Origin of the sequence: Amycolatopsis sp. A133 (genome assembly GCF_031082405.1) — a bacterium.
Lineage (GTDB): Bacteria > Actinomycetota > Actinomycetes > Mycobacteriales > Pseudonocardiaceae > Amycolatopsis.
In genome coordinates, this window is record NZ_JAVHJU010000056.1 from 1 (window position 1) to 56,791 (window position 56,791).

55 protein-coding genes (1 of these 55 cut by a window edge) are annotated in these 56,791 nt (G+C 72.0%); 32 read left to right on the forward strand and 23 right to left on the reverse strand.

The window, feature by feature from the left end:
- Positions 1–171 precede the first annotated feature (171 nt).
- From Q5425_RS32225 to recN, 6 genes are all read left to right on the forward strand, one after another.
- Positions 172–2,409 (forward strand): hypothetical protein, encoded by a 2,238-nt coding sequence (locus Q5425_RS32225; RefSeq protein ID WP_308676118.1) that lies wholly within the window; start codon positions 172–174, stop codon positions 2,407–2,409.
- Entirely contained in the window at positions 2,402–3,373 is a 972-nt protein-coding gene (locus tag Q5425_RS32230) for an HAD-IIA family hydrolase (RefSeq protein WP_308676119.1), read from the forward strand. Before Q5425_RS32225 ends, Q5425_RS32230 begins: the two co-directional genes overlap by 8 nt.
- Before the next feature lie 17 nt (positions 3,374–3,390).
- Complete coding sequence (locus Q5425_RS32235) at positions 3,391–3,588, forward strand: hypothetical protein (RefSeq protein ID WP_308676120.1); 198 nt, start codon at positions 3,391–3,393, stop codon at positions 3,586–3,588.
- Positions 3,589–3,593: 5 nt separating this feature from the next.
- Positions 3,594–4,421 (forward strand): TlyA family RNA methyltransferase, encoded by an 828-nt coding sequence (locus Q5425_RS32240; protein ID WP_308676121.1) that lies wholly within the window; start codon positions 3,594–3,596, stop codon positions 4,419–4,421.
- Positions 4,418–5,344, forward strand: a complete 927-nt coding sequence (locus Q5425_RS32245) for an NAD kinase (protein ID WP_308676122.1) — start codon at positions 4,418–4,420, stop codon at positions 5,342–5,344. The genes Q5425_RS32240 and Q5425_RS32245 overlap by 4 nt, the downstream gene beginning before the upstream one ends.
- Positions 5,345–5,433: 89 nt before the next feature.
- Positions 5,434–7,215: a DNA repair protein RecN gene (gene recN, locus Q5425_RS32250; RefSeq protein ID WP_308676179.1), complete on the forward strand. Its 1,782-nt coding sequence runs from the start codon at positions 5,434–5,436 to the stop codon at positions 7,213–7,215.
- Positions 7,216–7,221: 6 nt separating this feature from the next.
- Here recN and Q5425_RS32255 read toward each other — a convergent pair whose 3' ends face one another.
- Positions 7,222–7,665, reverse strand: a complete 444-nt coding sequence (locus Q5425_RS32255) for a MarR family transcriptional regulator (RefSeq protein ID WP_308676123.1) — start codon at positions 7,663–7,665, stop codon at positions 7,222–7,224.
- Between the two features lie 66 nt (positions 7,666–7,731).
- Between Q5425_RS32255 and Q5425_RS32260 the strand changes: the two genes are divergently transcribed.
- The 4 genes from Q5425_RS32260 (at position 7,732) to Q5425_RS32275 (ending at position 12,126) form a co-directional block, all read left to right on the forward strand.
- Positions 7,732–8,724, forward strand: a complete 993-nt coding sequence (locus Q5425_RS32260) for a zinc-binding alcohol dehydrogenase family protein (protein ID WP_308676124.1) — start codon at positions 7,732–7,734, stop codon at positions 8,722–8,724.
- Positions 8,721–9,896 (forward strand): DUF1266 domain-containing protein, encoded by a 1,176-nt coding sequence (locus tag Q5425_RS32265; RefSeq protein WP_308676125.1) that lies wholly within the window; start codon positions 8,721–8,723, stop codon positions 9,894–9,896. Before Q5425_RS32260 ends, Q5425_RS32265 begins: the two co-directional genes overlap by 4 nt.
- A 98-nt stretch (positions 9,897–9,994) precedes the next feature.
- Positions 9,995–11,179 (forward strand): putative cytokinetic ring protein SteA, encoded by a 1,185-nt coding sequence (gene steA / locus Q5425_RS32270; RefSeq protein WP_308676126.1) that lies wholly within the window; start codon positions 9,995–9,997, stop codon positions 11,177–11,179.
- Positions 11,176–12,126: a copper transporter gene (locus Q5425_RS32275; protein ID WP_308676127.1), complete on the forward strand. Its 951-nt coding sequence runs from the start codon at positions 11,176–11,178 to the stop codon at positions 12,124–12,126. Before steA ends, Q5425_RS32275 begins: the two co-directional genes overlap by 4 nt.
- Positions 12,127–12,240: 114 nt before the next feature.
- Here the strand turns inward: Q5425_RS32275 and Q5425_RS32280 are convergent, their stop codons facing one another.
- On the reverse strand, positions 12,241–12,633 hold the full coding sequence (locus tag Q5425_RS32280; RefSeq protein ID WP_308676128.1) for a hypothetical protein: 393 nt from the start codon (positions 12,631–12,633) through the stop codon (positions 12,241–12,243).
- A 153-nt stretch (positions 12,634–12,786) separates the two neighbouring features.
- Between Q5425_RS32280 and Q5425_RS32285 the strand changes: the two genes are divergently transcribed.
- A complete protein-coding gene (locus Q5425_RS32285; protein WP_396135286.1) occupies positions 12,787–13,980 on the forward strand; it encodes a glycoside hydrolase family 18 protein in 1,194 nt (397 codons plus the stop codon).
- A gap of 49 nt (positions 13,981–14,029) precedes the next feature.
- On the opposite strand, the gene Q5425_RS32290 is transcribed toward Q5425_RS32285, so the two are convergent.
- The gene (locus tag Q5425_RS32290; RefSeq protein ID WP_308676130.1) at positions 14,030–15,193 is read right to left on the reverse strand and encodes an MFS transporter; all 1,164 of its coding nucleotides are present in this window, start codon (positions 15,191–15,193) and stop codon (positions 14,030–14,032) included.
- A 64-nt stretch (positions 15,194–15,257) separates the two neighbouring features.
- Between Q5425_RS32290 and Q5425_RS32295 the strand changes: the two genes are divergently transcribed.
- A complete protein-coding gene (locus Q5425_RS32295) occupies positions 15,258–15,635 on the forward strand; it encodes a MerR family transcriptional regulator (protein ID WP_308676131.1) in 378 nt (125 codons plus the stop codon).
- Between the two features lie 28 nt (positions 15,636–15,663).
- On the opposite strand, the gene Q5425_RS32300 is transcribed toward Q5425_RS32295, so the two are convergent.
- Both Q5425_RS32300 and Q5425_RS32305 read right to left on the reverse strand, forming a co-directional pair.
- A complete protein-coding gene (locus Q5425_RS32300) occupies positions 15,664–18,435 on the reverse strand; it encodes a BTAD domain-containing putative transcriptional regulator (protein ID WP_308676132.1) in 2,772 nt (923 codons plus the stop codon).
- A 272-nt stretch (positions 18,436–18,707) separates the two neighbouring features.
- Positions 18,708–19,133: a DUF5709 domain-containing protein gene (locus Q5425_RS32305; protein WP_308676133.1), complete on the reverse strand. Its 426-nt coding sequence runs from the start codon at positions 19,131–19,133 to the stop codon at positions 18,708–18,710.
- A gap of 119 nt (positions 19,134–19,252) precedes the next feature.
- Between Q5425_RS32305 and Q5425_RS32310 the strand changes: the two genes are divergently transcribed.
- A complete protein-coding gene (locus Q5425_RS32310; protein WP_308676134.1) occupies positions 19,253–20,089 on the forward strand; it encodes a cyclase family protein in 837 nt (278 codons plus the stop codon).
- A gap of 21 nt (positions 20,090–20,110) precedes the next feature.
- Here Q5425_RS32310 and Q5425_RS32315 read toward each other — a convergent pair whose 3' ends face one another.
- From Q5425_RS32315 to Q5425_RS32325, 3 genes are all read right to left on the reverse strand, one after another.
- Positions 20,111–22,438, reverse strand: a complete 2,328-nt coding sequence (locus tag Q5425_RS32315; RefSeq protein ID WP_308676135.1) for an EAL domain-containing protein — start codon at positions 22,436–22,438, stop codon at positions 20,111–20,113.
- Between the two features lie 88 nt (positions 22,439–22,526).
- Positions 22,527–23,345 carry an ABC transporter permease gene (locus tag Q5425_RS32320; protein WP_308676136.1) on the reverse strand — a complete coding sequence of 273 codons (819 nt, stop codon included), beginning with the start codon at positions 23,343–23,345 and terminating at the stop codon, positions 22,527–22,529.
- A complete protein-coding gene (locus Q5425_RS32325; RefSeq protein ID WP_308676137.1) occupies positions 23,335–24,234 on the reverse strand; it encodes an ABC transporter ATP-binding protein in 900 nt (299 codons plus the stop codon). Before Q5425_RS32325 ends, Q5425_RS32320 begins: the two co-directional genes overlap by 11 nt.
- Before the next feature lie 114 nt (positions 24,235–24,348).
- Between Q5425_RS32325 and Q5425_RS32330 the strand changes: the two genes are divergently transcribed.
- Positions 24,349–25,398 carry an amidohydrolase family protein gene (locus Q5425_RS32330; RefSeq protein WP_308676138.1) on the forward strand — a complete coding sequence of 350 codons (1,050 nt, stop codon included), beginning with the start codon at positions 24,349–24,351 and terminating at the stop codon, positions 25,396–25,398.
- 181 nt (positions 25,399–25,579) lie between these two features.
- The gene (sigJ, locus tag Q5425_RS32335; RefSeq protein ID WP_308676139.1) at positions 25,580–26,443 is read left to right on the forward strand and encodes an RNA polymerase sigma factor SigJ; all 864 of its coding nucleotides are present in this window, start codon (positions 25,580–25,582) and stop codon (positions 26,441–26,443) included.
- Positions 26,444–26,452: 9 nt separating this feature from the next.
- On the opposite strand, the gene Q5425_RS32340 is transcribed toward sigJ, so the two are convergent.
- Positions 26,453–26,626 (reverse strand): hypothetical protein, encoded by a 174-nt coding sequence (locus tag Q5425_RS32340; protein ID WP_308676140.1) that lies wholly within the window; start codon positions 26,624–26,626, stop codon positions 26,453–26,455.
- A gap of 339 nt (positions 26,627–26,965) precedes the next feature.
- On the opposite strand from Q5425_RS32340, the gene Q5425_RS32345 reads away from it, so the two are divergent.
- Both Q5425_RS32345 and shbA read left to right on the forward strand, forming a co-directional pair.
- Entirely contained in the window at positions 26,966–27,913 is a 948-nt protein-coding gene (locus Q5425_RS32345; RefSeq protein WP_308676141.1) for a hypothetical protein, read from the forward strand.
- Between the two features lie 212 nt (positions 27,914–28,125).
- Positions 28,126–28,782, forward strand: coding sequence for an RNA polymerase sigma factor ShbA (gene shbA, locus Q5425_RS32350; protein WP_308676142.1), 657 nt, complete (start codon positions 28,126–28,128; stop codon positions 28,780–28,782).
- Positions 28,783–28,785: 3 nt separating this feature from the next.
- Here shbA and Q5425_RS32355 read toward each other — a convergent pair whose 3' ends face one another.
- The 3 genes from Q5425_RS32355 to Q5425_RS32365 all read right to left on the reverse strand — a co-directional run bounded on the left by Q5425_RS32355 (position 28,786) and on the right by Q5425_RS32365 (position 30,457).
- Positions 28,786–29,088 (reverse strand): cupin domain-containing protein, encoded by a 303-nt coding sequence (locus Q5425_RS32355; RefSeq protein ID WP_308676143.1) that lies wholly within the window; start codon positions 29,086–29,088, stop codon positions 28,786–28,788.
- Positions 29,089–29,116: 28 nt separating this feature from the next.
- Entirely contained in the window at positions 29,117–29,617 is a 501-nt protein-coding gene (locus tag Q5425_RS32360) for a sigma-70 family RNA polymerase sigma factor (RefSeq protein ID WP_308676144.1), read from the reverse strand.
- A gap of 123 nt (positions 29,618–29,740) precedes the next feature.
- The gene (locus Q5425_RS32365) at positions 29,741–30,457 is read right to left on the reverse strand and encodes an SDR family oxidoreductase (protein ID WP_308676145.1); all 717 of its coding nucleotides are present in this window, start codon (positions 30,455–30,457) and stop codon (positions 29,741–29,743) included.
- Positions 30,458–30,542: 85 nt separating this feature from the next.
- Here Q5425_RS32365 and Q5425_RS32370 point away from each other — a divergent pair, with 85 nt between their 5' ends.
- Positions 30,543–31,082, forward strand: a complete 540-nt coding sequence (locus Q5425_RS32370) for a TetR/AcrR family transcriptional regulator (protein ID WP_308676180.1) — start codon at positions 30,543–30,545, stop codon at positions 31,080–31,082.
- On the opposite strand, the gene Q5425_RS32375 is transcribed toward Q5425_RS32370, so the two are convergent.
- Positions 31,079–31,447, reverse strand: coding sequence for an RNA-binding S4 domain-containing protein (locus Q5425_RS32375; RefSeq protein WP_308676146.1), 369 nt, complete (start codon positions 31,445–31,447; stop codon positions 31,079–31,081). The two genes, Q5425_RS32370 and Q5425_RS32375, sit on opposite strands and share 4 nt — an antisense overlap.
- A gap of 209 nt (positions 31,448–31,656) precedes the next feature.
- Here Q5425_RS32375 and Q5425_RS32380 point away from each other — a divergent pair, with 209 nt between their 5' ends.
- On the forward strand, positions 31,657–33,219 hold the full coding sequence (locus Q5425_RS32380; RefSeq protein WP_308676147.1) for a GMC oxidoreductase: 1,563 nt from the start codon (positions 31,657–31,659) through the stop codon (positions 33,217–33,219).
- A gap of 54 nt (positions 33,220–33,273) precedes the next feature.
- Here Q5425_RS32380 and Q5425_RS32385 read toward each other — a convergent pair whose 3' ends face one another.
- Both Q5425_RS32385 and Q5425_RS32390 read right to left on the reverse strand, forming a co-directional pair.
- Positions 33,274–33,759, reverse strand: a complete 486-nt coding sequence (locus tag Q5425_RS32385; protein WP_308676148.1) for a carboxymuconolactone decarboxylase family protein — start codon at positions 33,757–33,759, stop codon at positions 33,274–33,276.
- Positions 33,756–34,832, reverse strand: a complete 1,077-nt coding sequence (locus Q5425_RS32390; protein ID WP_308676149.1) for a dihydrodipicolinate reductase — start codon at positions 34,830–34,832, stop codon at positions 33,756–33,758. Before Q5425_RS32390 ends, Q5425_RS32385 begins: the two co-directional genes overlap by 4 nt.
- Positions 34,833–34,946: 114 nt before the next feature.
- Here Q5425_RS32390 and ilvD point away from each other — a divergent pair, with 114 nt between their 5' ends.
- Complete coding sequence (ilvD, locus tag Q5425_RS32395; RefSeq protein ID WP_308676150.1) at positions 34,947–36,638, forward strand: dihydroxy-acid dehydratase; 1,692 nt, start codon at positions 34,947–34,949, stop codon at positions 36,636–36,638.
- Here the strand turns inward: ilvD and Q5425_RS32400 are convergent.
- Together Q5425_RS32400 and Q5425_RS32405 are read right to left on the reverse strand one after the other, a co-directional pair.
- Complete coding sequence (locus Q5425_RS32400; protein WP_308676151.1) at positions 36,617–37,993, reverse strand: fatty acid--CoA ligase family protein; 1,377 nt, start codon at positions 37,991–37,993, stop codon at positions 36,617–36,619. The two genes, ilvD and Q5425_RS32400, sit on opposite strands and share 22 nt — an antisense overlap.
- A 13-nt stretch (positions 37,994–38,006) precedes the next feature.
- Entirely contained in the window at positions 38,007–38,420 is a 414-nt protein-coding gene (locus tag Q5425_RS32405; protein ID WP_308676152.1) for an SsgA family sporulation/cell division regulator, read from the reverse strand.
- A 324-nt stretch (positions 38,421–38,744) separates the two neighbouring features.
- Here Q5425_RS32405 and sigK point away from each other — a divergent pair, with 324 nt between their 5' ends.
- The 3 genes from sigK (at position 38,745) to Q5425_RS32420 (ending at position 40,865) form a co-directional block, all read left to right on the forward strand.
- Positions 38,745–39,341 (forward strand): ECF RNA polymerase sigma factor SigK, encoded by a 597-nt coding sequence (sigK, locus tag Q5425_RS32410; protein WP_308676153.1) that lies wholly within the window; start codon positions 38,745–38,747, stop codon positions 39,339–39,341.
- Positions 39,338–40,021: an anti-sigma factor gene (locus Q5425_RS32415; RefSeq protein ID WP_308676154.1), complete on the forward strand. Its 684-nt coding sequence runs from the start codon at positions 39,338–39,340 to the stop codon at positions 40,019–40,021. The genes sigK and Q5425_RS32415 overlap by 4 nt, the downstream gene beginning before the upstream one ends.
- A gap of 169 nt (positions 40,022–40,190) precedes the next feature.
- On the forward strand, positions 40,191–40,865 hold the full coding sequence (locus Q5425_RS32420; protein ID WP_308676155.1) for a fasciclin domain-containing protein: 675 nt from the start codon (positions 40,191–40,193) through the stop codon (positions 40,863–40,865).
- A 1-nt stretch (position 40,866) separates the two neighbouring features.
- Here the strand turns inward: Q5425_RS32420 and Q5425_RS32425 are convergent, their stop codons facing one another.
- Together Q5425_RS32425 and Q5425_RS32430 are read right to left on the reverse strand one after the other, a co-directional pair.
- Positions 40,867–41,865 (reverse strand): LLM class flavin-dependent oxidoreductase, encoded by a 999-nt coding sequence (locus Q5425_RS32425; protein WP_308676156.1) that lies wholly within the window; start codon positions 41,863–41,865, stop codon positions 40,867–40,869.
- Positions 41,866–41,898: 33 nt separating this feature from the next.
- Positions 41,899–42,564, reverse strand: coding sequence for a TetR/AcrR family transcriptional regulator C-terminal domain-containing protein (locus Q5425_RS32430; protein WP_308676157.1), 666 nt, complete (start codon positions 42,562–42,564; stop codon positions 41,899–41,901).
- A gap of 91 nt (positions 42,565–42,655) precedes the next feature.
- On the opposite strand from Q5425_RS32430, the gene Q5425_RS32435 reads away from it, so the two are divergent.
- On the forward strand, positions 42,656–43,645 hold the full coding sequence (locus Q5425_RS32435) for an NAD(P)-dependent alcohol dehydrogenase (RefSeq protein WP_308676158.1): 990 nt from the start codon (positions 42,656–42,658) through the stop codon (positions 43,643–43,645).
- Here Q5425_RS32435 and Q5425_RS32440 read toward each other — a convergent pair.
- Positions 43,642–44,571 (reverse strand): alpha/beta hydrolase, encoded by a 930-nt coding sequence (locus Q5425_RS32440; RefSeq protein ID WP_308676159.1) that lies wholly within the window; start codon positions 44,569–44,571, stop codon positions 43,642–43,644. The genes Q5425_RS32435 and Q5425_RS32440 overlap by 4 nt on opposite strands.
- A gap of 196 nt (positions 44,572–44,767) precedes the next feature.
- Positions 44,768–45,367: a QsdR family transcriptional regulator gene (locus tag Q5425_RS32445; protein ID WP_308676160.1), complete on the reverse strand. Its 600-nt coding sequence runs from the start codon at positions 45,365–45,367 to the stop codon at positions 44,768–44,770.
- 86 nt (positions 45,368–45,453) lie between these two features.
- Between Q5425_RS32445 and Q5425_RS32450 the strand changes: the two genes are divergently transcribed.
- On the forward strand, positions 45,454–46,086 hold the full coding sequence (locus Q5425_RS32450; RefSeq protein ID WP_308676181.1) for a DsbA family oxidoreductase: 633 nt from the start codon (positions 45,454–45,456) through the stop codon (positions 46,084–46,086).
- Here the strand turns inward: Q5425_RS32450 and Q5425_RS32455 are convergent.
- Together Q5425_RS32455 and Q5425_RS32460 are read right to left on the reverse strand one after the other, a co-directional pair.
- A complete protein-coding gene (locus Q5425_RS32455; protein ID WP_308676161.1) occupies positions 46,064–46,246 on the reverse strand; it encodes a hypothetical protein in 183 nt (60 codons plus the stop codon). The two genes, Q5425_RS32450 and Q5425_RS32455, sit on opposite strands and share 23 nt — an antisense overlap.
- A 385-nt stretch (positions 46,247–46,631) precedes the next feature.
- Positions 46,632–47,627, reverse strand: a complete 996-nt coding sequence (locus Q5425_RS32460) for a LacI family DNA-binding transcriptional regulator (RefSeq protein WP_396135288.1) — start codon at positions 47,625–47,627, stop codon at positions 46,632–46,634.
- Positions 47,628–47,804: 177 nt separating this feature from the next.
- Here Q5425_RS32460 and Q5425_RS32465 point away from each other — a divergent pair, with 177 nt between their 5' ends.
- From Q5425_RS32465 to Q5425_RS32495, 7 genes are all read left to right on the forward strand, one after another.
- Positions 47,805–48,731: a sugar ABC transporter permease gene (locus Q5425_RS32465; RefSeq protein WP_308676163.1), complete on the forward strand. Its 927-nt coding sequence runs from the start codon at positions 47,805–47,807 to the stop codon at positions 48,729–48,731.
- A gap of 16 nt (positions 48,732–48,747) precedes the next feature.
- A complete protein-coding gene (locus tag Q5425_RS32470; protein WP_308676182.1) occupies positions 48,748–49,611 on the forward strand; it encodes a carbohydrate ABC transporter permease in 864 nt (287 codons plus the stop codon).
- A 34-nt stretch (positions 49,612–49,645) separates the two neighbouring features.
- Positions 49,646–50,986: a sugar ABC transporter substrate-binding protein gene (locus tag Q5425_RS32475; RefSeq protein ID WP_308676164.1), complete on the forward strand. Its 1,341-nt coding sequence runs from the start codon at positions 49,646–49,648 to the stop codon at positions 50,984–50,986.
- The gene (locus Q5425_RS32480; RefSeq protein ID WP_308676165.1) at positions 50,983–52,521 is read left to right on the forward strand and encodes an alpha-L-arabinofuranosidase C-terminal domain-containing protein; all 1,539 of its coding nucleotides are present in this window, start codon (positions 50,983–50,985) and stop codon (positions 52,519–52,521) included. Before Q5425_RS32475 ends, Q5425_RS32480 begins: the two co-directional genes overlap by 4 nt.
- Positions 52,514–54,268, forward strand: coding sequence for a beta-galactosidase (locus Q5425_RS32485; protein ID WP_308676166.1), 1,755 nt, complete (start codon positions 52,514–52,516; stop codon positions 54,266–54,268). Before Q5425_RS32480 ends, Q5425_RS32485 begins: the two co-directional genes overlap by 8 nt.
- Before the next feature lie 121 nt (positions 54,269–54,389).
- Complete coding sequence (locus Q5425_RS32490) at positions 54,390–56,288, forward strand: RICIN domain-containing protein (RefSeq protein ID WP_308676167.1); 1,899 nt, start codon at positions 54,390–54,392, stop codon at positions 56,286–56,288.
- Positions 56,289–56,590: 302 nt separating this feature from the next.
- Positions 56,591–56,791: the 5' portion of a GAF and ANTAR domain-containing protein gene (locus Q5425_RS32495; protein WP_308676183.1), read on the forward strand. The gene runs 528 nt beyond the window's last position; only the first 201 of its 729 coding nucleotides appear in the window; the start codon lies at positions 56,591–56,593; its stop codon lies beyond the right edge, outside the window.

Genomic DNA, 56,791 nt, shown 5'->3' on the forward strand with positions numbered 1-56,791 from the left:
ACCCGGAAGCTAAGCCTGACAGCGCCGATGGTACTGCAACCGAAGGGTTGTGGGAGAGTAGGACACCGCCGAACTTACCTTCCGTACGGCCCGTTAGGATAGCCAGTTGGCTGCCCTGACGGGCCGTACGCGTATGTCCAGAACAAGATTTTTTTCATGGCAGGAGGCCAGGTGTCCGAGTTCGGTCGACGAGACTCAAGCGATGATGGGTCCGGCCGGTCGGCACGCCGGGACGAAGGCTCCCGGGGCCGGTCGGACGGATCCGGGGGAGACCGGCGCGGCGCGCGGCAGGACCGCGGCGGGCGCGACAACACCCACCAGGGACGGCCGCGCCGTGACGACCACGGTGTCCGCGGGGGCGGCAAGCCCTTCCGCGGCGGCGATGGTCCCCGCGACCAGCGCGGCGGGTACGCCGGCCAGAGCCGCAGCGGCAGCGGGAGCGGCGGCCGCAGCTTCGGCGACCGCGACGACCGCAAGGGCGGGTACGGCAGCCGCGACTCCGGCGGCCGGCCGGGCAGCAGCCGCGACTCCGGCGGTCCGAGCCGCTCCGGCGGCGGCCGCTACGAAGATCGGGGCAACAGCCGCTCCGGTACCCGCAACGACAACCCGGGCCGCAGCCACGACGACCGTGGCGGCCGGCCCCAGGGCAAGTCGTCCTACGGCGACCGCAAGCCCCGCTGGGAAGACCGCAGCGGCTCGCCCCGCCGCGACGACGACCGCGGCACCCGCCCGGGCGGCTACCGGTCGGACGACCGCGGCGGCCGCGGTGGTTACCCGCGCCGTGACGACGACCGTGGTCCCCGTACGGGTGGTTTCCGGTCCGACGACCGCAGCCGTGGCGGGAGCGACCGCCGTGACGACGACCGTGGTCCCCGTACCGGCGGTTTCCGGTCGGACGACCGTGGCCGTGGCGGGAACGACCGTCGTGACGATTCGCGCGGTGACCGCGGTGGTTACCAGCGCCGTGACGATGACCGCGGTCCCCGCACCGGTGGCTTCCGCTCCGACGACCGCAGCCGCGGCGGCAGCGACCGTCGTGACGATTCGCGCGGCAGCTACCAGCGTCGTGATGACGACCGTGGTCCCCGTACGGGTGGTTTCCGGTCCGACGACCGCAACCGTGGCGGGAACGACTCGCGCGGTGACCGCGGCGGTTACCAGCGCCGGGATGATTCGCGCGGCGAGCGCGGTGGCTATCAGCGCCGTGACGATGACCGTGGTCCCCGGACGGGTGCTTCCCGTCCGGATGACCGTGGCCGAGGCGGAAGCGATTCCCGCGGCAGCTACCAGCGCCGCGATGACGACCGTGGTCCCCGTACGGGCGGTTTCCGGTCCGACGACCGCAACCGTGGCGGGAATGACTCACGCGGTGACCGCGGCAGCTACCAGCGTCGCGATGACGACCGAGGCCCTCGCACCGGCGGCTTCCGGTCCGATGATTCCCGCAGCGACAGCCGCACCGGCGGTTCCCGCGACTCGGGCAAGCGCTACGACAGCAGCACCCGCGACAGCAGCACCCGTGACAGCAACACCCGCGACAGCAGCACCCGCGACAGCAGCAGCCGTGACAGCAGCAGCCGCGACCAGGGCGACCGCAAGGACCGCCGCGACGACCGGCCGCGCCGGGACCCGCGGCCCAAGGTCGGTGCCCCGCTCGACGACGAGGCCCTCGCGAGGGAGCTCCTCGAGGCCCCGGAACTGCCCGAGGACGTCGAGTTCTCCGACCTCGACGAGGAGGCCCGCCGCGAGCTGCGGACCCTGCCGAAGGGCCTGGCCGAGACCGTCGGGAAGCACCTCGTCGCCGCCGGCGGCCTGATCGACAGCGATCCCGAGGCCGCCCTCGAGCACGCCAAGTACGCCAAGGCCAAGGCCTCGCGCGTCCCGATCGTCCGGGAAGCCCTCGGCCTGGTCGCCTACCAGGTCGGCCACTGGTCGGAGGCCCTCTCCGAGCTGCGGGCCGTCCGGCGGATGACCCGCACCGACGACCACATCGCGGTCATCGCCGACGCCGAGCGCGCACTCGGCCGGCCCGAGCGGGCCCTCGACCTCGCGAAGGAGGTCGACACGTCGAAGCTCGCGAAGGCCACGCAGGTTGAGCTCGCCATCGTCGCGGCCGGGGCGCGCCGGGATCTCGGGCAGGTCGACGCCGCCGTCGTCTCGCTGCAGAGCGAGGACCTCAAGGCCGAGAAGCGCGACCCGTGGAGCGCGCGGCTCTTCTACGCCTACGCCGACAACCTCGTGGCCGCCGGGCGCAAGGACGAGGCCGTCCGCTGGTTCCTCAACGCGGCCGAAGCCGACGCGGAAGACGAGACCGACGCCGCCGAGCGCGCCGCGGACCTGTCCAACGAAAACCGGGACGCCGAAGACAAGGCCGCTGAAGACAAGGACGCCGAAACCACTGATGAGTGACGCCCTCCTCGCGGCCTACGACGCGGTCCTCTTCGACCTCGACGGCACCGTCTACCACGGCACCCGGGTCATCCCGGGTGCCCCGGAGACGGTCCGGGCCGCGCGGGAGCACGGCACACCCGTCCGGTTCGTCACGAACAACGCCTCCAAGGCACCCGGCGAGGTCGTCGCGCACCTCACCGATCTCGGCATGCCCGCCGAGGTCGGTGAGGTCCACACCAGCGCCCAGGCCGGGGTGCAATTGCTGAAGGAGCGGCTCGAACCGGGCGCCGAGGTGCTCGTCGTCGGCACCGATTCGCTCGCCGGCGAGGTGACCGGGGCCGGGCTGAAGCCGGTGCGGGAAAACGGTGACGGCGTCCGGGCCGTCGTGCAGGGGCACTCGCCCGACAACACCTGGGCGGCGCTGGCCGAGGCGTGCCTGGCCATCCGCGCCGGTGCGCTGTGGGTGGCCTGCAACGTCGACGCGACGCTGCCCAGCGAGCGCGGCCTGCTGCCCGGCAACGGCTCGATGGTCGCCGCGCTGCGCACCGCCACCGACGTCGAACCGCTGGTCGCCGGAAAGCCGCAGCCGCTGCTGTTCGAAACCGCCGCGCGTTCGGCGGGTGCCGAAAAGCCCCTGGTCGTCGGCGACCGGCTCGACACCGACATCGCCGGCGCGGTCGCCGCGGGCCTCGACTCCCTGGTCGTCCTGTCCGGCGTCGCGACGCCGAAGCAGCTGATCGAGGCGATCCCCGCCGAGCGCGGCACCTACCTCGCCCGCGACCTCACGGCGCTCACCGAAGCGGCCGAGGACCTCAAGATCGGTCCCCGGCCGGGCTGGACCACCAGCACCGAGGGCGGCGTCCTCACCGCGACGGGTGACGGCGACGACCTGGACCTGCTTCGCGCCCTCTGCCACACGGCCTGGGAGACCGGCGTCACGGAGCTCGGCGGCGACGCCGAGGCGCGGCTGGGCAACCGCTGACTGATACCGTTCGCACTGTGCAGGACCATCCCTACCCCGTCCCGGGCCCGCCGCCCGGTTCGTTCTCGCCGCAGACCGACCCGCGCGCCGGCATCGACGAAGCCGTCGCGGGGCTGGACGACCTCGACGCGCTGCCGCTCGCGGAGCACGTCGACCGCTTCGACGCCGTGCACACCGAGCTGACGGTCGCCCTGTCCAGCATCGACAAGGTCTGATCGGCGTGCCCAAGCGGGCCCGCCTCGACGCGGAACTCGTCCGGCGCGGCCTCGCCCGGTCGCGTGAACAGGCCTCGGCCCTCATCGCCGGCGGCAAGGTCACCGTGCGCGGCATGGTCGCGACCAAACCCGCCACCGGCGTGGAATCCGGCGCGCCCATCGTGGTCAAGGACGAAGACGACCCCGGCTGGGCCTCCCGCGGCGCGTACAAGCTGCTCGGCGCCCTGGAGGCCTTCACCGGCCTGAGCGTCGAGGGCAAGCGCTGCCTCGACGCCGGCGCGTCCACCGGCGGCTTCACCGACGTCCTGCTGCGCAGCGGCGCCGCGACCGTGCTCGCCGCCGACGTCGGCCGCGGGCTGCTCGACTGGCGGATCCGCACCGACGAACGTGTAGTGGTCATGGATCGCACGAACGTCCGCAACCTCACGCCCGACGACCTGGGCGGGCAAGTCGACCTCGTCGTCGGCGACCTTTCGTTCATCTCGCTGAAGCTCGTGCTGCCGGCGCTCGCGGCCTGCGCGCGCGAGGGCGCCGATCTGGTGCCGATGGTGAAACCGCAGTTCGAGGTGGGCAAGGACCGCCTCGGCAGCGGCGGCGTGGTCCGGGATCCGCAGCTGCGTGCCGAATCGGTGCTCACCGTCATCGACGAGGCCGCGAAACTCGGGCTCGCGCTGCGCGGCGTGACCGCCAGCCCGCTGCCCGGGCCGTCCGGGAACGTCGAGTACTTCGTGTGGCTGGAGAAAGAACAGGTGGCCGGGTCCACAGTGGACGCGGTAGACAGGTCTGAGGCCGAGCGGCTCGTCCGGACCGCCGTCGAGGAAGGGCCCGCATGACCACCGAACGTGAAGTGCTCCTCATGGTGCACCCTGATCGTGACGCGACGGCCGAAGCCGCGCGCGAGGTTTCGGCGCGCTTCGCCAAGGCAGGCATCCGGATCCGGGTGATCGAGGAGGACGTTTGCGCGCTCATCAACCCGGACCGGCACGGTGTCGGGTCGAGGTGCACCGTCGTCGCCGCGGAGGACAACCCCGCCGACGGCGTCGAGCTGGTCTTCGTCCTCGGCGGTGACGGCACCCTGCTGCGCGCGGCCGAGGTGGCCCGCCCCGCCGGGGTGCCGGTGCTCGGCGTCAACCTGGGCCGCGTCGGGTTCCTCGCCGAGGCCGACTCGGACGCGCTGGCCGACACCGTCCAGCGGGTCGTCGACGGCGACTACCAGGTCGAAGAGCGGATGACCATCGACGTCACGGTCAGCGACGGCGGCACCGAGCTCGCCCGCACCTGGGCGCTCAACGAAGCCAGCGTGGAGAAGAGCACCCGGGAACGGGTCCTGGACGCGCTGATCGAGGTCGACGGCCGTCCGGTGTCCGCCTTCGGCTGCGACGGTGTGCTGTGCGCCACACCGACCGGTTCGACCGCGTACGCGTTCTCGGCGGGCGGCCCGATCATCTGGCCGGACGTCCAGGCGCTGCTGGTCGTGCCGAGCAACGCGCACGCGATGTTCGCGCGGCCGCTGGTCGTGTCCCGGGATTCGGTGATCACCGTCGGAATCGACCCCGACGGCTCGCCCGCGGTGCTGACCTGCGACGGGACCCGCCCCATCGACCTGCCGCCCGGCGCGCGGGTGCGGGTCACGTGCGGCATGACGCCGGTGCGGCTGGTCCGCCTGTGGGACGGGCCGTTCACCGACCGGCTGGTGCAGAAGTTTTCGCTGCCGGTGAAGAGCTGGCGGGAGCGGCACGCGCGACCGGTCGAATGACTCCGCTCGGCGCGGAATTCGAACACATCGGCGACTCGCCGGGGTAGCGGGCGCGCAGAGTGTCGGTGGTGGCCGCTACGGTAGGCGGCGTGCTGGCCGAGATGCGCATCCAGGGCCTCGGAGTCATCGAGGACGCCCTGCTGGAACTGCACGCGGGCTTCACCGTCGTGACGGGTGAGACGGGTGCGGGCAAGACCATGGTCGTCACCGGGCTGCACCTGCTGTCCGGGGGCCGCGCCGAGGTGTCCAAGGTCCGGACGGGGATGCTGAAGGCGTTCGTCGAGGGACGGTTCACCTACGCCGGCGTCGAAGGCGCCGAGCGGATCGTCGCCGATTCGGGCGCGGACGTGGACGAGGACGGCAGCGTGATCGCGCTGCGCGCGGTCGCCGTCGACGGGCGGTCCCGCGCCCACCTGGGCGGCCGGTCCGTGCCGGTCGGCGTGCTCGCGGAGCTGTCCGAGCAGCTGATCGCGGTGCACGGGCAGAACGACCAGCTGCGGCTGCTGCGCCCGGCCGAGCAGCGCGCCGTGATCGACCGGTTCGCCGGCGACACGGTGGCGAAACCGCTGCACACCTACCAGGAGATCCGGTCCGAGTGGCTGGCGGTGATCGCCGAGCTGACCGAGCGGTCGACGCGGTCGCGGGAGATGGCCCAGCAGGCCGACCTGCTCAAGCACGGGCTGACCGAGATCGACGCCGTCGCGCCGGAACCGGGTGAGGACGTCGAGCTCACCGAGCAGATCAAGCGGCTCGCGGCGGTCGACGAGCTGCGCGCGACCGCAACCGAGGCGCACGCCGCGGTGTCCGGCTCCGCGGACGGCGACCCGGACGCGCCGGGTGCGGCCGGCCTGGTGTCGGAGGCGCTGCGGCGGCTCTCGACGTCGGAGGACGCCGTGCTGCGCGAGCTGGCGCCGCGGCTGGAGGAGGCGTCGGTGCTGCTCGCCGACGTCGGGGCCGAACTGGGCAACTACGTCGAAACGCTGGACGCGGACCCGGCGCTGCTGGAGAAGGTCCTGGCCCGTCAGGCCGATCTCAAGCGGCTGACCCGCAAGTACGCCGCGGACGTCGACGGCGTGCTCGCCTGGGCCGACGACGCCCGGCGCCGGCTGGAAACCATGGACACGTCGGAGGAGGCGCTCGCCGAGCTGGCGCTGCGGCGCGATCAGCTCGCGATCCAGCTGGCCGCGCACGCGGCCGAGGTGTCGGCGGCGCGCACTGATGCAGCGGCTGCGCTGGCGGCCGAGATCACCCGCGAGCTGTCCGGGCTGGCGATGGGCCAGGCCGCGATCGAGGTGACGGTCGAGCAGCGCCCCGCCGAGCACGGCGACACGCACGCGCTGACCATCGACGGCCGCGCGGTGCACGCGGGCCCGGACGGCGTCGACGACGTCGAACTGCTGCTGCGCGCGCACGACGGTGCGCCGCCGCTGCCGGTGCACAAGGCCGCCTCGGGCGGTGAGCTGTCGCGGGTGATGCTGGCGATCGAGGTGGTCCTGGCGCACGCGGACACGGTCCAGACGCTGGTGTTCGACGAGGTCGACGCGGGTGTCGGCGGCCGCGCGGCGGTCGAGATCGGCCGCCGGCTGGCCCGGCTGGCCCGGACCCACCAGGTCCTGGTGGTGACCCACCTGCCGCAGGTCGCGGCGTTCGCGGACCAGCACCTGGTGGTGGACAAGGGGCACACCGGCGGGGTCACGCGAAGCGGTGTGAAGAACCTGAGCCAGACCGAGCGGGTCAGCGAGCTCGCCCGCATGCTCGCCGGCATGGACAACGAGACGGGCCGCGCGCACGCGGAGGAACTGCTGGCGACGGCGGAGAAGGACAAGACGGAGTTCGAGCCGAAGAAGAAGCGCGCGGCGAAGAAGAAGTAGCGGCCGTCAGTCCTCGAGGTCCGCGCTGATGCCGCGGAACACCTCCGCCAGCACGCGCGCCTGTTCGCCGGTCATCCGGTCGGCGAAGTGCCGCTGCACTCCGCGCACGTGCGTGGGCCAGGCCGCCTCCAGCGCCGCCAGGCCCTCGTCGGTCAGCACCACCAGCGTGGCCCTGCGGTTCGCCGGGTCCGGCTCGCGGCGCGCGTAACCCGCAGACTCGAGGCCGTCCACGATCCGCGTCAGGCCACTCGGGCTGTGCACCAAGGCGCCGGCCAGGTCCTTCATGTGCAGCCGCCGCTCCGGGGCCTCCGACAGCTGCACCAGCGCGTCGTACGTCCGGTGGGTCATGCCGTGTTCGGCCCGCAGTTCCGCGTCGAGGACCCGCAGCAACAGTGCCGATGACCGCAGGAAACCCCGCCAGGCGGCGTCGTGGTCGAGGGACAGGCTCACCCCGGGAATACTACTCGCACGGACAGTTGTTGTGCGAACTGTTCGCTTGCGAAGGAAGGACCCAGGATGCGCGCGGTGGTACTCCGGGAACCCGGTCCCGTCGAAAACCTCGAACTCACCGATCTCCCGCTGCCCGAACCGGAACCCGGCTGGGTCCGGATCGCGGTCAAGGCGTTCGGCCTGAACCGGTCGGAGCTGCACACGCGGCTCGGGCTCGCCGAAGGCGTCACGTTCCCGCGCGTGCCCGGCATCGAGGCCGTCGGGGTCGTCGACGCGGACCCCGGCGGGGAATTCGCCGAAGGGCAGCAGGTCGCCACCATGATGGGCGGCATGGGCCGCACCTTCGACGGCGGCTACGCCGAATACACCGTCGTGCCGAAGAACCAGGTCATCCCCTTCCGCAGCGAGCTGCCGTGGGAGGTCATCGGCCAGGTCCCGGAGACGCTGCAGACCGCGTACGGCTCGCTCACCACCGGTCTGGACCTCCAGGCGGGCCAGGCGCTGCTGATCCGCGGCGGCACGTCCGCGCTCGGCTTCGCCGCCGCGACCCTGGCGAAAGACCTCGGCGCCACCGTCTTGGCGACGACCCGGCAGCCCGGAAGGATCAAAATCCTGCGTGCACACGGCGTCGACCACCCGCTGCTGGACGACGGGAACGTCGCGGAGCAGGTCCGCAAGCTCGTGCCCGGAGGCGTCGACGCCGCCCTCGAACTGGTCGGCACCCCGACCCTGCCGGACACCCTCGACGCCACCCGCGTGCACGGCACCGTCTGCTTCGCCGGCATGTTGTCCAACCAGTGGACGATCTCGAACTTCTATCCGATCGGCTACCTTCCCGCCGGGGTGCGGTTGACCGCTTATGGTGGGGAGGCGGACGACCTGCCCGCCTCCGTCCTCCAGCGCCACCTCGACCGGATCGCCGACGGCGAAGCGAGCCTCGGCCCGGCCAAGGTCTACCCGATGGCGGAAATCCGGCAGGCGCACGACGACCTGGAGCACAACCGGACGGCGGGCAAGCTCGTCGTGCTGACCGGCCGAGCGGAGGGAGCCGCCCCGTGATCCTGCCGCCGCCCGCCGATGTCGAAGCCCAGCTCGCCGCCGCGCGGCGGGAGGGCGACCTCGACCGCTACCTCGGCCTGCTCGCCGTCGAGGAGCTGTTCGTGCCGATCCGGCGGGTGGACGCCCGCAGCATTCTCGACGAGCGGGCGGAAACCTTCCCCAACGTCTACTTCGAGACCGGCGGCGACGAGTTCCTGCAGGTCTTTACCCGCGGCGCGTTGCCCGGCTTCGGCCCGGACGTCGTCGCCATGAGCGGCGCGCTCGACTGGGCGGTCGACGGGGTCGGGCGGCACGAGCGCGTGGTGTTCAACCGCGGCACCCGCGGCGAGTGGCGGCTGCCGGGCGCGACGCTGCAGCCGTGGCTCGACGCGCACGCCGACGACGTCACGCCGCTGGAAGAGCAGGTCGAGCGGCTGATCACCGCGCCGTACGGGCACCTCGAAGGACCCATCGCGCACGCACTGGCCTGCGGCGCGCACCTGGCCGTGCTCAACGCGGCGCCGTGGAACCTGCTCGACGGCCGCTACCACGACTACGTCGCCGAGGTGCGGGGCCTGCGGGACTGGTGGGGCGTGCCCGATCCGCCCGGCTGGCGCGCGACCATGACCGAGCTGATCGGCGACGGCTACGCGCTCACGCCCGGCAACCTCGTCCTCATGCTGCGCCTGCGGTTCGCCGCCGAGTACGGGCTGCCGGGCGCCGAGTTCGATCCGCTGACCTGGGCGCAGCTGGTGGACCGGTGGTGCGCGGAGAACGACGCCGCGGACCAGGCCGGCGAGCTGCGGGACACCGTCCGCCGGGTGTCCCGGTACGAGCGGCGGCTGCGCGCCGACGGGCTCGTCGACGCGGACGGGTGCGTCACGACGGCGCTGTCCTGGGACGTCGGCCGCGCGGTCGCCATCGCCCGCGGGGGATTGGCCGCCGGGTACTGCGACGCGCTGACCGCCGAGCTGATGGTGCTCGAAGCCGGTTCCCTCGCCCGCCGCTACCACCAGTCATGGGCGGACCTGTCGGCGGGGTACGTCATGGGCCGGCTGCTGCACGCCGGTGAAGACGAGTTCGGCGAGTGGTACCCGGCGGCCGTGCGGGTCCACCACCAGCTCCTTCAGGATCCGGCGAGCCCCTGGCTCAACCTCGATTTCGGTTCCCTGTCGGAGGAGTCGGAGGCCTGACCCGCACGGGGGAGGGCGGCGGGGCTCACCACAACGAGTCACGGCGGCTACGGCGTGGCGAGCCTCGTCCCACGAGCAAATTTGTCACCATCGGCCACATGAAGCTCACGGGTCTGCTCACGCGGAATCAGGAACCCCTCCCGGGGATCACCGGGGTCGCCCGGGTCGACCGCCGCACCCGGGAGCTCCTGCGCCGGATCAGTCCCGGCGACATCGTCGTGCTCGACCAGCTGGACCTCGACCGCGCGACGGCCGACGCCCTGGTCGAGGCCGAGGTCGCCGGCGTGGTCAACGCGTCGCCGTCGATCTCCGGCCGGTTCCCCAACATGGGACCCGAGATCCTGGTCGCGGCCGGCATCCCGCTCGTCGACTCGGTCGGCGGCGAGCTGCTGCGCTCGATCAAGGACGGCACGAAGCTGCGGCTGCTCGACGGCGTCGTGTACGTCGGCGAGCGGCAGGTCGCCTCCGGCATCGCCCAGACCGCCGAGAGCGTCGCCGACCAGATGATCGAGGCCAAGGCCGGGATGTCGACCCAGCTGGAGGCGTTCTCGGCGAACACCATCGAGTTCCTGCGCCGCGAGCGCACCCTGATCCTCGACGGCGTCGGCGTGCCCGAGCTGAAGGTGCCGCTGCGCGACCGGCACGTCCTGGTCGTCGCGGGCGGCAACGGGCACGCCGACGACCTCAAGAAGCTCAAGAAGTACATCGTCGAGCACCGCCCGGTGCTCATCGGCGTCGACGCCGGGGCCGACACGCTGCGCGTGCAGGGCTACCGGCCGGACGTCATCGTCGGCGATCCCACCGGTATCGGCACCGCGACCCTGCGCGGGGGCGGCGAGGTCGTCGTGCCCGCCCAGCCCGACGGGCACGCCCCCGGGGTCGAGCGGATCCAGGACCTCGGCATCGGCGCGGTGACGTTCCCGGCGTCGGGCAACGCCGAAGACCTCGCGCTGCTGCTGGCCGACGCGCACGGCGCCAGCCTCGTCGTCACCGTCGGCTTCCAGGCCACCCTGCGCGAGTTCCTCGACCACGGCCGGTCCGGCTCGAACCCGTCGACGTTCCTGACGCGGCTGAAGCTCGGCACGAAGCTCGTCGACGGCAAGGCGGTGGCGACGCTGCACCGCAACCGGGTGTCGATCGGCGCGGTCGTCCTGCTCGTGCTCGCCGCGGTCGTGGTGGTCCTCGCGGCGCTGCTGGTGTCCGAAGTGGGCGCGGTCTACCTGGACTGGCTGAAGGACACCTGGAATACGTTCACCGCCTGGGTCAAGGGGCTCTTCACGTGATTTCGCTGCGGTACCACGTCGTTTCCATCGCTGCCTGCTTCCTCGCGCTGGCCGTCGGCGTCGTGCTCGGCTCGACCGCGCTCAACGGCACGCTGCTGTCGGGGCTCGCGGGGGAGAAGAAGGACCTCGGCAGCCAGGTCGCCGACCTGGAGGCGCAGCGCAACGCGCTCAACGCCCGGCTGACCGACGCCGACGCCTTCGCCGGCTCGATGGGCCCGAAGGTCGTCGCCGGCACGCTCGACAAGCGGTCGGTGGTCCTCGTGACCACCGAGGACGCGCGCCCGGCCGACCGGGACGCGCTCAAGCAGCTGATCGGCCAGGCGGGTGCTTCGGTGACCGGCGAGGTGCAGCTGACGTCGGCGTTCGCCGACCCGGAAAAGGCCGACCAGCTCCGTGACGTCGTCACGCGGCTGCAGCCGGCCGGCTCGAAGTTCCCGACGGCGGGGGACTCCGGCACGCTCGCCGGCGCGCTGCTCGGTTCGGTGCTGCTGCTGGACAAGACCACGGCGAAACCGCAGTCCGCGGGCGAGGAACTGGCGGCGGCGCTGAGCGGGCTCACCGACGGCGGGTTCGCGAAGGCGGGCCAGGAGGTCAAGCCCGCGCAGCTGGCGGTCGTGCTCACCGGCGCCCAGGCGAGCGGCGACGGCGCGGGCGACCGCGCGGCGACGATCGCCCGGTTCGCGACGCAGCTCGACCGCAGCGGGGCCGGAGCGGTGCTCGCCGGCGACGCCGGTTCGGCCGACGGCACCGGCGCGCTGGGCGTGGTCCGGGCGGACACCTCGGCGACGTCCATCCTGTCCACAGTGGACAACGCGGACACCTCGGCGGGCCGGGTGAGCGCGGTGCTGGCCCTGAAGGAACAGCTCGACGGCGGCGCGGGCCGCTACGGGGTGGCGGGCAACGCCCAGGCCCCGGCCCCGGGCGTCGCCGCACCGGCCGGGAACTGATCCGGTCTGCCGCGGCTCGTCGTGAGTGGTAAGGCGGGTTAGAACCCGCCTTACCACTCACGACCGGCCGCGGGAGAGCTCGCAGCCACCCGCGGTGATCCTCCGCCTGGCGGGTCAGTGACCTTCGCGCACCGAGAGCGAGTCCATCCGCCAGGCGATCTCCTTCTCCCCGCCGGTCGGCCAGCTCGACGACAGCCGCCGCCGGACGCTGCCCAGCGCGCCCAGCTCGGCGAGGTCGACCCGGGGGCCCTGCGCGGCGAGCGACGACACCTCGGCGGTGGTGAGCGGGACGAAGTCGAAGTACTGCGCGTCTTCGCCGCCGGACCGGTCGACGAACTCGGTGAAGATCGCGGCGAACGACTGGCCGCACTCCGGGCACCGGCGCAGCGAGATGCTGAAGTGCGACCGCTCGACCAGGCGATGGGTCTTGTTCAGCCGGGTCGTGCAGAACGCCAGCGCGGTCAGGGCGTCATCGCCGGAGCAGCGGGCGCAGCCGAACTCGGTCATCGGCCGATCATCGCACGCCGTGAATCCGCACCCGGCTGCCGGGCCATCGGGAAACCCGCTGACCCCACCGTTTTGCTCTGGTCCGCACTGGTCTGGACCTGTTAGCCTCGGCACGTCCGCCGTCCGGCCGATGAGGGGAATCCCGTGCTCCGCATGAGAAAACGCATCGCCGTCGCCGCACTCGCGCTCGCCGGTGCCTCCGTCGCCGCGCCGCCCGCGGACGCCGGTCAGGCCCCGGGCAAGGTGATGGCCTACTTCGCCGACTGGGACGTCTACGCCCGCGGCTACCACGTCAAGAACATCGAAACGTCCGGTTCGGCCGCGAAGCTGACCCACATCAACTACGCGTTCGGCAACGTGACGGGCGGCGGGTGCGCGGTCGGCGACCCGTGGGCCGACCACGACATGCCCTACGACGCCGCCACGAGCGTCAGCGGCCAGGCGGACAGCACCGAACCCGGCGCGCTGCACGGCAGCTTCAACCAGCTCTTGCAGCTCAAGAAGCTGCACCCGAAGCTCAAGGTCCTGTGGTCCTTCGGCGGCTGGACCTGGTCGGCCGGCTTCACCGAGGCGGCGAAGAACCCGGCCGCGTTCGCCGAATCCTGCTACAACCTGGTCAACGACCCGCGCTGGGCGGGCGTCTTCGACGGCATCGACGTCGACTGGGAGTACCCGAACGCCTGCGGCGCCACCTGCGACACCAGCGGGCCGAAGGCGTTCACGGAGCTGGTCAAGGCCTTGCGCGCGAAGTTCGGGCGCCAGCTGGTGACCGCGGCGATCACCGCCGACGGCTCGCGGGGCGGCAAGATCGACGCCACCGAGTACGGCGCCGCGAGCCGGTACCTCGACTGGTACAACGTGATGACCTACGACTACTTCGTCGCCGGGGCCAGTCCGAACGGGCCGACCGCGCCGCACTCGCCGCTGCGTGCCTACCCGGGCATCCCGAGTGCCGGCTACTACGCCGACGCGGCCGTCCAGAAGCTGCGCCACCAGGGTGTTCCGTCGTCGAAGATGCTGCTGGGCCTCGGGTTCTACGGCCGCGGCTGGGACGGCGTGACGCAGAAGCAGCCGGGCGGCACGGCGACCGGCCCGGCGCCCGGCACCTACGAAGCGGGCGTTGAGGACTACAAGATCCTCAAGACCAAGTGCCCCGCCAACGGCAAGATCGCCGGTACGGCGTACGCGAAGTGCGGCTCGCAGTGGTGGAGCTACGACACGCCCGAGACGGCGTCGGCCAAGGCCGGCTACGCGAAGTCGCAGGGACTCGGCGGCGTGTTCGCCTGGGAGCTGTCCGGCGACACGGCGGACGCGGAGCTGCTGCGGGCCATCGCGGGCCGCTGCTGAACCAGAGCTGGAGGGCCCGGCCGTGAGCGCGGCCGGGCCCTTCGTCCACTTAGGACGTCGCGGGAAAGCCGTGCTGCCGGGCGCCGAGCACCACGGCGAGCACCGGCAGCAGGAGCACCAGCAGGGTCCAGGGGAAGGACGCGGGCCCGGCGGCGTCGAGCAGGACCCCGCCGGCCACCCCGCCCGCGGCCATCGCGGCGTTCCACAGCGTGACGAGCATGGCCTGCGCGTTGTCCGCCGCTTCGCCGCCGGCGTTCCCGGCCGCGGTCTGCAGCAGCGTCGGGACACCGCCCCAGCCGAGTCCCCAGAGCGCCACGGCGGCGTAGACCAGCGCCGGGCTGCCCGCGAAGACCGCCAGGAGGGTCGCGGCCACCGCGACCAGAAGGGTGCTGAGCACCGTCAACGTCCGCAGCGCGCGGTCGATCCGGGCGCCGACGACGCCGATGCCCGCCATCGACGCGATGCCGAACACCAGCAGGACGAGGTCCACCGCGTCGCCCATCCCGGCGTGGCCGAGGAAGGCGGCGACGTAGGTGTAGAGCACGGTGTGCGCCAGCACGAACACGAGCGTCACGGCGAGCACGGGCACGACGCCGGGGACGGAGAGCGTCCGCAGGACCGGCGACCGGCCGCTCGTCTGCCCCGGCTGGTCCGGGACGGCCACGGCGATCCACGCGAGCAGCACGACCGCGATCGCCGACATGACGCCGAACGCCGAGCGCCAGCCGAGCAGGCCGCCGAGGAACGTCCCGGCGGGGATGCCCAGCGACAGGGCCAGCGGGATGCCCGCCATCACGATCGCGATGGCTTTGCCCTGGCGGTCCGGCACGAGCCGGCGCGCGTACCCGGCGAGAAGAGCCCAGACGACACCCGCGGCCACCCCGGCGACAAAACGCGCCACCATGGTGAGCGTGTAGTCCGCCGACAGCGTCGTCACGGTGTTGGCGACGGCGAACCCGGCCACCCCGGTGAGCAGCAAGCGTTTGCGGGACCAGGCCGCGGTGGCGGCGGACAGGGGGATGGCGGTGAGCGCGGTGCCGAGCGCGTAGATCGTCACGGCTTGGCCGGCCGCGGATTCGCCGACCCCGAGACCGGCGCTCATCCCGGGCAGCACGCCGGCGGGCAGCGCCTCGGTGAGCACGGTGACGAACGCGGCGGTGGTCAGGGCGAGCAGGGCGGTCAGGGGAAGCGTGCGGGTGCTGAGGTTCGTCATGCCGCTATGCTCGAACCCTCCCATTGATGTGAAGGTCTACTCCCGGGAACGTGAGGTGGCGCACATGCGGATCGGCGAGCTCGCGGAGCGCACGGGCACGTCCCGCCGGCTGCTCCGGTACTACGAGGAGCAGGGCCTGATCATCGCGAGCCGCGGCCCGAACGGCTACCGCGACTACGACGAGCCGACGGTCGACCGGGTGATCCAGGTCCGCGGCCTGCTCGACGCCGGGCTGCCGACCCGGATCATCAAGCAGATCCTCCCGTGCCTCGACAAGCCCAGGACGATCTACTTCCCCGACGCCACCCCGGAGATGATCGCCACCCTGGAGGCCGAGCGCGACCGCATGACCCGCCGGGCGGAGTGCCTGCTGCGCAACCGTGACGCGATCGCGGAGTACCTCGACGCGGTGCGTGAGTACGGCGGGGTGGCGACGGCGTGACATCGAGCTGCGGCGGGGTTTCCGATTACTACGGAAGAACTCCGGGAACTGAGCAGCCATCGAGCGCGAGAAGCGCCGTTTCGACTTCCTTGGTGTGGGAGTCTTCCGGGCTCGACCGGTAGAAGTCGAGGGCTTGGTGGAGGGCCCGCCGGGCGTCGTCCGGCCGGCCGGCGGCCCGGTAGCAGTCGCCGAGTGCGACGAGGAAGAACGCTCCGCGCCGGATGTTGCCGATCCCGCGCAGGACTCCGACGCACCGCTCCAGCAGGTTGATGGCCGTAGCCCATTCGCCGTCGCGAAGGGCCACGAAGCCGAGGTTGCCGAGGGCGTGCGCTTCACCGGCGATGTCGTGGTGCTCCCCGGCCACGGTGGCCGCCCGGCTCAGCCATTTCCGGGCGCCCGGCCGGTCGTCCCACTGGAAGTGGCAGAACCCGATCATGTCCAGCGTCTTCACGTAGAGCCGCGGGTCGTCGGCCGGTTCGATCAGGCCGAGGATGCGTTCGCACTGGTCGCGCTCGGCCTGGTAGTCCGCGGAGTGGTACTCCCACGCGCCGGCGAGCACGTAACGCAGGTGGGCTTCCTGCAGCCGGTCGCCGGAGCGCTCGGCCAGCGCCAGCGCCGCGGGCAGGGTTTCGAGCGCGGCTTCCGGGTGCCCCGCGAAGATGCGGGCACTGGCGAAGATCCGGTGCGCGATGAGCTGGGCCGGGACGTCACCGAGCCGCTCGGCCGCGGCGAGGGCGAGCCGGGCGCCGGCCTCCCGTTCGAACAGCAGGCCCTGCCGGGCGCGGAACTCGTTGAGCAGCCAGACCTGCTGCCAGACCTCGGTGTGCCGGCCCCGCTCGGCCGCGAGCTCGGAGGCGGCGGTCAGGCAGGCGTGCTCTTCGGTGAACCACCGCAGCGCGTCGGCGTGGCCGGCGAACCGCTGTGGTTCGACCCCGGCCCGCGGCGGGGCGATCCGGATCGGCTGGGCGAGCGGCTCGAGGACGTGGTCGGCGTGCCAGGACGTCTGGAGGTAGAAGTCCGTCACCCGGCGCAACGCGTCCTGCCGGGCGCTTTCCGGCAGCGTCCGTTCGGCCTCTTCGGACGCGTAGAGCCGGACCAGATCGTGCATCCGGTACCGGCCGCTCGCCGTCCGCGTCACCAGGTGCGCGTTTTCCAGCGCCCGCAGGACCTTCCGTGCTTCTCCGGACGGAACGCCGGCGAGTGCCGCCGCGGCGGGCAGGCCGATGTCCGGGCCCGGGGCCGGGGCCAGCAGACCGAACAACGCCGAAGCGCCGGGCGTGAGGTGGCGCAGGGACCACGAAAACACCGTGCGCAGGCTCAGCCCGGCCTCGCCGGTGTCGAGCCCGTCCAGCCGGGCGGCGTGGTCCCGCAGTTCCTCGGCCAGCAGCCGCAGTGGCAGTTCGGGCGAGGTGACCGCGCGGGCCGCGACGATCCCCAGCGCCAGCGGGAGCCCGGCGCAGAGGCGGACCAGTTCGTCGACGGTCGCGGCTTCGGCGGTCAGCCGGTCCTCGCCCAGGTGCCGTCCGAGCAGTTCCCGCGCCTCCCCGGCGGACAGCACGTCCAGGGAGATCGGCCGCGCCCCGTGCGTCGCGACGAGCCCGCCGAGCCGGTGGCGGCTGGTCACGAGCACCCGGCAGGCCGGGCTGCCCGGCAGCAGCGGGGCGACCTGGCCGGTGTCCGCGGCGTTGTCGAGCACGACCAGCACGCGCTTTCCGGCGAGCAGGCTGCGGTAGAGCGCGAGCTGCGCGTCGGGCTCGGCCGGCACCGCGGCGCCGTCCACGCCCAGCGCGTGCAGGAATCCGCGCACCGCCACCGAAACCGGGAGCGACTCGGCGGCGGGGTCGAAGCCGCGCAGGTTGACGTACAGCTGCCCGTCGGGGAATTCGGCGAGCTTCCCGGCCGCCCAGTGCAACGCCAGCGACGTCTTCCCGATCCCGCCCGGGCCGCTGATGGCCACCGGGCCCGCCGCTGCCCCGGCGTGGTCGAGCGCCGCCAGCAGCTCGGCGCGGCCGACGAAGGATGCCGGCGCCGCCGGGAGCTGCTGCGGCACCGGCCTCGCCGCGGCCGGGTCCCGGCCCGGATCGCCGTGGAGGATCCGCTCGTGCACCTGCCGGAGCGCCGAACCGGGATCGGTGCCGAGTTCCTCGGCGAGCAGGCGGCGGACCCGGTCGAACTCCCGCAGGGCGTCGCCCGGACGGCCGGCACGGGCCAGCGCGAGCATCAGCTGGCCGCGGAGCCGTTCGTCGAGCGGGTGCGCCTCGGCCAGCGCGGCCAGTTCGGGAATCAGCTCGCCGGCGCGGTCGCCGCGGAGCCGGAGGTCGGCGAGGTCGAGCTGCGCGCCCAGGCGCCGGTTCTCGAGCGCTCCGCGCAGGTTGGCGAACCACGGCGTGTCGAGGCCGGCGAACGGCTCGCCCGCCCACAGGGCGAGCGCCCGGTCCAGCAGGCGAGCCTTCTCGCGGTCGTCGCCGGTGGCCGCGGCTTCACCGAGGAGCCGCAGGAAGACGTGGAGGTCGACGGCTTCGGCGTCCGCCGCCAGCAGGTAGCCGCCCGAGCGCTGGGTGACCGTCGCCTCGCCGAGGGCCGTCCGCAGCCGGGAAACGTAGCTGTACAAGGCATTGCGGGGGTTGACGGGCAGCTGCTCGCCCCAGATCCGCTCGGCGAGGACGTCCGCGGGCACGACCTTGTTCACGTCCGTCAGCAACGCGGAGAGCAAGCCCCGCTGGCGAGGACGGCGGATCTCCACGGGACGGCCGCCGACGTGGGCTTCGAGCTCGCCCAGCAGCCTGAACCGCACCGACACCCGCCCTCCGTCTCCGGTGTGTCCGCTCGGCCGCCCACTGTAACCGATCGCCGGAAAGGGCCGGGAAAGTTCCGCGCAAGGCCGGCCGGGCACGGTGGGTCCCGTCGGTGGTACCGCCACGAATCGCCGAGGGGGCGGTTCGTGGCCGGTGCCGCGGACCGTGGGCCGGATCGCCTTCCCTGCCGTGGCCGCCGCCCCGAGGCGGCCTCCCCGGCGATCCGGCGGGTGGCGGGCGGGTCCGGTGTCCTCGAACGCCGGGCCGGCCCGTCACCTCACCAGCGGCGGGAGGGGTCGATCACGTGGACGGCCGCTTCCTCCGCCGAGGCCGCGCCGCCGTCGATGCCGGCGTCCGAGGCGTACAGCTCTTCGTCGGAGTCTTCGCCGAAGCCCTCGTCCGAGGCGACCAGGCGGCCCGCGCGGACGTCGCCGACCTCGTCGTCGACCAGTTCGCCGTCGGTGTCCTCGGTGTCACCCAGCCCGTCGTCGTCGAGTTCGTCGGCCAGGTCGGGGACCTCGCGGGCCAGCCGGCCCGCCCAGCTCTCGCCCTTCGCCGTCTCGTGTGCGGTGGTGCCCCAGCCTTCGGTCGCCTGCGCGCGTTCCGGCGGTGAATAACCCTCCGCCAGTTCGTCGCGGTCGTCCAAAGTGTCCTCGGGGTCGAGGATGCCGTTGTCCGCGTTGTCTTCGATGTCGTCGTCCACGGCCACCATCTTCGCGCAACTCGTTGGCCGCGCCCAGCCCGGGTGATAAGACCATGTCATGCCGGGGCTCCGCCCCGGGCCGCCGGATCGGCGGTGCTGCCGGTGAAAGGTGATCCCTCATGCCGATGAGACGCAGGGTGCTGGCCGCGGGGCTGGCCGGGGTGTTCGGCGCCGCGCTGTCCGGGCGGACGGCGCAGGCCGCGCCGGTGGCCCCGCCGGTGCGGCTCGACCAGCTGAACCTGGTCAACCTGTCGCACGTCAACGACCCCGCCACGACCAACGTCTTCCCCGGCGACCCGGCGTTCGAGCTGGAGACCATCGCCACCATCCCCGACGACGGCTACTACCTGCAGTTCGTCCGCGAAGGCGAGCACACCGGGACGCACTGGGGCGCGCCCGGGCACTTCAACACGGGGGAACCACTCGCCGACGACATGGACCCGGCCGACCTGTTCCGGCCCGCCGTCAAGATCGACATCCGGGCCAAGGCCGCGGCGAACCCGGACTACGCCGTCACCGTCGAGGACCTCAAGGCGTGGGAGAAGCGCCACGGCCGGATCCCGGCCGAGTCCGTCGTCGTGCTGTGGACCGGCTGGGACGCCAAGTGGGGCACGCCCGCCTTCCCGAACACCGGCGCGGACGGCGTGCTGCACCAGCCGGGGTTCTCGATCCCCGCGGTGCAGTGGCTGATCGACACCGGACGGCTGGGCCGCCGCGGCGGCACCGGCACCGACACGTTCAGCCCCGACGTCGGCACCGACGAGACCTACACGGTGTCCAAGCTGGTCTACCGGCGGCACCGGATCAGCCTGGAGATCCTGGCCAACCTCAAGGCCCTGCCCACGACCGGCGCCTGGGTGCTCGCCGGTGGCCCGATCAACCGCAACGGCGCGGGGTCGACCGCGACGATCTTCGGCGTGCTGCCCCCGGGCGTGCAGGCGGCTGAGCCCTCGTGAGTGGTAAGGCGGGTTAGAACCCTACTTACCACTCACGACCGGCCGCGGCAGACTGCTCAGCCGCAGGGAGGAGAGGGGGGCCGGGTGGCCGAACCGGTAGCCCTGGGCGATCGTGCAGCCCGCGCGGGTGACCAGTTCGGCCTGCTCGGCCGTCTCGATGCCCTCGGCGACCACGCCCACGTCGAGGTCGGCGCACAGCCCGACCAGCGACCGGCACAGGGCGGCGTCGCGGTCCGGCCGGACGCCCGTCGTCAGCGCGCGGTCCAGCTTGATCAGGTCCACCGGCAGCGCGTGCAGGACGGTCAGCGAGCTGTACCCCGCGCCGAAGTCGTCCAGCGCCACCCGGACGCCCAGGTCCTGCAGGCGGCGGATCGCGGCGGCACCCGCCGCCAGGTCCGGCACCGGCACCGTCTCGGTGATCTCGACGATCAGGCGCTCCGCCGGCAGGCCGTACCGGTCCAGCGCGGACCCCACGCTCTGCTCCAGCGCGGCGGCGCCCAGCCGGCTCGCGCACACGTTGACGTGCACCGTGAGGTCGATCCCGGCCGCGGTGATCTCACGGCAGGCCAGGTCCAGCACCAGCGCGTCCAGCTCCGCGCCGAGGCCCGCGCCTTCGGCGGCGCGGACGAACGTCTCGGGCGACACCGCGGTGCCGTCACGCGTGGTCCACCGGGCCAGCGCTTCCACCGCCACCGGCGTCTCGTCGGCCAGCCGGACGATCGGCTGGAACACCAGGGTGAAGCCGTCCGGCAGGCCGCCGCCCGCGCGGCGCAGCGCCGACGGGAAGTCGGGCGGGCCGTCCGGCGACGGGTGGTACACCACGGTCGTGTCCTTGCCGAGCCGCTTGCCCGCGTACATCGACGTGTCCGCGCGGCCCAGCAGCACGTCGGCGGTGATCGACGGCTCGGCCGGGTCCGGCACGACCAGCCCCATGCTCGCGCGGACCGGGACCAGCGTGCCGTGCACCGCGAACGGCCGCCGCAGCGCGCTCTGGATCCGGTCGGCGACGGCCTGCGGGGTGTCGAGCTCGCCCTCCAGCAGGATCGCGAACTCGTCGCCGCCCAGACGCGCCACGGTGTCGCCCGCGCGCACGCAGCTCTGCAGCCGCTGGGCGACCGCGTGCAGCAGGACGTCCCCGCCCGCGTGCCCGAACCGGTCGTTGACCTCCTTGAAGTCGTCCAGGTCGACGAAGATCAGCACGAGCGGCCGGTGCCCGCCGTCCGCGGCCTGCTCGACGGCCCGGTCCAGCCGGTCGGCGAACAGCGCGCGGTTGGCCAGCCCGGTCAGCGGGTCGTGGTAGGCCTGGTGGGTCAGCTGCTGCTGGCCCTCGTACACCCGGCGCAGCAGCAACCTGTTGTCCAGCAAGGAAAGCAGCTGCCGGGCGAGGACCAGGAACACGACCAGCACGCCGACGGACACCTCGACGCCGTCCGGCCCGGCCCCGGCCAGTACCTGCACGGTGATCAGCAGCGCGACGGCGGTGACCGGCACGTACGGCAGCGCCGGCTGCCACCAGTCGACGCCGAGCGGCTGGCCCGCGTCCTCGCGCCGCCGCGTGCCCGGGGTGGTCAGCAGGGCGAAGGCGATGAACAGCGGGCCGAGCACGAACCCCGCGTCCGCCCACGGCTTCATGCTCTGCGCGCCGATGCTGACCAGGTAGGCGAACACGCTGTCGGAGCAGGCCAGCGCGACGATCCCGACGGCCGCGAGCAGCAGGTTCGCGCGGTAGGGGCGGTCCACCCGGTCGAACACGACCAGCAGCACCGCGACGACCACGACCACCAGGTCCGACAGCGGGTAGGCGATGGCCACGGCCCAGGTCAGCGCGTCCGGGCCGGTGGCGCGGACCACCTGCCCGAGCGCCGCGGTCCAGGTGAGGATGAACAGCGAGCCGGTGACGACCAGCCCGTCGAGCACCACCGCGACGCCGAAGTGTGCGGTCCACTGCGCGGGTTGCCAGCGTTCGCGGTCCGGCCGGGCCCGCGCGTGGGCGAGGACGAACAGCGCGGCGAGCGCGAACAGCGGGAAGCTGAGGTACCCGACGTCGGCCAGCGACGGCGACGGCAGCCCGCGGCCGTCGATCAGCTGGTACCAGGACCAGACGCACTGGCCGAGCGACCAGCCGGTCATGCCGAGCGCGACCAGCACCCGCCACCAGCGCTGGTGGCCGCGGACCCGCCGGGCGACGACAACGCCGCAGACGACCCCGGTGATCCCGGCGCTGAGCTGCATGGCGTCGTCGACCCAGAGGGCGAAGGTGTCGCCCCAGAACGCGAAGCCGTTGACCACGATCAGGGCCGCCGTGACGAAGACGAGCAGGATCGCCACTGGGTACCGCCGCACTGTCATGGCACCTCACGCGGTCACGCACGCCGGTCGGACCGGCAAACACTACACCGGGCGTGATCGACTGCGGACGCACCGGCACCGGCGCCGGTCACGCGATGTCGCGGCGGTGCAGCAGCCAGCCGCCGAGCACGCCGAACGCGATCAGGTACCCGGCCAGCACGGCCGTCGCCTGCCCGGCGCCGACGACCTGCTCGACGCCCGGCGCGCTCGCCCCGAACGCGGCGGCCAGCGCCCCGGCGTTCGGCCCGGGCAGCGCCTTCTGCAGCTGCGCGACCCAGTCCAGCAGCGGCGCGGCGACCGACGCGAGGAGGTTCTGCACCGCGAGCAGCCACACCAGGCCCAGCCCGATCGGCAGCGCCACCGAGCGCAGGCCGATCGCCAGCAGCACCCCGAGCGCGCCCCACATCGTCGCGACCAGCCAGCCGGCGCCGAGGCCGAGCAGGACGTCGGGGACGGCAGGCCAGCCGATCGCCCGGCCTTCGAGGTTCGCGACGAGCACGCTCGCCCCCGCCGTCGTCGCGAACAACGTGAGCACGGCGGCGAGGGCGGCCACCGCGACGGTGACGAGCTTCGCGCCGTACACCGCGACGCGCGAGGGGTGCTGCACGAGCACGGTTTTCCAGGTGCCGTAACCGTATTCGCTCCCCGCGACCAGGACGCCGAAGATCAGCGCGAGGGCGCCGACGAAGATCGGCAGCCCGCCCAGCGCGCTGCCGACGAAGGCGTCCGGCAGCATCGCGGCCAGCCCGCGGCCGCTGCCCGGCGGCCCGGACGTCGCCCCGCTCAAGCCCGCGTACGGGACGGCGTAGCCGAAGGTCAGCGTCAGGACGACGGCGACGGCCAGCAGCAGCCAGGTCGCGGGACGGCGGGCCTGCTTGGTCAGCTCGGCCCGGATGTCAAGCAGCATCGGGAGCACCTCCGGTCAGGGCGAAGAAGGTCTGTTCCAGGTCGGGTTCACGCCAGCGCAGTTCGGTGACGACGAACCCGGCGCCGACCAGCTCGGCGTTGACCCGCCCGGCCTGCTCCGGGGCGACGTCGAGTTCGAGGGCGGTGTCGCCGGCCCGGACGCGATCCGGGCCGAAAAGGCGTCCGAGGTGCTCCCGGGCTTGCTGGAGCGGATCGGCGACGACGCGCAGCGCGCCCCCCGCACGCAGGTCCTCGACCGTGGTCTCGATGACGAGCCTGCCGTGGTCGAGGACGCCGACGCGGTCGCAGATCTGCTCGACCTCGGCCAGCAGGTGGCTGGACAGCAGCACGGTGCAGCCGCCGGCGGCCAGCTTGCGGAGGGTGACCCGCATGTCGGCCATGCCCGCCGGGTCGAGGCCGTTGGTCGGCTCGTCGAGCACGATCAGCTCGGGGTCCTTCAGCAGCGCCGCGGCCAGACCGAGCCGCTGCTTCATGCCGAGCGAGTAGGTCCCGTACCGGTCCTTGGCGCGATCGGCGAGGCTGACGACGTCGAGCACGGCGCCGACGCGGGTCCGGCGCACCCCGGCGTGGTCGGCGAGGATCCGCAGGTTGGCCGCGCCCGACAGGTAGGGGTAGAAGGCGGGGCCTTCGATCAGGGCGCCGACGCGGGCGAGGCTGCCGGGCCCCGGTTCGGCGCCGAGCAGCCGGACGCGCCCGGAGGTCGGCCGGATCAGGCCGAGCAGCATCCGCAGCGTCGTCGTCTTGCCGGCGCCGTTGGGGCCGAGGAAGCCGTAGACCTCACCGGCGGGCACCGACAGGTGCAGGTCCTCGACGGCGGCGATCTCGCCGTAGCGCTTGGTCAGCGCGGTCGTTTCCACGGGTGGGATCACGGTGGCCTCCTTGTTCGCCGTGTCCCATGGTCGTGATCGCCGCCGCCGCGGTCGTCCGCCGTGGTACGGCACTTGCGCCTACGCCGGGCGGCGTACGCGGCTACGGTCGGCGGGGTGATCACGCGCATCCGGGGGTACGCGCTGCGCGGCGCCGAGCACCTCGACCTCTACGCCGACGGGGACCGCTGGACGACCGACCCGGTGCCCGGCGCGACCCTGGTGGGCGAGGGCTGGCTGGTCCCCGGCCTGGTCGACGCGCACACCCACCCCGGTGCGGCCGAACCCGGGCAGCCGATGGACGAAGAGCTGCTCCGGGAGCAGCTGCACCAGCACGTCGACGCCGGGGTCACGCTGATCCGGTCACCCGGGCTGCCGGGCGAGCCGCCGCCGTGGTTCGGCGAGGACCCCGACGTGCCGCGGGCCCGGCACGCGGGTCCCTGGCTGGCGCAGCACGGCCAGTTCTTCGACGGCTGGGGCCGTCGCGCCGAGCACCGCGAACTGCCCGGGCTGGCGGCCGCGCAGGCCGCGCGGACCGGCTGGGCGAAGATCATCGCGGACTGGCGGGTCGGCGATTCCGCGGTGCCGGTGGACGTGTTGCGGGCCGTCGTGCGCGAGGTGCACGCGGCCGGCGGCCGGGTCGCGGTGCACAGCCAGCACCCCGAGGGCGGCGCGGCCGCGGTGGCGGCGGGCGTCGACTCCCTCGAGCACGGCATGTGCCTCGACCCGGGTCTCCTGGCGCGGATGGCCGCCCAGGGCACGGCGTTGACCCCGACGCTGTCGGTGATCACGGCCGGCTTGCGGCGGCGGGAAGAAGAACCGGACAGCCCGGCGCGGAGGTGGTACCTCCGCGGGGCGGGGAACCACGCCTCGCTGACGGCGGCCGCGGCGGAAGCCGGGGTGCGGGTGCTGGCGGGGACGGATTCCCTGCCGCACGGCGGAATCGTCGCGGAGATCCGGGCGCTGGTGGCCGCGGGGGTCCGGCCGCACGAAGCCCTGGCGGCGGCGTCGTGGAGCGCGCGCGAATACCTCGGCCTGGGCGGTCTGGAACCGGGTGCGCCCGCGGACGCGGTGGTCTACGACCGGGATCCGCGGGAAGACCCCGGTCAGCTCGCCGACCCGGCGGCCGTGGTGCTGCGGGGCCGGTGCGTGCGGCGCCGTGGATGACGACGACGCCGCGCCGGCGCAGGGAACCACGTCGCTGAGGAACCCGGAGGCGTCACTTTCGTAGGGAAAGTGGCGTCTCGAGGGCTCCAGACGTCACTTTCGTAGGGAAAGTGACGTCACGGGCCGCCGGGTGATCAATTTGCCGGTGTCACAGATCGGCGTCCGGGGTCGTCGGAATGGGGTGACTGATCCCTTGTGCGAGCGGCGGCAGCTGCTCGGCCTCGCCTACCGGCTGCTGGGCTCCTTGAGCGACGCCGAAGACGTCGTCCAGGAGGCGTACGGCCGGTGGTACGCCCTGACCGGACCGCAGCGGGACTCGATCGAATCGCCCGGTGCCTGGCTGACGACCGTGGCGAGCCGCATCTGTCTCGACCAGCTCGGCTCGGCGCGGGTGCGGCGGGAGCGGTACGTCGGCGAGTGGCTCCCCGAGCCGCTGCCGGGACAGGCCGGGTCGCTCGCCGATCCGGCCGACCACGTCACGCTGGACGAGTCCGTCACCATGGCCTTCCTCGTTGTGCTGGAGTCGATGACGCCGGCCGAGCGCGTGGCCTTCGTCCTGCACGACGTCTTCGGCTACCCGTTCGCCGAGGTGGCGACGGTCCTCGGCCGGACGCCGGCCGCGTGCCGCCAGCTGGCCGCTTCGGCGCGGCGGCGCGTCCGCGCGGCCCGTGCGCCGGTGCCCGCCCGGGGCAGCGCCGGCGTCGTCCGGGCCTTCAAGCTGGCCTGGGCGGCGCGGGACGTCGAACGGCTGGTCGGGCTGCTCGACCCGGAGGCCACCGTCGTCGCGGACGGTGGTGGGCTGGCCAGTGCGGTGCGCCGCCCGGTCGAGGGACGCGAGCGGGTCGCGCGCTACGCCGTGGACCTCGCCGGCCGGATCCCGGCGCTGGCGCTCGTGGAGACCACGGTCAACGGGCGGCCGGGCCTCGCCGCGTGGCGGGACGGCGCCGTCGTGGCCGTCATGGCGTTCGAGGTGGCGGGCGAGTCGGTCCGGCGGATCTGGGCGGTGCGGAACCTGGAGAAGCTCCGCCGGTGGCAGGGGGCGTAGGGGACGCCGTCAGCCGGAACCGCCGGTGTCCTCGTGCCGGCTCCGCGGCGCCGGCACGAGGAACGCGATCGCCGTCGCGGCCACGCCGGCGAGCACGGACAGGTGCGCGGCGGCCGGTACGGCGCTGATCAGGAACAGCCGCAGCGACCCCGAGATCAGCAGGCGCCACATCCTGGGGCTCATGATCAACAAGTACCCGCGCGCCGCCTCCGCCAACCGGTGCCGGGACGGCGGCGGGGTGACGTTCACCCGGCGGAGTGGGGTGCCGGCCGGGCCGGAAAGGGCGAACCCGCGTTCGTCCGTTCGACGCGTTCGACAGCCGGGTCGCGTGGCTTTCCGCCGGGAAATCGTCGTGGCGCAATGCGGCTGTTGTTAACACAACGCCAAGGAGTTTCGGCGTTTCCGCTCGCGGCGAAACGGAAACCGCGGGATAACGATCCGTTTGCCGGACCGTGATCGACTGGACATGGGCGGGGGTGCTGGCGAACATTGACTCCCGTGCGAGGAAGGGGAGGGGAAACGGTGAGCCCCAGTGCGGCGGACGTGGTCGGCGAACTCAAGGCCCTGCGCAAAGGGAGGGCAATTTTCACCACACCGCTCGCGGCCCGCGTCGGCCCCGCATTGCGCTCGGCTTGCGGCATTGTGGAAGATGACGGAACCGTGGAGATGCGGCGCAAGCTGTCCGATCGATTGCGGCCGCTGGTCGAGTCGTTGCCGGACGATCTGAAGATCGCCCTGCTCGCCGCATTCGCGCTCGACGACCGCGCGCGGAAACCGTTCTACCAGGAACGGGTGCACTGGGCGGCGATCACCCTCGACCGCGACGACCGGACGGTCCGGCGGCGGATCGACGAGGGGATCGAGCAGGTCGCCGCACTGGCCGTCGCGGCGGCCGAGCCGGCGTCCCGGCGCTATCCGAGCCGCAGCTGGCACACCGAAGAACTGCGCGTCACGCTGGCCGTCGACCAGCCGGTGCCGGAGGCGTTCGAATTCCGGCGGGTGATCGCCGACGCCGACGAAATCGCCGTGCTCGACCTCGCGTTGACCCTGCCGGTCCCCGGCGAATCCGGCGATTCGGTGCGCGAGCCCGATCTCGGCGTCGACGTGTTCCACGGCGGTGTGCTCGACGGCCGGGTGCGGGAATCGAGTGACCGGATCGGGCTGGCGTTGCGGCTGCCGGAGCCGCTGCGGCGCGGCGTGCGGCACGAGGTCGGCCTCCGTTTCCGGGCGAACCTGCGAGAACCGCGTTACGTGTGCGTGCCGCGGCACCCCTGCGATCTTTTTGATCTGCACGTCCGGTTCGGTGATCGGGTGCCGAAGCGGATCCTGCGGGTGGAAAAGGTTTTCCCGCGCGGCGCGGGCGACTGGGCGCGAACCGGCACCGTGCTGGCGGCCGACGACGCGGGCGAGGTGCACGTCCGGTTCCGGAATCTCGCTCCCGGCTTCGCTTACGGAATCCGCTGGGCGTGATCTGTCCACTATTTGTCCCGTGTCCCGCCGAGGTCCGGCGGCCGTTCCGGCCGAGCCGTGAATGGTTAACGGACAATATCTGGACAACCACCAGCACCCTGCAACGTTGCTGGTCAGCGCCTCGATTACTCCGTATGTCGGACCGGGACCGTCCAGGCAGCAAAATGTCCGTTGTGGACGGATGAGGCCCGGCGGCGGACAGAGGAGGGCCCGTGGAGACCAGGATTTCCCAGGCGGCGCCGGTGGTGGCGGCGGCCGTCGACGGTTACACCGTGCTGGAGGATTCGCCGAGGCCGGAGGGCGCTCTGGCGAAGGAGCGGCTCGACCCGATGGTGGCGGCGGCGCGCGGCGGCGACCCGGACGCGGTCCAGGCGCTGCTGCGGCTGATCAAGCCGACGGTCGTGCGTTACTGCCGGGCGCGGATCGGCGGCCGCGACCTGTCCTACCTCTCGGCCGACGACGTCGCCCAGGAGGTGTGCCTGGCGGTGCTGAAGGTGCTGCCGAACTACCAGGACCGCGGCGGCTCGTTCCTGTACCTCGTGCGCGCGATCGCGGCGAACAAGGTCGCCGACGCGTTCCGCTCGGTGGCCAGGGACCGGTCGAAGCCGGTGCCGGAGCTGCCGGACCGGCCCCTGGGCGGCAACGAGCCGGAGAACCACGTCCTCGAGCTGGACCTCGGTGCCCGGCTGGGCCGGCTGATGGCGTCGCTGCCGCCGCTGCACCAGGACATCCTGTCCCTGCGGATCGTCGCCGGCCTGTCGGCGAACGAGACGGCGGAGGCGCTGGGCATCTCCGCCGGCAACGTCCGCATCACCCAGTTCCGCGCGCTGACCAAGCTGCGCGGCATGATCGGTGACGGCGGCCTCTGAAGGTCACTCCAGCCATTCGGTGATGAAGTGGTCGCTCTCGTGGATGTGCACGGCCTCGTAGACGCCGGGGCCGAGGACGGCGAACTTGTGCGGCGTGCCGGCCGGGACGACGAGCACGTCCCCGGCGCCGCCGTCGCGCTGCTCGTCGCCGACGGTGAACCGCGCCCGCCCGCGGATGATGACGAACGTCTCGGTGTAGGGGTGCCGGTGCAGCCGCGGCCCGGAGCCGGCGATGTCCGTGCTTTCGCGGATGACCGAGACTCCGGACCCGACGTCGCGCCCTTCGAAATTCTCGCTGTCGCTCACGTGGCCAGCGTAGCTGCGCGAGGTGCCGTCAGGGGCTCGTCACGACCTTGCGCAGCTGGCCGAGCGCCCGGTGCTGGGCCACGCGAACCGCTCCCGGCGTGGAACCCACGGCCGCCGCCGTCTCCTCCGCCGACAGGCCGACCACCACCCGCAGCACCACGATCTCCCGCTGCTTGCGCGGCAGCACCCGCAGCAGGTTCGCCATCCGCTCACCAAGCTCGCGCCGCAGCGCCTGGGGCTCGGGACCCGGTGAGGAGTCGGCCTCGTCGGGCAGCTCGGCCACCGGCTCGTCCTGCTGCCGGGCGGCGGCCTTGCGTGCCGCGGCGACCTGGTGGCGGGCGATGTCCCACACGAAGTCCGGGAACGGCCGCTCCGGCCGCCGCCGCGGGAGGGCCTTGAGCAGCGCCACGTAGACGTCCTGGGCGACGTCGTCCGCCGAGTCCGGGCCGAGGCGGGCGCGGCAGTAGCGCACCACCAGCGGCCGCGCCGCGGCCAGCAGCAGGTCCGGGGTCGTGCTGGTCCTCGCCATGGCACCTCCGGGCCGGGAACTACCCGTTTTCCGCCCCGCCCCACCCGCTCCGCGCGGATTCCCGGGTATGTCCGGGCCGGCCGCCGAACGGACGGCGATCCCTTGGTCCACAGGGGAATTGACCTAGGCCTGCGCGGTGGGCCGGACGACGATCTCGTTGACGTCGACGTCCGCGGGCTGCTCGATGGCGAACGCGATGGCGCGGGCGATCGCCTCCGGGGGGATGGCGACGGCGTCGCGGGTCTCGCCGAGCTGGGCTCGGACCTCCTGCTCCGGGATCCCGTCGATGAAGTCGGTCGCGATGAACCCCGGGGACACGAGCGAGACGCGCAGGTTCGGGCCCGCCTCCTGGCGCAGGCCTTCGGAGATCGTGCGGACGGCCGTCTTCGTGGCCGCGTACACCGCCATCGTCGGCACCGTGCGGTACGCCGCCGTCGACGCCGTGTGCACGAACTGGCCGGAGCCCTGCTCGCGGAACACCGGCAGGGCCGCCGCGATGCCGTGCAGCACGCCCTTGACGTTGACGTCGATCATCGCGTCCCAGTCGTCGACGCGCAGGGAGTCGAGCGGCGAGATCGGCCCGACGCCCGCGTTGCCGACGAGGACGTCGAGCCTGCCGTGCGTCTCCCGGGCCACCCGGACCAGCGCGGCGACGTCTCCGGCGCGCCGGACGTCCGTCGGCAGGCTGATCGCGCCCAGCCGCTGCGCGAGCGCGTCCAGCCGGTCCTTGCGCCGGGCGCCCAGTACGACCTTCGCGCCGCGTTCGGCCAGCAGTTCCGCGGTCGCCGCCCCGATCCCGCTGCTCGCTCCGGTGATCACGACGACCTTGTTCTTGATCATGATTCTCCTCGAGTTAAGTGGACATCTGTCCGTTTCGACGGTAGCGGACAGCTGTCCGGTTGGCTAGGGTGACGGAGTGACGCCGATGCGAGCCGACGCCGAGCAGAACCGCGAGCGGATCCTGGAGGTGGCGCGGACGGCGCTCAAGGCGTCCAGCGCCGCCTCACTGCAGTCGATCGCGAAGGCGGCCGGGGTGGGGCAGGGCACGCTCTACCGGCACTTCCCCAGCCGGGAAGCGCTGCTGATCGCGGTGTACCGCCACGACCTCGACGAGCTCGTCGACGCGGCCCCGGTGCTGCTCGGCGAACACGGGCCGGCGGAGGCGCTCCGGCAGTGGTTCGAGCGCCTGGCGGCGTACGGCCGCATCAAGCACGGAGTGGCCCAAGCCGTCGAGGCGGCCACGCGCGCCGACCTGTCCGGGGAGTACTACCAACCGGTGTGCGACGCCATCACGCTGCTGCTGGACGCGGGCCAGGCGGCGGGCACGCTGCGCGAAGACGTCGACGCCGAGGACGTCCTGCAGCTGGTCGGGTTCCTCTGGCGCAACGACTTCGGCGCCGAGCGGGAGGCGCGGACGCGGCACCTGCTGTCGGTGGTGCTGGACGGCCTGAAGGCCCGTTCCTAGGGCTCCTGCCCGGTCCGGAACGCGTCGAGCACGCGACGCTCCCTTTTGGTCGGCCGGCCCGCGCCGCGGTCGCGGCGGGCGACCGGGATCGCCGTTTCCGGGGGCGGCTTCGGTGTCCGGTCCACGTAACACGTCACGGCGTCCGGTGCGCCCACGCGCTTCTGGATCACGCGGACCACGTCGAAGATCCGGGTTGTCCCGCCGATGCGCAGGCGCACTTCGTCGCCCGGTACGACGGTCGTCGCCGGCTTCGCCGGCTTGTCGTTGACGCGCACGTGGCCGCCGCGGCAGGCCGCCGCGGCGTCCGGGCGGGTCTTCATCAGCCGGACCGCCCAGAGCCAGCGGTCCACTCGGGTGGACTCCACAGTCGTCCATCATGGCCCATTCAGCGGCACGCCCCCACCACCCCGGCAGGTTACTCGTGGGTATATGTCGACTTGTCTGCAGCACCCGACTATAACTTGTTCTAAAATACCTCAACGGTGAGGAACAACACATGAGTGACGAACCCGTGTGGAGAACAACTTCCGGCTCCGTTTCCCGGCGCCTCTTCATCGCTGGAACCGGTTCTATATTGGCGGGCGCCGCGCTGGCCGGCCGGGCCGCGGCCGCACCGCCACAGCCGGCGGCCGCGGCCGCCGTTCCCGACGGTGCCCGCGTGTCCGCGCTGGTGATCGGGTCCGGCTACGGCGGCTCGGTCGCCGCCCTGCGGCTCGCCGAGGCCGGCGTCGACGTGCACATGGTCGAAATGGGCATGGCCTGGGACACCCCGGGCTCCGACGGCAAGATCTTCGCCAACACGACCACGCCCGACCAGCGCTCGTTCTGGTTGCGCACCAGGACGAAGCAGCCGCTGTCCAACTTCCTCGGGTTCCCGATCGACAAGGACATCCCGCGCTACACGGGCATCCTCGACGCCGAGGAGTTCAGCGGGATCACCGTGTACCAGGGCCGCGGGGTCGGCGGCGGCTCGCTCGTCAACGGCGGCATGGCCGTCACGCCGAAGCGGGAGAACTTCGGCGCGATCCTGCCGACGGTGAACGCGGACGAGATGTACAACGTCTACTACCCGCGCGCCAACGCCGGGCTCGGCGTCGCCACCGTGCGCCCGGCCTGGTTCGACACCACCGACTGCTACCAGTACGCCCGCGTGGGCCGCAAACAGGCCCAGCGGTCCGGGTTCCCGTTCGTGTTCGTCCCGGACGTCTACGACTGGGACTACATGGAGAAGGAAGCCGCGGGCACGGTGCCGAAGTCGGCGCTGGCCGGGGAAATCCTGTACGGCAACAACTACGGCAAGAAATCCCTGCAGAAGACCTACCTCCCGCGGATCGCCGCGACCGGCCGGGTCACCATCTCGCCCCTGCACCGCGTGACGCAGGTCGTGCCCGCCTCGGGCGGCGGCTACACGGTGACGATCGAGCAGCTCACCACCGCGGGCGCGGTGTCCACGATCAAGACCGTCACGGCGGGCAAGGTGTTCTTCGCCGCGGGCAGCGTCGGGACGAGCAAGCTGCTGGTGAAGCTCAAGGCGACCGGGGCGCTGCCGAACCTGAACGGCGAGGTCGGCAAAGGCTGGGGCGACAACGGGAACGTGATGTGCGGGCGCGCCAACCACATCTGGGACCCGACCGGGGCGCTCCAGTCGTCCATCCCGTGCGGTGGCATCGACAACTGGAACGCGGGCGGCGCGTTCGCCGAAGTGGCGCCGCTGCCGACCGGGATCGAGACGTGGGCGTCGTTCTACCTGTCGATCACCAAGAACCCGAACCGCGCGCAGTTCACCTGGAACCCGGCCACGCGGGCGGCCGAGCTGAACTGGCAGACGGCGTGGAAGCAGCCGTCAATCGACATGGCGAAGACCATCTTCGACAAGATCAACGCGACGGAGGGCACGATCTACCGCACCGACCTCTTCGGCGTGTACAAGATCTGGGGTGACCACCTCACCTACCACCCGCTCGGCGGCGCGGTGCTCGGCAAGGCGACCGACAACTACGGCAGGCTCGCCGGTTACCCGGGCCTGTACGCGATCGACGGTTCGCTGATCCCGGGCAACACCAGCGTCAACCCGTTCGTCACCATCACGGCCCTGGCCGAACGGAACATCGAGAAGATCATCGCAACGGACTTCTGACCCCTGCCGCACCCGGTCGTGAGTGGTAAAGCGGGTTAGAACCCGCTTTACCACTCACGACCGGTGGGACGGGAGGACGCAGGCGGTGTCGAGGCCGAGGACGTGGTTCAGCCGCCCGAACGCGAGCCACGCGCCGAGGCTCATGCTCAGCTCGACGACCTCCTGCTGCGTGTAGTGCTCGGCCATCCGCTTCCAGAACTCGTCGTCGAGGTGGTGGTGGTCGGTCGCGTACCGCTCGGCGTACTCCGCCGCGAGCCGCGTCCGGTCGTCGAAGCGGTCGGTGGTGCGCCACTCGAGGACCGCGTCGGCGAACTCCTCTTCGACCTTCTGCCCGTCGCGTTCGGTGCGCCAGTCGAGGCAGAAGACGCAGCCGTTGATCTGCGCGATCCGCAGCCGCGCGGCCTCGAACTCCCGCAGGCCCAGCGTCGTGTGCTCGTACACCGCGAGTGAGAACTTCGACGCGGCGATCCCGATGCCGGGCACCATCTCGCCCCAGACGTACCCGATCGGGTCCTTGCCCGCGGGGATGTCGATGTTCACGGACGCCTCCTTCCGAGCTTGCCGGCTGCCGGGCGCAGCGGGACGTCGAGTGCGTCGTAGAGGCCGGGTTCCGCCGCGGCCAGCCAGTCGATGGCGCCGACCAGGCGGCCGACGGCGGTGGCGTTCCCGCCCGCCGACCGGTTTTCGCCTTCGTCGGTGGCCTCGACGGTGACTTCGATGCGCGGCCGGCCTTCGATGATCACGCGGTGCGCGCCGTCGCCGCTGGGCGGTGCCGGCCAGTCGGGCGCGCACGCCGGGTGGATGCGGGTGACGTGCTCGATGACGATCCGCGGTTCGCCGTCGACGATGCCCTGCACCTCGAACCGCACCGCGCCCTGCGTGCCCTTTTCGAACTCGCCCATGGTCCGCGTGGTGACGGTTTTGTCCAGGGGCCGCCGATCCAGGGTCTCGCGCAGCTCGGTCACCTCGACGCCGAGGCCGCGCGCGATCAGCCGGACCTGCCCGCCCCACACCATCGACGGCACACCGGTCATCAGCATCGGCGGGTCGTAGTCCATCGGCTGGCCCATCCCGACCAGGTACCGGACGGAGTCGGGCTGCTCGTAGGTCGAGTAGTCGAAGATCTCCTGGCAGCGGACGACGTCGACGTCCGTGCCGAGCCCGCTGATCAGCAGCGGCAGCACGTCGTTGCCCCAGCCGGGGTCGACGCCGGAGACGAACAGCGAGCCACCGCCGTCGGCGATCGCGGCGAGCACGGGATCCCGCAGCTCCGGGGGTGCGTTCCGCTGGTCGTAGAGGGGGTAGAGCGCCGGCGTCACGACGACCGCGCCCGCCCGGACCGCGCGCACGATGTCGGCGAGCGCGTCGTCGAACCGGACGTCGCCCGAAGCGGCGTAGACGATGGCGCGCGGACTCGTGGCCAGGACGGCGTCGATGTCGTCCGTCGCGGCGACACCCAGCGCACCGGCTCCGGCCAGCTCGCCGGCGTCCTTGCCGACCTTCGCTCTGTCGTGGACGAGCACCGCGGTCAGCTTCAGCGCCGGGTGGGCGTCGACGGCCCGGATGGCGGCCCGGCCGACGTTGCCCGTGCCCCACACGACTGTGGCAATCATGCTGCCGATGTTTTCGCCCGCTCGCGCGGGCGCGGTAGGACTTCGTTCCACCCAGCGGACCGCGCGTCCGTTGGTAACATGACCAGCGCCCGAACGTCGTATCGGAGGCCCGCGATGACGATCGACCCGAAGCCCCGCAGCCGCACGGTGACCGACGGGATCGAGGCCGCGCCCGCCAGAGGCATGCTGCGCGCCGTCGGGATGGGGGACGGCGACTGGCGCAAGCCGATCATCGGCGTCGCCAGCTCGTGGAACGAGATCACGCCGTGCAACCTGTCGCTGGACCGGCTGGCCCAGGCGGCCAAGGAGGGCGTGCACGCGGGCGGCGGCTACCCGCTGCAGTTCGGCACCATCTCGGTGTCCGACGGCATCTCCATGGGCCACGACGGCATGCACTTCTCGCTGGTCTCCCGCGAGGTCATCGCCGACTCGGTCGAGACGGTGATGCAGGCCGAGCGGCTCGACGGCTCGATCCTGCTGGCCGGCTGCGACAAGTCGCTGCCGGGCATGCTGATGGCCGCCGCGCGCCTCGACCTGGCGTCGGTGTTCCTCTACGCGGGCACGATCGCCCCCGGCTGGGTGAAGCTCACCGACGGCTCCGAGAAGGACGTCACGCTCATCGACGCCTTCGAGGCGGTCGGCGCGTGCCGGGCGGGGCGGCTCGGGACCGACGACCTAGACCGCATCGAACGCGCCATCTGCCCCGGTGAGGGCGCCTGCGGCGGGATGTACACCGCGAACACGATGGCGTCGGCGGCCGAAGCGATGGGGATGAGCATGCCGGGGTCGGCCGCGCCGCCATCCGCGGACCGCCGCCGCGACCACTACGCCCACCTTTCCGGCGAGGCCGTGGTCGGCCTGCTCGAACGCGGCATCACCGCGCGCGACATCTTGACGCGCGAGGCGTTCGAGAACGCCATCACCGTCGTCATGGCCCTCGGCGGTTCGACCAACGCGGTGCTGCACCTGCTGGCCATCGCGCACGAAGCAAAGGTCGAGCTGACCCTGGACGACTTCAACCAGGTGGGCGACCGCGTCCCGCACCTGGGCGACCTGAAGCCGTTCGGCAAGTACGTCATGAACGACATCGACCGCCACGGCGGCATCCCGGTGCTGATGAAGGCGCTGCTGGACGAGGGCCTGCTCCACGGCGACGCGCTGACCGTCACCGGCCGCACGGTGGCCGAGAACCTCGCCGAGCTCGACCCGGACCCGATCGACGGCGAGGTCCTGCGCCGGCTGGACAACCCGCTGCACCCGACCGGCGGCATCACCATCCTGCGCGGCTCGCTCGCGCCCGACGGCGCGGTCGTGAAGTCCGCCGGCTTCGACACCGCCGGCTTCGAGGGCCCGGCGCGCGTGTTCGAGCGCGAGCAGGAGGCGATGGCGGCGCTGAACGAGGGCCGGATCCAGGCCGGGGACGTCGTGATCATCCGGTACGAAGGCCCCAAGGGCGGGCCGGGCATGCGCGAGATGCTCGCGATCACCGCGGCGATCAAGGGCGCCGGGCTGGGCAAGGACGTGCTGCTGCTGACCGACGGGCGGTTCTCCGGCGGCACCACCGGCCTGTGCATCGGCCACGTCGCGCCGGAGGCGGTCGACGGCGGGCCGATCGCCTTCGTCCGCACCGGCGACCGGATCGCCGTCGACATCAAGGCGCGCAGCATCGACCTGCTGGTCGACGCCGCCGAGCTGGCCCGGCGCCGCGAAGGCTGGGAGCCGCTGCCGAACAAGTTCCCGGAAGGCGTGCTCGGCAAGTACGCGAAGCTCGTGCGGTCGTCGTCCTACGGGGCCGTCACGAGCTGAACGAGGGCGCGTTTGTCCACCTTGCCCACGTCGGTGAGCGGCAGCGCGTCGACGAAGTCCACGGCCGCCGGGACGTAGTGCTCCTGGCCGAAGGCGGCCCGGGCGTGGGCTTTCAGGTCGTCTCCGGTCACCGCACCGGCCGCGACCACGACGGCGTGCAGCTGCCGGCCTTCGCCGGTGGCGAGGCCGAAGACGGCCGCGCTCCGGACCGCCGGGTGGGTCTCCAGAGCGTGTTCGACGACGGTCGTGGGCACCTTCGTGCCGTGCTCGCCGACCACGACGACGTCGTCGGCGCGGTCGAGCAGGTAGAGGTAGCCCTCGTCGTCGAAGCGGCCGAGGTCACCGGTGCGCAGCCAGCCCGCGCCGACGTCCGGGCCGCCGAGGTAACCGTCCATCATGGACAGCCCGCGGACCTCCACCTCGCCGTCGGTGATGCGCGCCTCCATCCCCGGCACGATCCGGCCGACCGAGCCCAGCCGCTCCGGCCGGTCGATCAGCTCGGCGGCGGAGACGCTCGCGATCATCGGGGCTTCGGTGAGGCCGTAGCCCTGGCCGACGACCGGGCCGAAGACGTCGAGGGCCTGGGCGAGCCGGTGCGGCGGCAGCGGCGCGGCACCGAGGGAGAGCGACCGCACGCTGGTGAGGTCGGTTTCCGGGCGCTTCGGGTGGTCCAGGACCGCGGCCAGCCGCGGCGGCGTCAGCGACAGCGTGTCGATCCGGTGCGTCTGGATCGCTTCAAGGACGGCTGCTGCGTCGAAGCCGTCGTGCACCACCACGGTGTCGAGCCGCAGCAGGGCGCCGAGCACGGTGGCGTTGCCGGTCATGTGGGTCATCGGCGCGACGAGCAGCGTGCGGCCTGGGCCGTCCGGCGACGGCGTGAAGATGGCCGCCATGCCGTCGTAGATGCCGCTGTGGCGGATGAGCTTCGGGGTGCCGGTGGTGCCGCCGGTGGGGAAGAGCAGGCGGACCGTGTCCGGCGGGTTCAGCGGCTCGGGAGCGCCGTCGAGGTCGTCCAGGGTGCGGACGTCGCCGGCGGGCCAGTCGTGCGGGCGGTCGGTGACGACGGTGGCGCCGCTCGCCGCGGCGAGCCGGTCCCGCGTCGGCGCCGAGGCCGGGACCAGCAGCGCGGTCGCGCCGCGCAGGAGGGCCGCGAGCTGGACGAGCACCGTCTCGGGCCGGTTGCGGAGGTCGACGGCGACGGTGGCTTCAGTGCCGCCGAGGCCGCCGAGGCCGCCGTGCAGGCGGCGCAGCCGGTCGCGGGCCTGGTGGTAGGTGGTGACGCCGTCCTGGACGAACAGGGGGCGAGCACCGCCCTCGTCGAGAGCGGCGAGGACCTTGGCCAGGAAGAAGCTCACCCGGCGACGGTACTCAGTCCTGGTAGGAGAGCTTCGCCAGTTCCTCGTCGAAGTCGAACCAGTCGGTCTCGCTGCCGGCCGGGATGACGTCGTAGGTCCGGTCGAGGAAGGCCGCGATCTCCTTCGCGGGCGCTTCGAGCACGGCGGCGCCGTCGGGGGAGCTCAGCTCCACGACGATCAGCGCGGGGTCGCCGGCCGGGCCGATGCGCACGTCGCCGTCGCCGCAGCGGCCGAGCAGGCCGTCGGCGAGCAGGTCGCGGCCGAAGAGCCACCGGACGGCGCTCGGGCCGGCGTGCAGCACCACGGCGACCGCGTACGGGTCAAGGGTGTCGTACTCCAGCTCGGCCGGCACCGGTCGCGGCCCGGCCCCGAAGGTGCGCAGGGCGAAGTTGATGCTGGCGCTGGTCACGGTGTTCGGGTCGGCCATGGTGGCCCCTTTGCTACTGGTCGGTTAACTTCGTCTGGTTCCAGGGATAACCCATAGTCAGTTCAACGCCCAGCGATCCGAAAAACTTTCACACGCGAGGGTGATCAAGAAGTGGCCGAGGTCACCTTCCGCGTGGCCGAAAGGGCAGCTTCCTCACTGATCGTGAGCGTTCGTGACTGACCCTTCGGAGCCGCGTCACCGCCGGATGGGTCCGGGCACCGCAGTTGCGCCTTCCGGGTGGGATGGGTCACCCCGCACCAGTCCGAGCCGCCGTCCGGCCGCGAACCCTTCGTGGGAAGCGGAATGACGTGGAGGGTGCCGGGCATGGGTGAGCGTGGGCGGTTGCGGCTGCAACCGGACGAGGCGCCGGCACCCGTGCCGAGCGCCGAAGAGCTGCTCGGGCGGGTCGCGGCGGGGGACGAGACGGCGTTCGCGTCGCTCTACGACCTCGTCGCCGGCCCGGTGCTCGGCCTGGCGACGCGCGTGCTGCGCAGCCACGCCCAGGCCGAGGAGGTGGCGCAGGAAGTGCTGGTGGAGGTGTGGCGCAAGGCCACGAGGTACGAGCCGGGGCGCGGCAGCGCGCTGTCGTGGGTGCTGACCATCGCGCACCGCCGGGCCGTGGACCGCGTGCGCTCGCACCAGGCCGGCGTCGACCGGGAGGAGCGGGCCGGCCTGATGGACGTGCGGCGGCCGTTCGACGAGGTCACCGAGTCCACTTTGGCCGGTCTGGAGCAGCAGCGGGTGCGGCAGTGCCTGGCCGCGCTGACCGACCTGCAACGCGAGTCGATCGTGCTGGCCTACTACAACGGCTACACCTACCCCGAGGTCGCGGAGGTCCTGAAGGTCGCGCCGGGCACCGTGAAGACCCGCATCCGCGACGGCCTGATCCGGCTGCGCGACTGCCTGGGGGTGGACCGATGACCGCCGAGCTGCACATGCTGACCGGGGCGTACGCACTGGACGCGGTGTCCGGTGCGGAGCGTTCGGAGTTCGAACGCCACCTCGGGGAGTGCGCCGCCTGCCGCCAGGAGGTGGCCGAACTGCAGTCGACCGGCGCGCGGCTGGCCGTGGCCGCCGCGGTGGACCCGCCCCCGGAGCTGAAGCTCGTGGTCCTCGCCGGCGTGGCCCGCACCCGGCAGCTGCCGCCGAGGGTGCCGGTGGTCCGGCGCTTGAGCCGGGCCAAGACGTGGCAGGTGCGCTTCGCGCTCTTCGGCGCCGCTGCGGCGGCCGTGGTGGCGGTGGCGGTCGGCTTGCAGTCCACCGCACCCGCGCCCGTCGACTCGGTGTTGTCCGCGCCGGACGCCGCCGCGATCCAGGGTGTCGGCGAGGGGCACGCGACTCTTGTCGTCTCGCGCAGCCGGAACCAGGCCGTGCTGCTCGCGTCGGACCTGCCCGCGCTCGACGCCGGCCACGTCTACCAGGTGTGGCTGATCGGCAAGGGCGGCGCGCACTCGGCCGGGCTCATGACGTCGGAGGCGTCGCAGCGGATGCTCGTGGCCCAGCTCCCACCGGACGTGGACCGGATCGGCATCACCGTCGAGCCCGCGGGCGGCTCGGCCGGCCCGACGACACCGGCGGTCACTCGCATTTCCCTCGTTTAAACGTGTTCGGCTGCGAATTGTAGGCCAAGAAGGCATCGATCAACACAATCGCGCATCGCCTTCACAGTGCCGGTGACCCGGATCACCCGAATGGGGGCAATCCGGTTTTCCGGTAGTTCCGAATCCAGGGCAAGAAGCAATTATTCAGCCGCTTATGGGAGTGATTTTTGTGACCAAGCTCCGTGTCGCCGGCATCGGCGTCACCGCCGTTGCCGCCCTTTCGCTGACCGCGTGCAGCGGTAGCGACACCGCTTCGTCGGGCAGTTCCAGCAGCTCGATGGCACCGTCGTCGTCGATGGCCGCGCCGTCGTCCAGCATGGCTTCCGGTGCCGCCGACGGCATGACCACCAACGCCGACGTGTTCGGCCCGGCCTGTTCGCAGCTGCCGCAGGGCTCCGCGCCGGGGTCGCTGGACTCGATGGGGCCGCAGCCGGTCGCCTCGGCCGCGTCGACGAACCCGCTGCTGACCAAGCTGGTGGCGGCGGTCAAGGCCACGAACCTGGTCGACACGCTCAACAGCCAGGAGGCCATCACGGTCTTCGCGCCGGCCGACCCCGCGTTCGCCGCGCTGGGCGACGCGAAGTTCAACGAGCTGGCCGGCAAGCCCGCCGAGCTGTCGCCGATCCTGCAGTACCACGTCGTCGGCAAGCGCTACGACGGCAAGGGGCTCGCCACCGCGGGCTCGGTCGACACCCTGAACACCGCCGGCGGGCCGGTGAAGATCGAGGGCTCGGGCGACAACATGACGATCAACGGCGCGAAGATCCTGTGCGGCAACATCCCCACCAAGAACGCCACCGTCTTCGTGATCGACAAGGTGCTCACGCCGGGCACCAACAAGTAAGTCAGGTTAGCCGGCCGAGTGCCGGGCCGAGCCGTTCCGCGATGTCGGTGAGGATCTGCACGTAATCTTCGTGTTCGAAGGTGAACGGCAGGGCGAAAGCCACCTCGTCGACCTCGCGGAACGCGGCGTGTCCGTGCAGCCGCTCGGCGATTTCGGCGGACGTGCCGACGAAGTCGGGGGAGAACAGCATGCGCGCGGGGCCCTGGGGCTCTGCGGTGCGGGGAAGCCGTTTTGCGGCGTATTCCTCGTATTTCGCCCGCTGTTCCGGCGTCGCGCTGTCGGTCGGGATGACGACCAGGCCCTGCGAGATGCGTCCGGCGGGGTGGTGCTCGCGGAACGTCCGGATGTGCGAGAGCTGGATCTCGGCGAAGTCGGTGCTCTCGCCTTCGGCCTTGACCACGCTGCTGGTCAGGAAGTTCATCCGGTGCTCGCCGGCCCACTCGGCCGAGCGCAGGCTCGCACCGCCGTACCAGAGGCGGTCGCCGAGGCCCGGCGACTGCGGCTGCACCCGGTCGGAGAACACCTCGAAACCGGCGGTGCCGCTGAACTCCGTCGCCGGCTCGCCGCGCACGAAGCCCAGCAGCCGTCGCACGCGGTCGTAGGAGAAGTCTTCGACGTCCGCCGTGCCGGGGTAGAGGGCGTGCTTGACCTCGTCCCAGCGCATCGGCGGCCCGACGCTGATCCCGGGGTTGAGCCGCCCGCCGGAGAGCAGGTCGACGGTGGCGAGGTCTTCGGCCAGCCGCAGCGGGTTCTCCCAGCCCAGCGGGATGACGGCGGTCCCGAGCTCGATCCGCGTGGTCCGCTGCGACGCGGCGGCGAGCACCGCGACCGGCGAGGAGATGCCGTACTGCAGGTGCCGGTGCCGCACCCAGGCGCTGTCGAACCCGAGCCGTTCGCCCAGTTCGATGATCTCCAGCGTCGCCTCGTGCCCCCGGCGCGGGTCGGCCGCGTCGAACAGGCCGATGGTCAGGAAGCCGAGCTTCCGCAGTGGTCGTGACACGCTCCCGATTCTGCCCCCGGGGAGCAGGGCGTCTCAGTCCCCGGACTCTCGCAGCCGGTCCAGGCCGTCGAGGATCAGGTCCAAGCCGAACTCGAACTCCGCCTGGTCGTCGCACCAGCCCAGCGTCGACTCCGGGTCGTCGTGGGCGATTTCGCCCAGCATCGCCACCAGGTTCGGCAGCCGGCCGGCCAGTTCCGCCGGTACCTCCGCCGACGCGCCCGCGTTCGGGTCGAACAGCTCCTGGCTGAACCCCAGCGCGCGGCTGCCCAGTGCGTGCAGCGCGTGGTGGATCCGGTCGTGGGAAAACCCGCCCTCGCGCATCAGGGCGACCAGGCCGTCGTAGTACTTCAGCACCGCCGTGCTCGTCGACGAACGCGTGCCGAACAGCTCCGGCGCCCAGCGGTGGCGGAGGAACACCTGCCGCGCCGCGAGGATGCGCCGGCGGGCCGTCTGCTTCCAGTCCGGGCCGCGGTCCGCGCGGGCCGCCGCGGCGTTGACCTCCTCGGCCACGACCTCGACGATCCCGTCGAGCACGTCTTCCTTCTTGGCCACGTGGTAGTAGAGCGACATCGCCTCGGCGCCGAGCTCTTCGGCGAGCCGTCGCATCGTCACCGCGCGCAGGCCGTGCTCGTCGGCGAGTTCGACGGCCGCCCGCAGCACGCGCTCCCGGCTCAGCGGGGCGCGGGCTTCGGCGGTCACGGCTCAGATCGTACAACGTAAGGCCCCCTTGACCACGGATACGTTGCGAAGCTACCTTACGACGTAAGACTTACAACGTAAGGGAGATGTCGTGAAGGCGTTCATGCAGCGTGCGTACGGTCCTCCGGACAGCCTGACCTTCGAAGACGTGCCCGATCCCGTGCCCGCCGAAGGCGAGGTGCTGGTCCGGGTGCACGCCACGTCGGTCAACCCGTACGACTGGCACTTCCTCAGAGGCGAGCCGTACGTGGCCCGCCTGATGACCGGCGGCTTCGGCCTGCGCCGTCCGCCGGCCGGCGTCCTCGGCTGTGACCTGGCCGGCCGCGTCGTGACCGCCGGGACCCGGTTCGCACCCGGCGACGACGTCTACGCGCTCCTGCCGCGGGGCGCCCACGCCGAGTACGTCTGCGTGCCCGAAGACCTGCTCGCGCCGATGCCCGCGAACCTGTCCCACGACCAGGCGGCGGCGATGCCGATGGCGGCCGTCACCGCGCTGCTCGCGCTGCGGGGTGTCGAGGCCGGCCGGCGGGTGCTGGTCAACGGGGCTTCCGGCGGTGTCGGCACCTTCGCCGTCCAGCTGGCCAAGGCGCTCGGCGCCCACGTCGACGCCGTGTGCAGCGCCGCGAACGCCGATCTCGCCCGTTCGCTCGGCGCCGGGGAGGTCTTCGACTACCGGGCGGACGACTTCACGCGCAGCGGCCGCCGCTACGACGTCGTGCTGGACGTCGCCGGCCGCCGCTCGGTGTTCGCTTGCCGCCGGGTTTTGGAGCGTGACGGCACCTTCGTCGCCGTCGGGGGTCCGGCCGGGCGCTGGGTGCAGCCCGCCGGGCACGTCTTCCTCGCCGCGGCCGGCGGGCCGTTGGCGCGGCGGCGGGTGGTGCTCGCGGACGCCGTGGCCTGCCGGGACAAGGCGGCGGTCCTCGGTGAGCTGGCTCGCTGGGCCGAGCGTGGTGCGGTCACGCCGGTCGTCGACCGGACCTACCCGTTCGACGACCTGCGTGCCGCGTTCGCCTACTCCGAAGCCGGGCACGCCAAGGGCAAGGTGGTCGTCACCCTGGGCGTGCCCGGCCGGTCGGCCTAGCCGTTGTGCGGGCAGTTGCCGCGGTAGTCCGAAATGGACAGGCTGGTGCTGGGGATCGGGCAGAGGAACTGTTCGTAGCGGGTGTCGTTGTCGATGAAGCGCTTGAGCCAGGACAGCGTGTACTTCGCGATCGTCGTGTTCGACGTGTTCGGGGCGAAGTGGCTGGCCCCGCGCAGTTCGAGGTACGCGCGGTCCAGAGTGGACGGAAGGCTCGTGTAGAACGGGATCGAGTGCGACGCCACCGGGGCGACGGTGTCCGACTGCGCCCCGACGACGAGCGTGGGCACCCGCAGCGTCGACCAGTTCTTCGTCAGGTTCCAGCCGGTCAGCGGGATCGCGGCCTGCAGCGACGGCCGGGAGCGCGCCGCTTCGAGGGTGCCGCCGCCACCCATGGAGTGCCCGACGACGCCGAGTCTGCTGCTGTCGATGCGCGAGCGCACCGAGCTCTGCTGCGTCAGGTAGTCCAGCGAGGCCAGCAGCTGCCGGCCCCGGCTGTCGGGCTGGTCGGAGGTGGTGATGGTGTCGATGGTGAACACCACGAAGCCCTGCGACGCCAGGCGCGGGCCCAGCCAGGCGATGCTCGACTGGGTCGCGGTGAAGCCGGGCGCGATCGAGATGGCGCCGAACGTGCCGGCCGTCGTGGTCGTCGGGTAGTAGATGGTGCCGCCGCCGAAGCCGGAGGCGGACAGCCGCGACACCGTGGTGGTGCTGGTCGCGAACGAGCCGCGCGTGGCTTCGATGCTGGAGTTGGTGGGGTCGGGGCCCCGCTCGTAGGGGTTCGCGGCGGCGGGTGCCGGTGCGGCGACGCCGGTGGTCAGCGCCAGTGCGGCCAGCACTACGCCGGCGGTCTTGGCACGCCACCCACGGCGGCGGGAAATTTTCCCACCTGGGCCAGGCGACGTCGGCGGGCTGGTGAGTGCGGACATGGATCGCTCTCTTTCCCCGGGCAGGCGAAAGCACGCCCGGACACAGACGGGCGGATCGTGGATCTGGTGCACGGCAATGGAAGGGGGTGCCGCGGGCGGGGGCGGGGTAACCGCTTTCCCGTCGCCTATGAAACACCTTGGCGAAATGTTCCACATCCTCCGAATGGGGGAGTGGTCTGACGAACTGTGCGGTCGCTCAGTGAACCCGGACCGGCTCCAGTGCCCCGCGCACGAGCGTGTCGATCAGCGTCGTCGCGACGGTCAGGTCCACCGACCGGGCGGCCAGGACGTCGGAGTAGAGGAACGACTCGCCAAGCCGGACGACCGCGAACGCCAGGTCCGGCAGCCCGACCAGCGGCGTCAAGCCGGCCGTTTCGGTGTCGGCGTGGAACAGCTCCACGTGCGCGTCGACCAGCCCGGGCTGGACCGCGCCGCGCGGGTCGGTCAGCACGCGGAGGGCGACCGCCGACTCCGCTTCGATCAGCTTGCGCATGCCGTCGCTGCCGGCGACCTCGCGGCGGTACTCCTCCATGACCCACAGGCAGCGCAGCCGGCCGTCCGGGGTGCGGACCGCGTCGCCGTGCCGGGCGCGCCACCCGTCGAGGGCGCGCTGCCAGGTGCGGCCGGACAGCATCCGCAGCCCGGCGCCCATCAGGTCGTCGCGGTTGCCGACGCGCCGGAAGAAGGTCGTGCGCGAGATCCCCAGGTCGGTCGCCATCCGGCCGAGGTCGAGGCGGGTGCCGGCCATCAGCAGCCGTGCCGCGTGCCGGACGATGTCGTCGGTCGAGACGGTCACTGCGCCACCCTAGTCCGCAGGTTGGCGCCGGTTACCTTGAAGTGCGCGGGACCTCTTCGGTTAGCGTGGATTTTGTGCGCGTAGACATCTGGTCCGATCTGGTCTGTCCCTGGTGCTATCTCGGCAAACGCCGCTTCGAGCGGGCGGTGGCCGAACTCGGCGCCGACGTCGAGGTGGTGCACCACTCGTTCCAGCTCGATCCGTCGTTCCCGCGCGGGTCTTCGCGCCCGACGCGCGAGGTGCTGGCCGAGAAGTACGGCCGGACCCTGGAAGAAGCCGACGCGATGGAAGCGCAGATGGAAGAGCGCGCCGCCGCCGACGGCCTCGAGTACCACCTCGACGGCGTCCACCTGGGCAACACCGTCGACGGCCACCGCCTCGTCCACTTCGCCGCCGAGCGCGGGCTGGCCGACGCCGTCGTCGACCGGTTCTACCGAGCGCACTTCACCGAACGGCGCTCGCTGTTCGACCGCGGCTCGCTGGTGGAGCTGGCCGCCGAAGCCGGGCTCGACGCCGAGGAGGCGCGAGCCGTGCTCGAGTCCGACGCGTATGAAGCCGAAGTGGCGGCGGACGGCGAGCAGGCCCGCGCGCTCGGCGCGACCGGGGTGCCGTTCTTCGTGATCGATCAGCGGTTCGGCGTCGCAGGAGCCCAGTCGTCGGAGGTGTTCACGCAGGTGTTGCGACGCGCGGCGGAGGTCAGCGACGCCGCCGCCGGGTGAACCGCGACCGGTCGGTGGCGACGCCGGCCAGGTGCAGGGCGACGCAGAGCAGCCCGGCGGTGGTGAGCGTCCCGGTGGTGATCACCGGGCCGAGCCCGAACCCGGCCAGCTCCATCAGCAGGGCGAGCCCGAAGAGCACGGCGGCGAGAATGGCGAGCATGACGGCCTCGTTTCCGTGGGGTGGGGCCGAATGGTCCACACCACTGCGACGTTCGCGGTACCGGGGATCCCGGCTTGGTGGCCGGTAATTCCCCCGGGTCCGGACGCTGAAACGAACTTCTCGTACTCAGCCGGACACTCACGAACGAACGACTCGCGTGATCGAAGGGGCATCACCCGTGCTTGGAGGGGCATCACCCGTGCCTGGAGGGGCATCACGCGTGATCCGGAGGGGCATCACTCGTGATTGGCGGGGCATCGCGCTGATGCCCGCTCAATCACACGTGATGCCCTCCGGATCACGCGTGATTCCTTCCTGGACACGCGTGATGCCCCTCCGGACACGGGTTCTCGGCCGGGCCGCGGGGGCGCCCCCGTTTTCCGCGTTACCGGTGGGCGGTTTCGGGTGGGGCGGTGCTGGAGCGGATCACCAGTTCCGTCGGGAGGAGGACCGGCTCGCCGGCTTCGGTGCCCGTTTCGATTTCGGCCAGCAGGGCCTCCACCGCGTGGCGGCCGACCGCCTCGAACGACTGGCGGATCGTCGTCAGCGGGGGCCAGAAGTGGGCCGACTCCTCCATGTCGTCGAACCCGACCACGCTCACCTCGCCCGGCACGGCGCGGCCCGTCTCGTGCAACGCGCGCAGCAGGCCCAGTGCCATCTGGTCGTTCGCCGCGAACACCGCTGTCACCGCCGGGTCCGCCGCCAGCCGCAGGCCGGCCCGGTAGCCGGACTCCGGTGACCAGTCGCCCGCCAGCACCGGCGGTACCGTGCGGCCCGCCCGCTCCAAAGTGGCCTGCCACGACTTCCGGCGGCGCTCGGCCGAGTACGACTGCGGCGGACCCGCGATGTGCCAAACCGTCGAGTGCCCCAGTGAAAGCAGGTGGCCGGTCGCCCGGGCCGCGCCGTCGGCCTGGTCGTTGTCGACGACGGGGTAGTCGTAGCGGGCACTGGAGTCGATCACCACCACCGGCAGCCCGTGCGGCAGTTCGATTTCGCTCTGGTCGAGCTGGTGCTGCTCGATGAGGATGATGACGCCGTCGACGGCCTGCTCGTTCAGCGTGCTGAACGCGCCCGTCACCTCGCCCTGCGTCGGGCGGGCCACCGGCATCAGGATGATCGAGAACCCTTCCGGGACGACCGCCGCCGCGATGGCGTCGAGGGTGCGGCTGTTGCCGAACGTCGGCAGCGCCGAGATGATCACGCCGATGCTGCGGAACCGGCCGTTGCGCAGCGCGCGGGCCGCGCTGTTCGGCCGGTAGCCGACCCGGCGCATCGCGGCGAGGACGCGTTCGCGCGTGGCGTCGTCGACGTTCGTCTTGCCGTTGGCGACCCGGGACACGGTCTGGCCCGAGACGCCCGCCTCGCGGGCCACGTCCGCCATCGACGGTCCCCGCCGGGCGGCGCGGCCGGATGCGGACGAGGTCGCTGTCTGGCGCGGCACGGTCACTCCTTGGTGTCCTGGACATGTTTACGTCAACAAGTTACTCTGCGGCCGTCCATGTTGACGTAAACATCACGCCGGGTCCAGCACCCGGCCGCATGACCACTCGGAGAGACGATGACGTCCACAGCGGCTCCGCCCGCCCCGGTGCCGGCCCGCCGGGCGCCCGCGGCCCGCCGTCCGCGGCGGAAATGGCGGGGCTGGCTCTTCGTCGCCCCGTTCATGCTGGTGTTCGCGCTGACCTTCATCGCGCCCGTCGGGTACGCGTTCGTGCTCAGCCTCTTCCGCGACCAGGCCTTCTTCGGCGGCACGGTGTTCGTCGGCGCCGACAACTACGTGCAGGTGTTCGGCGACCCGAAGTTCTGGGAAGCCTTCCGGCGCGTCCTGGTGTTCCTCGCCGTGCAGGTGCCGATCATGCTGGTGCTCGCGCTGATCGCGGCGCTGGCGATCGACAGCGCCCGGCTGCACGCCGCCGGTTTCTTCCGGGTCGTGATCTTCCTGCCGTACGCGGTCCCCGCCGTGGTCGCCGCGCTGATGTGGGGCTTCATCTACGGCGACCACTTCGGGCTCGCGGCGGACCTGAACCACCTGCTGGGCACCGAGGTGCAGCCGCTGTCGGCGAACTGGCTGCTCACGTCGATCGGGAACATCGTCACGTGGGAGTTCGTGGGCTACAACATGCTCATCTTCTACTCCGCGCTGAAGGTGATCCCGAAGGAGCTGTTCGAGGCGGCCTCGATCGACGGCGCCGGCACGTTCCGCACCATCGTGTCCGTGAAGCTCCCGGCGATCCGGGGTGCCATCGTGGTCGCCACGATCTTCTCGATCATCGGCAGCTTCCAGCTGTTCAACGAGCCGAACATCATGCGCAACCTCGTGCCCAACGTGATCGGCACCTTCTACACGCCGAACATGTACGCCTACAACCTTTCCTTCAACGGGCAGCAGTACAACTACTCCGCCACCGTCGCGATCGTGATGGGCGTGATCACCGCGGTCATCGCCTACGTCGTGCAGCTGCGCGGCTCCCGGAAGGAGATGTGACGTGGCGACGTCTTCGATGACCCGGTTCTCGGTGACCAAACCCCGCAAGTCGCGTGTCCTCACCGGCTTCATGGCGCTCTACCTGCTCTACACCCTGGTTCCCCTGGTGTGGCTGATCATCAACGCGACGAAGACCCAGCCCGCCCTGTTCTCGACGTCGGGACTGTCCTTCGGCGACTCGTTCGCCCTCTTCGACAACATCGGGCAGACGTTCACCTACAACGGCGGGATCTTCTTCCGCTGGCTCGGGAACACCCTGCTCTACGTCGTGGTCGGGGCCGGCGGCGCGACGGTCCTCGCCACGGCGGCGGGCTACGGGCTGGCCAAGTACCGCTTCCCCGGCCGCCGCGCGGTGTTCGCCGTCGTCCTCGGGGCCGTGGCCGTGCCGCCGACGGCGCTGGCCGTGCCGACGTTCCTGATGTTCAGCAAGATGGGGCTGACCAACACGCCGCTGGCGGTTCTCATCCCGTCGCTGATCAGCCCGTTCGGCCTCTACCTGATCTGGGTCTACGCCGCCGACGCCATTCCCGACGAACTGCTCGAAGCGGCGCGGATCGACGGCGCGGGCGAGGTCCGCATCTTCCTCACCGTGACGCTGCGCCAGCTGGTGCCCGGGATCATCACGGTCGCGCTGTTCACGATGGTGCAGACGTGGAACAACTACTTCCTGCCGCTGATCATGCTCAGCGAGCCGAAGTGGTACCCGCTGACCGTCGGGCTCAACCAGTGGAGCGCCCAGGCCAACGGCGCCGGCGCCCAGCCGATCTTCAACCTGGTCCTCACCGGGTCGTTGCTCACCATCATTCCCCTCGTCGTCGCTTTCCTGCTCATGCAACGGTTCTGGCAGTCCGGGCTGAGCGCCGGAAGCGTTAAGCAGTAACACCCGCCGTCACACCGCCGTGAAGGGACACTCGATGTCAAGATTCCGCACCCGCGCCAAGGCGGCCGCCGCCCTCGCGCTGGCCGCCGCGCTGGCGGTCGGCTGCTCGTCCGGGGGCACGCCGTCCGCGCCCGCCGCCGCCACCGGCAACCAGGACTCCGTGGACGCCGCGCTGAAGGCCGGCGGGGAGATCACGTACTGGAGCTGGACCCCGTCGGCCAAGGACCAGGTGGCCGCGTTCCAGAAGGAATACCCGAACGTCAAGGTCAACTACGTCAACGCGGGGACCAACAAGGAGGAGTACACCAAGCTCCAGAACGCGATCAAGGCCGGCTCGGGTGCCCCCGACGTCGCCCAGATCGAGTACTACGCCCTCCCGCAGTTCGCGCTGACCGATTCACTGGCCGACCTGAACCAGTTCGGCTTCGGGTCGTTCGAAAAGGACTACAGCGCCTCGACGTGGGCGCAGGTGAAGAACGGCAACGGGGTCTACGGCCTGCCGCAGGACTCCGGCCCGATGGCCCTGTTCTACAACAAGGAAGTCTTCGACTCCAGCGGCATCGCCGTGCCGAAGACCTGGGCCGAGTACATCGACGCGGCGAAGAAGCTGCACACCGCCGACCCCACCAAGTACATCACCTCGGACACCGGTGACCCCGGGTTCGCGCTGAGCATGATCTGGCAGGCCGGCGGGCACCCGTTCGCCGTCGACGGCCGGAACGTGAAGGTCAACCTGGCCGACGCGGGCACCAAGAAGTGGACCGCGATGTGGGACCAGCTGATCCAGGGCAAGCTGCTCGCCCCGGTCAAGGAGTGGTCCGACGACTGGTTCCGTGCTCTCGGCGACGGCACCATCTCCTCCCTGGTCACCGGCGCCTGGATGCCGGGCAACTTCATCTCCTCGGTGCCCGGTGGCGCCGGGAAGTGGGCGGTCGCGCCGATGCCGACCTACGACGGCCAGGCGGTCACCGCGGAGAACGGCGGCAGCGCGCAGTCCGTGGTCAAGCAGAGCAAGAACCCGGCGCTGGCCGCGGCGTTCGTGCGCTGGCTCAACCACGCCGGCGGCGTTCAGCCGTTCATCAAGAGCGGTGGTTTCCCGTCCACCACGGCCGATCTGACCTCGCCCGCGTTCGTCGACCAGGCCGTGCCGTACTTCGGCGGCCAGAAGATCAACCAGGTGCTGACCCAGGCGTCGAAGGACGTCGCGAAGGGCTGGACCTACCTGCCGTACCAGACCTACGCCAACAGCGTCTTCAGCGACACCGCCGGCAAGGCCTACCTGAACGCCACCCCGCTCGACGCCGGGCTGGCGGCCTGGCAGCAGGCCATCGTCGACTACGGCAACCAGCAGGGCTTCACGGTCAGCGCGGGATGACCGTCCACATCGAAGGCGACGCGGGCCAGGTCATCGGCCCGGTCCCGCGTCGCCTCTTCGGCTCGTTCGTCGAGCACATGGGCCGGGCCGTCTACACCGGGCTCTACGAGCCGGACCACTCCACATCGGACGAACGCGGCTTCCGCGGTGACGTCCTGGAGCTGGTGCGGGAGCTCGGCCCGACCGTCGTGCGCTACCCCGGCGGCAACTTCGTTTCCGGCTACCGCTGGGAAGACGGCGTCGGGCCCGAGCGGCCCGTCCGGCTCGACCCGGCGTGGCACAGCGTGGAATCCAACCGCTTCGGCCTGCACGAATTCGTCGCGTGGGCCGAAGCCGCGGGTACCGAGGTGATGTACGCCGTCAACCTCGGTACCCGCGGCATCCAAGAGGCCGCCGACGTCCTCGAGTACTGCAACCACCTCGGCGGCACGGAACTGAGCGAGCGGCGGCGCGCGAACGGCGCCGACCGCCCGTTCGGCTTCAAGCTGTGGTGCCTCGGCAACGAGATGGACGGCCCGTGGCAGATCGGCCACAAGACGGCCGAGGAGTACGGCCGCCTGGCCGCGGAGACCGCGCGTCTCATGCGGATGATCGACTCGAGCGTCGAACTGGTCGTCGCCGGCAGCTCGCACGCCGACATGCCGACGTTCGGCTCGTGGGAACGCACGGTGCTGCGCCACACCGCGGAGCTGGTCGACCACATCTCGCTGCACGCCTACTACCAGGAGCTGCACGGCGACACCGACAGCTACCTGGCCAGCGGGGCGGCGCTGGACCGCTACATCGCCACGACGGCCGGGGTCATCGACGAAACCCTGGCCGAGCTGGGGCTCGGCAAGAAGATCGGGATCAGCGTCGACGAGTGGAACGTCTGGGACCTGCGCCGCTGGAACGAGGTCGACCAGGCGCGGCTCGCCGGGGGCGGCTGGCGGCAGCACCCGCGGATCATCGAAGACACCTACACCGTCACCGACGCGGTCGTCGTCGGCTCGCTGCTGAGTTCCCTGCTGCGCAACGTGGACCGCGTCACCATGGCGAACCAGGCGCAGCTGGTGAACGTCATCGCGCCGATCCGCTCCGAGCCGGGCGGCCCGGCCTGGCGGCAGACGACGTTCCACCCGTTCCAGCGGGTGGCCGCGCTGGCCGGCGGGGCGAGCCTGCGCCTGACCGTCGAAGGGGAGAAGCTGCGCACCGCGCAGCACGGCGAAGTCGACCTCGTCGACGTCGCCGCGACGGTCGAGGAGTCCGGGCGCGGGGCGGTGTTCCTGACCAACCGCGCGACGGCGTCGCCGACCGAGGTGCGGATCCGGCTGCGCGGTGCGCGGTTCGGCGTGTACGCCGCCGAAACCCTGACCACACCGGACGGCGAGACGCGCCACGCCGTCAACACCGCCGACTCACAACCGGTCCGGCCGGTGCCGTTGCCCGGCACCGCCGTGACGGCCGATCCCGGGGGGACCACCATCACCGTGACACTGCCACCGCTGTCCTGGAGCGTGCTCCAGCTGAGCCCCGAAGCGGGCCCCCATGCCTGAGTTCGCCATCGGGGAAACCGACTTCCTGCTCGACGGGCAGCCGTTCCGCATCCTGTCCGGGGCCCTGCACTACTTCCGGGTGCACCCGGACCTGTGGGCCGACCGGATCGACAAGGCGCGGCGGATGGGGCTCAACACCATCGAGACGTACGTGGCGTGGAACGCGCACGCCCCCGAGCCCGGCGAGTTCGACCTCTCCGGCGGCCTCGACCTCGACCGCTTCCTGCGGCTCGTCGCCGACGCCGGGATGTACGCGATCGTGCGGCCCGGCCCGTACATCTGCGCCGAATGGGACAACGGCGGGTTGCCGGCGTGGCTGTTCCGCGACCCTTCGGTCGGGGTCCGCCGGTACGAGCCGAAGTACCTGGACGCCGTCCGGGAGTACCTGACGAAGGTGTACGAGGTCGTCGTCCCGCACCAGATCGACCGCGGGGGACCGGTGCTGCTGGTCCAGGTGGAAAACGAATACGGCGCGTTCGGCGACGACAAGCGCTACCTGAAAGCGCTTGCCGAGCACACGCGCGAAGCGGGCATCACCGTGCCACTGACCACAGTGGACCAGCCGACACCGGAGATGCTGGAAGCGGGCAGCCTCGACGGGCTGCACCGCACCGCGTCGTTCGGCTCCGGTGCCGAGGCGCGCTTGGCGATCCTGCGCGCCCACCAGCCGACCGGGCCGCTGATGTGCAGTGAGTTCTGGAACGGCTGGTTCGACCACTGGGGTGCGCACCACCACACCACCTCGGCCGCGGACTCGGCGGCGGAGCTCGACGCGCTGCTGGCCGCGGGCGCGTCGGTCAACCTCTACATGTTCCACGGCGGCACCAACTTCGGGCTCACCAGCGGCGCCAACGACAAGGGCGTCTACCAGCCGCTGGTCACCTCCTACGACTACGACGCCCCGCTGGACGAAGCCGGCGACCCGACGCCGAAGTACCACGCCTTCCGCGACGTGATCGCCCGTTACCACAAGGTGCCCGACACGGTCCCGCCACCGGCGCGGCCCGCGCCCACACCGGGTTCGGTGCTGCGCGACCCGGTCCGGCTGCTCGACGCGCCGGAACGCTGGGGCGCGTGGGAGTTCCACGAGGAGCTGCCCCCGTTCGACGCGCTCACGCCGATGCCGCAGCTCGCGTTGCTGCGCACCGCGGTCGACGGCGACCGGCCCGGTGTGCTGACCTTCGGCGAGGTCCGCGACCGCGCGACGGTGTTCTTCGACGGCGACCTCGTGGGCACGCTCTCCCGGGAGCACCACGACCGCGCGATCCCGTTGCCCCGCGCCCGCGGCGAGCTGCTGGTGCTGGTCGAGGACCAGGGCCGCGTCGACTACGGCCCCCGCATCGGCGAGGCGAAGGGCATCATCGGCGGGGCGTCGCTGCACGGCGAGCCCCTGACCGGCTGGGACGTGCTGCCGCTCGACCTGGCCGCGGTGCCCGCGCTGCGGCCGGCCGCGCCGGCGTCCGTGGCGGGCCCGGTGGCCGGGCCGGTGGTGCTGCGCGCCGAGGTCGTCGTCGACGAGCCCGCCGACCTCTTCCTCGACACCGGGGAGTGGGGCAAGGGCGTCGCGTGGCTCAACGGGTTCGCGCTCGGCCGGTACTGGCGGCGAGGCCCGCAACGGACGTTGTACGTACCGCGCCCGGTGGTCCGGGCGGGTGCCAACGAACTCGTCGTGCTGGAAGTCGGCACGATGCTCGACCCCGCGGCCCGGTTCGTGCCGCGGCCGCTGCTGGGCCACACCGAGGCCTGAGGAAGTCCCCACCGAAGCGAAGGGCAGTTCGACGATGAACTTGCGGCGTTTGCTCACCGTCCTTTGTGTACCTCTGATAGGCGGCGCGGTCGTTGCCGCGCCGGCGGAAGCGGCGGCCGCCGTGACGGTGAAGCCGGATCCGACGTACCGGCAGCAGCCGTTCGACGGCTGGGGTGCCAGCCTGGCGTGGATGGCCGAGGCGACCGGCGGTTACCCCGACGCCATCCGGAACAAGCTGGCCGACCTGGTCTTCGGTCCCGACGGGCTGAACCTGAACATCGCCCGGTTCAACGTCGGCGGCGGCAACGCCCCCGACGTCCCGCCGTACCTGCGCGCGGGTGCCGCGGTCCCGGGCTGGTGGAAGGCGCCGGCCGGCACCACCCGCGCCGACAAGGACTGGTGGACGCCCGGCAACGCCGCCGAGTTCGACCCGAAGGCCGACCCGAACCAGCGCTGGTGGGTCGACAAGATCAAGAACCGCGTCACGAAGTGGGAGGCGTTCAGCAACTCGCCGCCGTACTTCCAGACCGTGTCGGGGTACGTCTCGGGCGGCTTCACCGCCACCGACGAGCAGCTGCGGCCCGACAAGATCGGCGATTTCACGGCCTACATGACGCAGGTCGTGCGGACCCTCGAACGCGCGCACGGCATCAAGTTCGCCTCCGTGAACCCGCTGAACGAGCCGAACACGAACTACTGGAAGACCACGCTCGGCGCCGACGGCAACCCGACCGGCGGGCGGCAGGAAGGCGCGCACATCGGGCCGTCGGTCCAGTCGCAGCTGATCCCGGCGATGGCCGGGGCGCTGAAGGCGGCCGGCTCGCGGGCGATCGTCTCCGCGCCCGACGAGACCAACCCGGACATCTTCGCCGCGGACTGGGCCGGCTGGTCGGCCGACGCGCGCGCGGCGGCGGGCCGGCTCAACGTGCACACCTACGGCACCGGCAACCGGCCGGTCCCGCGCGACCTGGCCAAGGGCGCGGCCAAGCCGTTGTGGATGAGCGAGGTCGGCGGCAGCTGGCTGGACCGGCAGGACTTCACGGACATGGACCCCGGTCTCGGGATGGCCAAGCAGATCACCGACGACCTGCGCCTGCTCGAGCCGAGCGCGTGGGTCAGCTGGCAGCCGATCGAGGACTACAACAACATGAAGCCCGGCGGCGAGTCCGCGGCCGGGATGAACTGGGGCGAGATCCAGGTCCCGTTCGACTGCCCGGCTTCCGCAACCTTGGCGACCTGCCAGATCAAGACGAACACGAAGTACCACACGATGCGCAACTTCACCCACTACATCCGGCCGGGTGACCGGCTGGTGGGGGTGAACGACACCGCGTCGACGGCCGCGATGCGCGGCGAGGACCTGGTGACGGTCGTGCACACCAACGCGGGCACCGACGCCCAGGACGTCACGCTGGACCTGTCGGGCTTCCGGAGCGTCCGTCCCAGCGCTTCGGTGACACCGGTCGTCACCGACGTCGACGGCGCGCTGCAGCGGGGCAAGCCGGTGCGGGTGGTCGCGGGCAAGGCGACGCTGCGGGTGCCGGCGCGTTCGGTGACGAGCTTCCTCGTCAACGGCGTCTCCTCGACGGCGGCCGGCACGGGCCTCGGCTCGGGCAAGCCGGTCACGTTCACCGGTGTGCAGAGCGGCAAGTCCCTGGCGGCGGAAAACGGCACGCTGGTCCAGCGCACGACGGACGCGGCGGCGCCGGCGCAGCGCTGGACGCTCACCGACCGCACGGGCCGCTACGGCAACCGCGACCGGTTCACCATCACCAACGCGGGCACGGGTCAGGTGCTCAGCACGTCCGGCGGAGCGGTGACACTGGCCGCGGCGGGCACGTGCGACGCGGCGGCGCAGTGGACGTTGTCCACGACTGGTGACGGGACGTGGACGTTCGTGAACGCGGCGAGCGGCCAGCTGCTCGACGTGCCGGGCGAGTCCCGTGAGGACGGCGCCCGGATCGGCCTGTACAAGCCGACGAACGGCCCCAACCAGCGCTGGCAGGCCATCACCGGCTGACGCCTGACGCCTGACCCAAGCGCCCCAATGTGGCGTTGGTTGCGCCCAACGCACCGAACGCCACATTGGGGCGCTCTGGTCAAGGCGGCCGGAGCGGGTTGTGGCCGTCTCGACAGGCGGATTGGCCATCCGCCCCGGCCACCCGGCGCGGCCGACGGCAATCCGGAGCGTGCGGCCGGTAGAGTTCACCCGGACCGTTGAAACGCCAGCGGTGGTCTCTGTTGACGCTGCTGGCGAGCTCATCCCCGTGCTCGCCGCTTGACGCATGGGAGGGGTGGGCCTTGCCGACCACTGGCGACGGCATGGCGGAGCGGGTCGACGAGCTGAACGTCGTGCTGGCCGATCTCGTCGGGGTCCTCGAATCGATGTCCGACACACCGGGCCTGCTCGACGCGGTCTGCGGCGAGGCGGTCCGGGTGGTCCCGGACGCGGACCTGGCCAGCATCATGGTGGTCCGCGACGGCGTGACGCAGACCGCGGCCTTCACCGACGAACGCGCCCGG

Bases quoted from the DNA above. Each gene is read 5' to 3' on its own strand.
- Q5425_RS32230 (WP_308676119.1), top strand. From the start codon at position 2,402: ATGAGTGACGCCCTCCTCGCGGCCTACGACGCGGTCCTCTTCGACCTC.
- Q5425_RS32245 (WP_308676122.1), top strand. From the start codon at position 4,418: ATGACCACCGAACGTGAAGTGCTCCTCATGGTGCACCCTGATCGTGAC.
- Q5425_RS32260 (WP_308676124.1), top strand. From the start codon at position 7,732: ATGCGCGCGGTGGTACTCCGGGAACCCGGTCCCGTCGAAAACCTCGAA.
- steA (WP_308676126.1), top strand. From the start codon at position 9,995: ATGAAGCTCACGGGTCTGCTCACGCGGAATCAGGAACCCCTCCCGGGG.
- Q5425_RS32280 (WP_308676128.1), bottom strand. From the start codon at position 12,633: ATGACCGAGTTCGGCTGCGCCCGCTGCTCCGGCGATGACGCCCTGACC.
- Q5425_RS32285 (WP_396135286.1), top strand. From the start codon at position 12,787: ATGAGAAAACGCATCGCCGTCGCCGCACTCGCGCTCGCCGGTGCCTCC.
- Q5425_RS32290 (WP_308676130.1), bottom strand. From the start codon at position 15,193: ATGACGAACCTCAGCACCCGCACGCTTCCCCTGACCGCCCTGCTCGCC.
- Q5425_RS32295 (WP_308676131.1), top strand. From the start codon at position 15,258: ATGCGGATCGGCGAGCTCGCGGAGCGCACGGGCACGTCCCGCCGGCTG.
- Q5425_RS32310 (WP_308676134.1), top strand. From the start codon at position 19,253: ATGCCGATGAGACGCAGGGTGCTGGCCGCGGGGCTGGCCGGGGTGTTC.
- Q5425_RS32315 (WP_308676135.1), bottom strand. From the start codon at position 22,438: ATGACAGTGCGGCGGTACCCAGTGGCGATCCTGCTCGTCTTCGTCACG.
- Q5425_RS32320 (WP_308676136.1), bottom strand. From the start codon at position 23,345: ATGCTGCTTGACATCCGGGCCGAGCTGACCAAGCAGGCCCGCCGTCCC.
- Q5425_RS32340 (WP_308676140.1), bottom strand. From the start codon at position 26,626: ATGAGCCCCAGGATGTGGCGCCTGCTGATCTCGGGGTCGCTGCGGCTG.
- Q5425_RS32360 (WP_308676144.1), bottom strand. From the start codon at position 29,617: ATGGCGAGGACCAGCACGACCCCGGACCTGCTGCTGGCCGCGGCGCGG.
- Q5425_RS32365 (WP_308676145.1), bottom strand. From the start codon at position 30,457: ATGATCAAGAACAAGGTCGTCGTGATCACCGGAGCGAGCAGCGGGATC.
- Q5425_RS32370 (WP_308676180.1), top strand. From the start codon at position 30,543: ATGCGAGCCGACGCCGAGCAGAACCGCGAGCGGATCCTGGAGGTGGCG.
- Q5425_RS32390 (WP_308676149.1), bottom strand. From the start codon at position 34,832: ATGATTGCCACAGTCGTGTGGGGCACGGGCAACGTCGGCCGGGCCGCC.
- ilvD (WP_308676150.1), top strand. From the start codon at position 34,947: ATGACGATCGACCCGAAGCCCCGCAGCCGCACGGTGACCGACGGGATC.
- Q5425_RS32405 (WP_308676152.1), bottom strand. From the start codon at position 38,420: ATGGCCGACCCGAACACCGTGACCAGCGCCAGCATCAACTTCGCCCTG.
- sigK (WP_308676153.1), top strand. From the start codon at position 38,745: ATGGGTGAGCGTGGGCGGTTGCGGCTGCAACCGGACGAGGCGCCGGCA.
- Q5425_RS32415 (WP_308676154.1), top strand. From the start codon at position 39,338: ATGACCGCCGAGCTGCACATGCTGACCGGGGCGTACGCACTGGACGCG.
- Q5425_RS32440 (WP_308676159.1), bottom strand. From the start codon at position 44,571: ATGTCCGCACTCACCAGCCCGCCGACGTCGCCTGGCCCAGGTGGGAAA.
- Q5425_RS32455 (WP_308676161.1), bottom strand. From the start codon at position 46,246: ATGCTCGCCATTCTCGCCGCCGTGCTCTTCGGGCTCGCCCTGCTGATG.
- Q5425_RS32460 (WP_396135288.1), bottom strand. From the start codon at position 47,627: ATGGCGGACGTGGCCCGCGAGGCGGGCGTCTCGGGCCAGACCGTGTCC.
- Q5425_RS32465 (WP_308676163.1), top strand. From the start codon at position 47,805: ATGACGTCCACAGCGGCTCCGCCCGCCCCGGTGCCGGCCCGCCGGGCG.
- Q5425_RS32470 (WP_308676182.1), top strand. From the start codon at position 48,748: ATGACCCGGTTCTCGGTGACCAAACCCCGCAAGTCGCGTGTCCTCACC.
- Q5425_RS32475 (WP_308676164.1), top strand. From the start codon at position 49,646: ATGTCAAGATTCCGCACCCGCGCCAAGGCGGCCGCCGCCCTCGCGCTG.
- Q5425_RS32480 (WP_308676165.1), top strand. From the start codon at position 50,983: ATGACCGTCCACATCGAAGGCGACGCGGGCCAGGTCATCGGCCCGGTC.
- Q5425_RS32485 (WP_308676166.1), top strand. From the start codon at position 52,514: ATGCCTGAGTTCGCCATCGGGGAAACCGACTTCCTGCTCGACGGGCAG.